The sequence below is a fragment of the Sphingomonas desiccabilis genome, from assembly GCF_004135605.1.
In the GTDB taxonomy this organism is placed as follows: domain Bacteria; phylum Pseudomonadota; class Alphaproteobacteria; order Sphingomonadales; family Sphingomonadaceae; genus Sphingomonas; species Sphingomonas desiccabilis.
Genome location: NZ_SDPT01000003.1, coordinates 280905 through 338575 on the forward strand (window position 1 = coordinate 280905; position 57671 = coordinate 338575).

The 57671-nt window shown below is 68.5% G+C and carries 44 protein-coding genes and 1 tRNA gene (2 of these 45 cut by a window edge); 30 read left to right on the forward strand and 15 right to left on the reverse strand.

Annotated features, from left to right (window positions below; genetic code table 11):
- Positions 1-114, forward strand: the end of a protein-coding gene (locus EO081_RS14940; protein ID WP_240697703.1) for a hypothetical protein. The gene continues 495 nt to the left of window position 1, outside the view; only the last 114 of its 609 coding nucleotides appear in the window; its start codon lies off the left edge, out of view; it ends in the stop codon at positions 112-114.
- 12 nt (positions 115-126) lie between these two features.
- Here EO081_RS14940 and EO081_RS14945 read toward each other — a convergent pair whose 3' ends face one another.
- Positions 127-618, reverse strand: a complete 492-nt coding sequence (locus EO081_RS14945) for a thiamine phosphate synthase (protein ID WP_240697704.1) — start codon at positions 616-618, stop codon at positions 127-129.
- 58 nt (positions 619-676) lie between these two features.
- Here EO081_RS14945 and EO081_RS14950 point away from each other — a divergent pair, with 58 nt between their 5' ends.
- Entirely contained in the window at positions 677-1342 is a 666-nt protein-coding gene (locus EO081_RS14950; RefSeq protein ID WP_129343010.1) for a YggS family pyridoxal phosphate-dependent enzyme, read from the forward strand.
- Positions 1342-2004: an HAD family hydrolase gene (locus EO081_RS14955; protein WP_129343012.1), complete on the forward strand. Its 663-nt coding sequence runs from the start codon at positions 1342-1344 to the stop codon at positions 2002-2004. The genes EO081_RS14950 and EO081_RS14955 overlap by 1 nt, the downstream gene beginning before the upstream one ends.
- Positions 2005-2296: 292 nt before the next feature.
- Here EO081_RS14955 and EO081_RS14960 read toward each other — a convergent pair whose 3' ends face one another.
- A complete protein-coding gene (locus EO081_RS14960; protein ID WP_129343014.1) occupies positions 2297-4438 on the reverse strand; it encodes a M3 family metallopeptidase in 2142 nt (713 codons plus the stop codon).
- Between the two features lie 188 nt (positions 4439-4626).
- Between EO081_RS14960 and EO081_RS14965 the strand changes: the two genes are divergently transcribed.
- From EO081_RS14965 to EO081_RS14985, 5 genes are all read left to right on the forward strand, one after another.
- On the forward strand, positions 4627-5346 hold the full coding sequence (locus EO081_RS14965; RefSeq protein ID WP_129343340.1) for an ImuA family protein: 720 nt from the start codon (positions 4627-4629) through the stop codon (positions 5344-5346).
- Positions 5264-7516 (forward strand): Y-family DNA polymerase, encoded by a 2253-nt coding sequence (locus tag EO081_RS14970; RefSeq protein WP_240697706.1) that lies wholly within the window; start codon positions 5264-5266, stop codon positions 7514-7516. Before EO081_RS14965 ends, EO081_RS14970 begins: the two co-directional genes overlap by 83 nt.
- On the forward strand, positions 7513-10872 hold the full coding sequence (locus EO081_RS14975) for an error-prone DNA polymerase (RefSeq protein ID WP_129343016.1): 3360 nt from the start codon (positions 7513-7515) through the stop codon (positions 10870-10872). Before EO081_RS14970 ends, EO081_RS14975 begins: the two co-directional genes overlap by 4 nt.
- Positions 10873-10989: 117 nt before the next feature.
- The gene (locus EO081_RS14980; RefSeq protein ID WP_129343018.1) at positions 10990-11763 is read left to right on the forward strand and encodes a TSUP family transporter; all 774 of its coding nucleotides are present in this window, start codon (positions 10990-10992) and stop codon (positions 11761-11763) included.
- A 120-nt stretch (positions 11764-11883) separates the two neighbouring features.
- Entirely contained in the window at positions 11884-12135 is a 252-nt protein-coding gene (locus EO081_RS14985; protein ID WP_129343020.1) for a GlsB/YeaQ/YmgE family stress response membrane protein, read from the forward strand.
- A 72-nt stretch (positions 12136-12207) separates the two neighbouring features.
- Here EO081_RS14985 and EO081_RS14990 read toward each other — a convergent pair whose 3' ends face one another.
- Complete coding sequence (locus EO081_RS14990; protein WP_129343022.1) at positions 12208-12936, reverse strand: SIMPL domain-containing protein; 729 nt, start codon at positions 12934-12936, stop codon at positions 12208-12210.
- A 207-nt stretch (positions 12937-13143) separates the two neighbouring features.
- Here EO081_RS14990 and EO081_RS14995 point away from each other — a divergent pair, with 207 nt between their 5' ends.
- The 3 genes from EO081_RS14995 to EO081_RS15005 all read left to right on the forward strand — a co-directional run bounded on the left by EO081_RS14995 (position 13144) and on the right by EO081_RS15005 (position 19033).
- Positions 13144-14337: an efflux RND transporter periplasmic adaptor subunit gene (locus EO081_RS14995; protein WP_129343024.1), complete on the forward strand. Its 1194-nt coding sequence runs from the start codon at positions 13144-13146 to the stop codon at positions 14335-14337.
- 4 nt (positions 14338-14341) lie between these two features.
- Entirely contained in the window at positions 14342-17482 is a 3141-nt protein-coding gene (locus EO081_RS15000) for an efflux RND transporter permease subunit (protein WP_129343026.1), read from the forward strand.
- A gap of 285 nt (positions 17483-17767) precedes the next feature.
- Positions 17768-19033: a DUF445 domain-containing protein gene (locus EO081_RS15005; protein WP_240697707.1), complete on the forward strand. Its 1266-nt coding sequence runs from the start codon at positions 17768-17770 to the stop codon at positions 19031-19033.
- A gap of 19 nt (positions 19034-19052) precedes the next feature.
- Here EO081_RS15005 and EO081_RS15010 read toward each other — a convergent pair whose 3' ends face one another.
- The gene (locus tag EO081_RS15010; protein ID WP_129343028.1) at positions 19053-19727 is read right to left on the reverse strand and encodes an HAD family hydrolase; all 675 of its coding nucleotides are present in this window, start codon (positions 19725-19727) and stop codon (positions 19053-19055) included.
- A gap of 62 nt (positions 19728-19789) precedes the next feature.
- Here EO081_RS15010 and EO081_RS15015 point away from each other — a divergent pair, with 62 nt between their 5' ends.
- The 4 genes from EO081_RS15015 to EO081_RS15030 are packed head-to-tail and all read left to right on the forward strand — an operon-like array spanning position 19790 to position 23265.
- Positions 19790-20896 carry an ABC transporter permease gene (locus EO081_RS15015; RefSeq protein WP_375781670.1) on the forward strand — a complete coding sequence of 369 codons (1107 nt, stop codon included), beginning with the start codon at positions 19790-19792 and terminating at the stop codon, positions 20894-20896.
- Positions 20893-21702: an ABC transporter ATP-binding protein gene (locus EO081_RS15020; protein ID WP_129343033.1), complete on the forward strand. Its 810-nt coding sequence runs from the start codon at positions 20893-20895 to the stop codon at positions 21700-21702. The genes EO081_RS15015 and EO081_RS15020 overlap by 4 nt, the downstream gene beginning before the upstream one ends.
- Positions 21703-21709: 7 nt before the next feature.
- Complete coding sequence (locus EO081_RS15025) at positions 21710-22675, forward strand: MlaD family protein (protein ID WP_129343035.1); 966 nt, start codon at positions 21710-21712, stop codon at positions 22673-22675.
- Between the two features lie 8 nt (positions 22676-22683).
- The gene (locus EO081_RS15030; protein ID WP_129343037.1) at positions 22684-23265 is read left to right on the forward strand and encodes an ABC-type transport auxiliary lipoprotein family protein; all 582 of its coding nucleotides are present in this window, start codon (positions 22684-22686) and stop codon (positions 23263-23265) included.
- A 65-nt stretch (positions 23266-23330) separates the two neighbouring features.
- On the opposite strand, the gene EO081_RS15035 is transcribed toward EO081_RS15030, so the two are convergent.
- Entirely contained in the window at positions 23331-24230 is a 900-nt protein-coding gene (locus EO081_RS15035; RefSeq protein WP_129343038.1) for a peptidylprolyl isomerase, read from the reverse strand.
- A 102-nt stretch (positions 24231-24332) separates the two neighbouring features.
- Here EO081_RS15035 and EO081_RS15040 point away from each other — a divergent pair.
- From EO081_RS15040 to EO081_RS15050, 3 genes are all read left to right on the forward strand, one after another.
- A tRNA-Ser gene (locus tag EO081_RS15040) sits at positions 24333-24423 on the forward strand.
- A 256-nt stretch (positions 24424-24679) separates the two neighbouring features.
- Positions 24680-26506: a glycoside hydrolase family 9 protein gene (locus EO081_RS15045; protein ID WP_240697708.1), complete on the forward strand. Its 1827-nt coding sequence runs from the start codon at positions 24680-24682 to the stop codon at positions 26504-26506.
- A gap of 49 nt (positions 26507-26555) precedes the next feature.
- Complete coding sequence (locus EO081_RS15050) at positions 26556-27683, forward strand: endo-1,4-beta-xylanase (RefSeq protein WP_129343040.1); 1128 nt, start codon at positions 26556-26558, stop codon at positions 27681-27683.
- Between the two features lie 120 nt (positions 27684-27803).
- On the opposite strand, the gene EO081_RS15055 is transcribed toward EO081_RS15050, so the two are convergent.
- Positions 27804-31343, reverse strand: coding sequence for a TonB-dependent receptor (locus tag EO081_RS15055; RefSeq protein ID WP_311721260.1), 3540 nt, complete (start codon positions 31341-31343; stop codon positions 27804-27806).
- 233 nt (positions 31344-31576) lie between these two features.
- Here EO081_RS15055 and EO081_RS15060 point away from each other — a divergent pair, with 233 nt between their 5' ends.
- From EO081_RS15060 to EO081_RS15080, 5 genes are read left to right on the forward strand one after another with little or no spacing between them, the layout of a single operon-like run.
- Positions 31577-33091, forward strand: coding sequence for a tryptophan halogenase family protein (locus EO081_RS15060; protein ID WP_129343041.1), 1515 nt, complete (start codon positions 31577-31579; stop codon positions 33089-33091).
- A 2-nt stretch (positions 33092-33093) separates the two neighbouring features.
- The gene (locus EO081_RS15065; RefSeq protein WP_240697732.1) at positions 33094-34581 is read left to right on the forward strand and encodes a tryptophan 7-halogenase; all 1488 of its coding nucleotides are present in this window, start codon (positions 33094-33096) and stop codon (positions 34579-34581) included.
- Positions 34578-36182 (forward strand): tryptophan halogenase family protein, encoded by a 1605-nt coding sequence (locus EO081_RS15070; protein WP_129343045.1) that lies wholly within the window; start codon positions 34578-34580, stop codon positions 36180-36182. The genes EO081_RS15065 and EO081_RS15070 overlap by 4 nt, the downstream gene beginning before the upstream one ends.
- Positions 36179-37711 (forward strand): tryptophan halogenase family protein, encoded by a 1533-nt coding sequence (locus tag EO081_RS15075; protein WP_129343047.1) that lies wholly within the window; start codon positions 36179-36181, stop codon positions 37709-37711. Before EO081_RS15070 ends, EO081_RS15075 begins: the two co-directional genes overlap by 4 nt.
- A complete protein-coding gene (locus EO081_RS15080; RefSeq protein WP_129343048.1) occupies positions 37708-38718 on the forward strand; it encodes a cupin-like domain-containing protein in 1011 nt (336 codons plus the stop codon). The genes EO081_RS15075 and EO081_RS15080 overlap by 4 nt, the downstream gene beginning before the upstream one ends.
- 24 nt (positions 38719-38742) lie before the next feature.
- Here the strand turns inward: EO081_RS15080 and EO081_RS15085 are convergent, their stop codons facing one another.
- Positions 38743-39780 carry a cupin-like domain-containing protein gene (locus EO081_RS15085; RefSeq protein ID WP_129343050.1) on the reverse strand — a complete coding sequence of 346 codons (1038 nt, stop codon included), beginning with the start codon at positions 39778-39780 and terminating at the stop codon, positions 38743-38745.
- Positions 39781-39935: 155 nt separating this feature from the next.
- Here EO081_RS15085 and EO081_RS15090 point away from each other — a divergent pair, with 155 nt between their 5' ends.
- The 5 genes from EO081_RS15090 (at position 39936) to EO081_RS15110 (ending at position 49646) form a co-directional block, all read left to right on the forward strand.
- A complete protein-coding gene (locus tag EO081_RS15090; protein ID WP_129343052.1) occupies positions 39936-42755 on the forward strand; it encodes a cation-translocating P-type ATPase in 2820 nt (939 codons plus the stop codon).
- A 282-nt stretch (positions 42756-43037) separates the two neighbouring features.
- Entirely contained in the window at positions 43038-46244 is a 3207-nt protein-coding gene (locus EO081_RS15095; protein WP_129343346.1) for a TonB-dependent receptor, read from the forward strand.
- 134 nt (positions 46245-46378) lie between these two features.
- Positions 46379-47104 (forward strand): SapC family protein, encoded by a 726-nt coding sequence (locus EO081_RS15100; protein ID WP_206364394.1) that lies wholly within the window; start codon positions 46379-46381, stop codon positions 47102-47104.
- The gene (locus EO081_RS15105; RefSeq protein WP_129343055.1) at positions 47101-48135 is read left to right on the forward strand and encodes a cupin-like domain-containing protein; all 1035 of its coding nucleotides are present in this window, start codon (positions 47101-47103) and stop codon (positions 48133-48135) included. The genes EO081_RS15100 and EO081_RS15105 overlap by 4 nt, the downstream gene beginning before the upstream one ends.
- A gap of 5 nt (positions 48136-48140) precedes the next feature.
- Positions 48141-49646, forward strand: coding sequence for a tryptophan halogenase family protein (locus EO081_RS15110; protein ID WP_129343057.1), 1506 nt, complete (start codon positions 48141-48143; stop codon positions 49644-49646).
- A gap of 45 nt (positions 49647-49691) precedes the next feature.
- On the opposite strand, the gene EO081_RS15115 is transcribed toward EO081_RS15110, so the two are convergent.
- Positions 49692-50612 (reverse strand): pirin family protein, encoded by a 921-nt coding sequence (locus EO081_RS15115; protein WP_129343059.1) that lies wholly within the window; start codon positions 50610-50612, stop codon positions 49692-49694.
- A 168-nt stretch (positions 50613-50780) separates the two neighbouring features.
- Here EO081_RS15115 and EO081_RS15120 point away from each other — a divergent pair, with 168 nt between their 5' ends.
- Entirely contained in the window at positions 50781-51278 is a 498-nt protein-coding gene (locus tag EO081_RS15120; RefSeq protein WP_129343060.1) for a hypothetical protein, read from the forward strand.
- A 31-nt stretch (positions 51279-51309) separates the two neighbouring features.
- Here the strand turns inward: EO081_RS15120 and EO081_RS15125 are convergent, their stop codons facing one another.
- Genes EO081_RS15125 through phhA form a run of 6 tightly spaced genes read right to left on the reverse strand, consistent with a single transcriptional unit; the run spans position 51310 to position 56950 of the window.
- The gene (locus EO081_RS15125; protein WP_129343062.1) at positions 51310-51672 is read right to left on the reverse strand and encodes a Rieske (2Fe-2S) protein; all 363 of its coding nucleotides are present in this window, start codon (positions 51670-51672) and stop codon (positions 51310-51312) included.
- Positions 51669-52307 carry a maleylacetoacetate isomerase gene (gene maiA, locus EO081_RS15130; protein WP_129343348.1) on the reverse strand — a complete coding sequence of 213 codons (639 nt, stop codon included), beginning with the start codon at positions 52305-52307 and terminating at the stop codon, positions 51669-51671. Before maiA ends, EO081_RS15125 begins: the two co-directional genes overlap by 4 nt.
- On the reverse strand, positions 52307-53617 hold the full coding sequence (fahA, locus tag EO081_RS15135) for a fumarylacetoacetase (protein ID WP_129343063.1): 1311 nt from the start codon (positions 53615-53617) through the stop codon (positions 52307-52309). Before fahA ends, maiA begins: the two co-directional genes overlap by 1 nt.
- Positions 53614-54933, reverse strand: coding sequence for a homogentisate 1,2-dioxygenase (gene hmgA, locus EO081_RS15140; protein WP_240697709.1), 1320 nt, complete (start codon positions 54931-54933; stop codon positions 53614-53616). The genes fahA and hmgA overlap by 4 nt, the downstream gene beginning before the upstream one ends.
- A 33-nt stretch (positions 54934-54966) precedes the next feature.
- Positions 54967-56028: a 4-hydroxyphenylpyruvate dioxygenase gene (hppD, locus tag EO081_RS15145; RefSeq protein WP_129343065.1), complete on the reverse strand. Its 1062-nt coding sequence runs from the start codon at positions 56026-56028 to the stop codon at positions 54967-54969.
- A 58-nt stretch (positions 56029-56086) separates the two neighbouring features.
- Entirely contained in the window at positions 56087-56950 is an 864-nt protein-coding gene (gene phhA / locus EO081_RS15150; protein ID WP_129343066.1) for a phenylalanine 4-monooxygenase, read from the reverse strand.
- A gap of 94 nt (positions 56951-57044) precedes the next feature.
- Here phhA and EO081_RS15155 point away from each other — a divergent pair, with 94 nt between their 5' ends.
- Entirely contained in the window at positions 57045-57515 is a 471-nt protein-coding gene (locus tag EO081_RS15155) for an Lrp/AsnC family transcriptional regulator (protein WP_129343068.1), read from the forward strand.
- 19 nt (positions 57516-57534) lie between these two features.
- Here EO081_RS15155 and EO081_RS15160 read toward each other — a convergent pair whose 3' ends face one another.
- Positions 57535-57671 carry the final stretch of a dipeptidase gene (locus EO081_RS15160; RefSeq protein WP_129343069.1) on the reverse strand. 1093 nt of this gene lie beyond the right edge of the window, so only the last 137 of its 1230 coding nucleotides appear in the window; its start codon lies beyond the right edge, outside the window; its stop codon occupies positions 57535-57537.

Below are 57671 nucleotides of genomic sequence, written 5' to 3' on the forward strand. Positions count from 1 at the left end.
TTCGACGTGACGGCGGGCGTGCGCTACAAGTCCGACAAGGACCGGCTCCTGCGGACCGAGGACACGCGTCGGGACAGCCAGGCGCTCTACGTGGGCACCGCCTTCCGCTTCTGATCCCGCCGGGCGCTACTGTGCCCAGGCGTCGATCGCAGCCCAGCCGTGAATGCGGAAGTGCGCGAGGCTTCGTGCGCGTCGGGCGTCCATGCCTCCCAGTGCGATCACCGGGACATCGGCGCCGCGAATTAGCAGGCCGAAGCGAACCCGTCCGAGTGCAGGCGCGCCCGGATGGGAGCGTGTCGCAAACACGGGCGACGCGAACACCGCATCCACCCGCGCCCTGCGTGCCGCCACCATGTCCCGCCGGTGGTGCACGGGGCGCGTCGTGAGGCCGTGTGTCCCGACCGCGGCCCGGCCACCATGCTGTCCGTCTGCCCCTCGCAACGCCGCGCCTGCGACCACGAGCACCAGCCGCCGGCGCCGTGCGATGCGCCGGACCCGGGCAAACAGCGCGGCGCGCTCTTGAGGGGGCAGCTGATAGTGGCGGAACACCACGCCCGCGCCGCGGGGCAGCCGTTCCAGCGCCTCCCATAGCGCCTCCCCCATTCGCGGATCGGTCATCAGCCATTGGCGGGGGAGGGGCTGGCGGGCACGCATCGCGCTACCTATAGCGCCGGCGATGACCACCGACGATGCCCCCCAGCGGCTGGCCGATGTGCGCGAGCGGATCGCGCGCGCCGAGCAGCTCGCCAAGCGCCCGGCCGGCGCCACCAGCCTGATCGCCGTCTCCAAGACGCACGAGGCGCCCCAGATCACCCCCCTGATCGCCGCGGGCCAGCGCGTATTCGGCGAGAACCGCGTGCAGGAGGCGCAAGCGAAATGGCCGGCGCTGCGCGAGGCGACACCCGACATCGAGCTTCACCTGGTCGGCCAGCTTCAGTCGAACAAGGCGGCCGACGCCGTGGCGCTGTTCGACGCGATCCATTCGGTCGATCGACTCTCGCTAGTCACGGCGCTTGCCCGTGCGATGGAGCGGCAGGACCGTCGCCCCGCCTGCTTCGTGCAGGTCGACATCGGCGACGAGCCGCAGAAGGGCGGCGTCGCGGTTCCCGAACTGCCGGCGCTGCTCGCCGAGGCCCGAAGCGCCGATCTGCCCGTGGTCGGGCTGATGTGCGTGCCGCCGTTCGATCTGGAGGCGGCGCCTTGGTTCGCGTTGCTCGCCAAGTTGGCGGACGACCACGGCCTGCCGGGGCTCAGCATGGGCATGTCCGGGGATTATGAGACGGCGGTGACGCTGGGCGCGACCCATGTGCGGGTCGGCACCGCTTTGTTCGGCGCGCGCTGATGCGATTCGACGCGATCCTGTTTGACTTCGACGGCGTGCTGCTGGAAAGCGAATGGGCGGGCAACCGCCACCTTGCCGACTATCTGACGGCCTCCGGCCACCCGATCGGCACCGAGGAGGCGATGGCGCGCTTCATGGGGCGTGCGGGCAAGGACTTCCTCGACCAGGTCGAGGCATTCCTGGGCCGCCCGATCCCGGCCGACTTCCACGAAGCGCGCGCCGCCGAGGATGCGCAGGCGGTGGCGGAGGGCATCGTCGAGGTCGCAGGCGCGGTGGCGTTCGTCCGCGCGCTGCCGCCTGAGCTGCCGCGCGCGATCGCCTCGTCGAGCTCGACGCGCTGGATCACCGCGCATCTCGATCACCTGGGGCTGCGCGATGCCTTCGGCGACAAGATCTTCAGCGGGCGCGAGCATGTCGCGCGCGGCAAGCCGGCGCCCGACCTCTACCTTTATGCGGCAAAGGCACTGGGGGTGCCGATCGAGCGGTGCGTGATCCTGGAGGATTCGCCGGTGGGCGCGACCGGTGCGGTGGCGTCGGGCGCGCACGTCATCGGCCTGTGCGCGGGCCAGCATTGCGGCGTCGGCCACCCCGACGTGCTGCGGGCGATCGGCGTCCAGGACATCGCCGCCGACTATGCCGAGGTCGCGCGCCTGATCGCCTGACGGGCGTAGGGCCGACATCCCGGTCTGGCAGCCTTCCCATTCGCGCAAGGCAGAGCCGCCGCAAAACAGCAATCGCGCTCCTGCGCAGGCGGTGACCCGGGGTTCCGGCGCGCTGCTTGGCTCTGGGGCCTCGCCTGCACGGGGACCTGGCAGTGGGCACCCTTTCTGTCATGCCAGCGAAGGCTGGCATCCATTCGCGCAACGTCCACGACTCTTGGGCGGAGCGCCAATGGATCCTGACGTTCGTCAGGATGACAGGGGCGATCGAGGCGGGCCGGAGCCCGCCTCACCATTATTTCACCGGGAAACCGCGGCGCTTGAACAGCGCCGTGACGTCGGGGTCGCGGCCGCGGAACGCGCGATAAGCCTGCTTGCGATCGGTCTCGTTGCCGGTCGACAGCAGCACCGTGCGGAAGCGGTCGGCGGTCGCCTTGTCCCACACGTTGCCGGTTTCGGTGAACGCCGCCCAGGTGTCGGCGTCCATCGTCTCCGACCACAGGTAGCTGTAGTAGCCCGCGCTATAGGCGTCGGACGAGAACAGGTGGTTGAACTGCGGCAGGCGGTGCCGCATCACCATCTCCTTGGGCATGCCAAGCTCGGCCAGCGTCTCGCGCTCGAACGCATCGATGTCGGTCACCGGCGTGTCGCGATCGTGCAGCTTCATGTCGACGATCGCCGACGACAGATATTCGACCGTGTCGAAGCCCTGGTTGAAGGTCGAGGACTTCTCGATCTTGTCCACCAGCGCCTGCGGCATCGCCGCACCCGTCTGATAATGCTTGGCGTAGCGGTCGAGCACGTCGCGGGTGAGCAGCCAATTCTCGTTGACCTGGCTGGGATACTCGACGAAGTCGCGCGGCGTGCCGGCGAGGCCGGGATAGCGCACGTCCTGCAGGAAGCTGTGGATGGCGTGGCCGAACTCGTGGAACAGCGTGGTCGCATCGTCCAGGCTGATGAGCGTCGGCTGGCCGGGCGCGCCCTTCACGAAATTATTGTTGTTCGACGCCAGGACGTTCCGGTGCCCGCCCAGCTCCTGCTGGCGGCGATAGGCCGTCGCCCAGGCGCCCGAGCGCTTGCCCGAGCGGGCATAGGCGTCGAAATAGAACACGCCGACATTGTGGCCATCGCGCTTGTCGGTGACGACAAAGGTGCGCACGGCCGGATCGAACACCGGGATCTGGCCCGTGTTCTCCTTGAAATCCAGGTCGTAGAGCCGGCCGGCGGCGTAGAGCGCGCCCTGGAGGATGTTGTCGAGCTGGAGGTAGGGCTTCACCTCGCTCTCATCCAGGTCGTACTTCGCCTTGCGCACCTTCTCCGCGTAGAAGCGATAGTCCCACGGCTCGATGGTCAACTTGGCGCCGCTCTGGTTGGCGAGCGCCTGCATGTCGGCGACCTCCTGGTGGACGCGCGCGACGGCGGCGGGCCACACGCGCATCATCAGCGACATGGCGTTGGCGGGCGTCTCCGCCATGGTGTCGTCCATGCGGTACCAGGCGTGGTTCTGGAAGCCGAGCAGCTTGGCGCGTTGCTGGCGGAGCTTAAGGATCTCGGCGATGGTCGCGTTGGTGTCGTTGGCACCGCCGTTGTCGCCACGGTTGACGAAGGCGCGCCACACCTTTTCGCGCAGGGCGCGGTCGGTGGCGTAGGTGAGCACCGGCGCCACCGAGGAGCGGGTATTGACGATCGCCCACTTGCCGGGGAGCTGGCGCTCGTCCGCTGCGGCCTTGAGCGAGGCGACGAAGCTGTCGGGAAGCCCGGCGAGCTGCTTCGCATCGTCGACGACGATCCAGGTCTCCTCGTCGGCCAGCACCTTCTCGCTGAAGCTGTTGTAGGCGACCGACAGCGCCTGGTTGAGCTGCGAGACCTGCGCCCGCTGCGCATCGGTGAGGAGGGCACCGCGGCGCACGAAGCTGCGATAGGTGCGCTCCAGGAGGCGCAGCTGCTGGGGATCGAGCTTCTGCTTGGCGCGGCTGTCGTACGCCGCCTTCACCCGCGCGAAGAGCTTGGGGTCGAGATAGAGCTCGTCGTAGAAGGCGGAGAGCTTGGGGCTCCACTCGCGGTCGATCGCCTGCACCTCCTTGGTGGCGAGGTTGCTCGAATAGACGCCCCACATCGATTCGACGCGGTCCATCGTGTCGCCGGCGAGTTCCATCGGCTCGATCACGGTCTGGAAGGTCGCAGGCCGCTTGTCGTCGCGAATCTTGAGCACGTCGCGGCGAAGCTCGGCCATCGCCACCGGAAAGGCGGCGGGGAACATCGCCGGCGTCACCTTGTCCCAGGGCGGCACGCCGCCATAGGGGCCGCTCCAGGGGGCGAGCAGCGGGGTCGCATCGACGGAAGTCGCAGCGGCGGAAGTCTGCGCCATGGCGGCTCCTGCAGGGGAAAGGGCAAGGATCGTGGTCGCGGCCAGAACGGCGCGCAGGCGTGCGGTCATCAGGGGCTCCGATATGGGATCGCGGGCGAGCCTAAGCATCGGGAAAAGAATGGCAAGCCGGCGCCCGCGCAGAAGCTATGCGATGGCGGTTGACTCGGAGCGGCATTAGAACAGAATAGGAACATATCGAGTCCCTGCGAGTCCTAGCTGTTGTCGTGACCCATGCTCAAGCCCCTGTTCTGGACGCCTTGCGCGCGCAGCTGCGCGCCATCGAGTGCGGCCGCTATCGCCGGCGCGAGGTGCTGCCGTTCGGCGTGCCGGCGCTCGACGCGGTGCTGGCCGGAGGCGGGCTGGCGCTCGACGCGCTGCACGAGGTGGCGGGGGCTGGGCCCGACATGGCCGACGATTGTGCGGCGACGCTGTTCCTGGCGGGAATCGCTGCGCGCGCCTGGGGCCCGGTGCTGTGGGTGGTGCGGCGTCGCGACCTGTTCGCGCCGGGGCTTGCCCAGGTCGGGCTGGGGCCGCACCGCGTGCTCTATGCCGAGGCGGCCGACGATGCCGAACTGCTCCAGCTGATGGAGGAAGGGCTGCGCCACCGCGGGCTGGGCGCGGTGATCGGCGAGGCCAAGCGCGTGCCGATGACCGCCACCCGCCGGCTGCAGCTGGCGGCCGAGGGCGGGCGCACCATCGCGCTGCTGCTGCGCCGGCACGGGCGGGCGGGGGACGATCCGCTGGCGGTGCCCTCGGCGGCGGTGACGCGCTGGCGGGTCGCGGCCGCGCCCTCGACGCCGCTGCCGGTGGCTGGCGTCGGCCGCGCCCGCTGGAAGCTTTCGCTCGCCCGCCAGAAGGGTGGCGAGCCCCACGACTGGACCGTGGAGGCATGCGATGAAACGGGTCGCTGCGCTCTACCTGCCCGACTGGTCGATCGACCGGCTGCGGCAGGCAGAGCGAACCGCCGCGCCGCCTGAGGCGGGGCGCCCGGGTCCTGCTCTCGCGGCGATCGGCCGGGTTGCCGAGGCCGAACGCGCCAACCAGTGCTCGGTCCCCAAGGAAGGCGGCTGGCGCCCTGGCGCGCGTTGGGCGCGGGCGGAAGTGGAGGCTGCGATCGAGCAGCTCCCCACGCACCAGCGCCCGCCCCAGCGGGAACTGGGCCGTACCAGCGTGGCTGCGGACAATCCGTTCAAGGCGGAACGACCGAAGGACGTCCATCGCCAGGGTCGCCCGCTTGACGCCTCGCCCGCATCCGCCGCCTGGGCTGCGGATGCCGGGGCCGTGGACCGGGCGATCGCCGCGCTGCCGCTGCACCAGCAGCCGCCGTTTCGCGAGCTCAGCCGCCGGTCGGAGGTGATGGACCATCCGTTCAAGGCGATGCCGCCGGACGAGGGCGGGTGCAGCCATCACGCGCTGGCGCAGCCGCAGGCGTTTCCCCGGTCGGACCGGCCGACGCTGGCGCAGATGGCGGCGATGCCGGCGGTGCAATATCCGGGCGAGGGGCCGCACCCGGACGCGCATGGCCGCGAGCCGATCGCGGGCTATGCCGCCGCAGGCCGCTTCTTCCAGACCGGGCGGACGCTCGGCGATCTGGTCGCCCGGGTGTGCGTGGAGGAAACGGTCGGCAGCCTTGTGCCGGTACGCGATGCCGTGCCGCTGGTCACGGCCGCTCGCCAGGGAGGGCGCGTGGCAATTGCGGCGGCGTCTCCGGCGGCGCAGGCGCTGGGGCTGCGGCCGGGCATGGCGCTGACCCAGGCGCGCGCGCAGGTGCCTGAACTGCAGGTGCGCGATGCCGATCCTGCCGGCGACCGCGCCGATCTGCGCCGGCTGGCGATGCTGCTCGCGCGCCGCTGGACGCCGGTGGTCGACCTGTCGGATCGCGACGGGCTGCTGCTCGACCTGACGGGCGTCGCGCATTTGCATGGGGGCGAGGCGCGCATGGCACTGCGGCTGGTGCGGCTGCTCGCGCGCCATGGCGTCCACGCCTGCATGGGCGTGGCCGATACCGCCGGGGCTGCCTGGGCGCTGGCGCGGCATGGCCGGGGTGCCGTGCGGATCTGCCCGCCCGGCGCCCAGATCGAGGCGCTGGACCCGCTGCCGGTCACGCTGTTGCGGCTTCCGGAAAACGCGATCGAACTGCTCGCCCGGCTGGGCGTGACGACCGTCGGCCAGCTGCGGGCACTGCCGCGCGGGCAGCTGGCGCGGCGGTTCAGCGATGCGGTGCTTGCGCGCCTGGACCAGGCGCTGGGCACGCGGGCCGAGCCGCTCGACCCGGTCGTGCCGCCCGAACGCATCCAGGTCGACCAGCGCTTCGCCGAGCCGATCGCCACCGCCGAGGCGATCGCCCACTGGCTGGGCGAACTGGTGCCCAGGCTGGTGGCGGCGTTGCGTGAAGGTGGCCTGGGCGCGCGTCAGGTGGAGCTGGTGCTCGACCGCGTCGACGGCGTGCCGCAGCGGGTGCGCATCGGGCTGGCGCGCGCCAGCCGCGACGGCGCGCATCTGCTGCGGCTGCTCGGGCGGCGGATCGAGACGGTGGAGCCGGGCTATGGCATCGATGCGATGGCGCTCCACGTGCGCCGCGCCGAGCCGCTGGGCGCAGAGACGCTGGGGGCTGCGCTGGTCGAGGAGACGCCGCCCGATCTGGGGCCGCTGGTCGACCGCATCGTCAACCGCATCGGCGCGCAGCGGATGTGGCGGGTGGCGCCGGTGGAGAGCGACGTGCCCGAACGCTCGATGGCGTGCACCGCGCCGCTCGATACGGCCGTCGCCGCGGAGCCGACGCTGCGCGAGGACGACGTCCGCCGGCTCGACGGGCGGGGGACCGACCACCCTTGGCACGCGCGCTGGCCGCGACCGGTGCGGGTGCTGCGCCGGCCCGAGCGGCTCGATCATGTCATGGCCGAACTGCCCGACCAGCCGCCGCGGCGTTTCACCTGGCGCGGGGTGCCCCATGTGGTGGTGCATGCCGACGGGCCGGAACGGATCGCGGGCGAATGGTGGCGGCGCCCGGCCGAGCGGGATGCGGTGCGCGACTATTTCCGGGTGGAGGACGAGCACGGCCACCGCTTCTGGCTGTACCGCAGCGGGGATGGCCTGCGCGGGGAGACGGGCGACCTCAGCTGGTGGCTCCAGGGCATGTTCGCATGACCTATTCGGAGCTTCAGGTCACCACCCACTTCTCGTTCCTGCGCGGCGCGTCGTCGGCGGAGGAGCTGTTCGGTACTGCGTCCGAAATGGGCATGCCGGCGCTGGGCATCACCGACCGCAATTCGGTGGCGGGCATCGTTCGCTCGCTGGTCGCCGCCCGTGAGGTGAGCGAGCAGGGCAATCCGATCCGGCTGGTGGTCGGGTGCCGGCTCGATCTCGTCTCCGGTGCGTCGCTGCTGGTCTGGCCGGAGGATCTGGCGGGCTGGTCGCGGCTCACCCGGCTGCTGACGCTGGGCAAGAAGCGCGCCGACCCGCAACACGGCGAAAAGGGGCAGTGCTTCCTCCACTGGGACGATCTGGCCGATACGCAGGGGCTGGTCGGATCGCTCGTGCCCGGCATCGACGGTGTACGCGAGGACGAACTGCGCTGGATGGCCGACCTGTTCGGGTCGGACCGCGGCCATGTCTGCCTGACCTATCACCGCCGGCCGGGCGACCGGCTGCGGCTGCACCGCACGGCAGAGGATGCGGCACGCTTCGGCTTGCAGCCGCTCGCCACCGGCGACGTGCTCTACCACAAGCCCGAACGCCGTATGCTGCAGGATGTGGTGACGGCGATCCGCTGCAAATGCACCATCGACGACCTCGGTCTCCGCCGGGAACGGTCGGCCGATCGCTGCTTCGTGCCGCCCCGCACGATGGAGCGCCGCTTCGCCGATCTGCCGGAGGCGATTCACGCCGGCGCGGCGATCGTCGAGCGCTGCACCTTCTCGCCGACCGAACTGAGCTACCGCTATCCGGACGAGATCGTGATGCACGGCCGCACGCCGCAGGAAGCCTTGGAGCAGCTGGCGCGCAAGGCGCTGGACGCGCTGTTCCAGAAGCCGCCGTTCCATGGGCGGCCGGACCAACGCTACATCGACAAGCTCGACTATGAGCTCGAGCAGGTCAGGCTGATGGACTATGCGGCCTATTTCCTGACCGTCAATTCGATCGTCACCTATGCCCGCGCGCAGGACATCCTGTGCCAGGGTCGCGGTTCTGCAGCCAATTCGGTGATCTGCTATGTGCTCGGCATCACCTCGATCGACCCGGTCGAGCACCAGCTGCTGTTCGAACGGTTCATTTCCCCCAATCGCGGCGAACCGCCCGATATCGACGTCGATTTCGAGCATGAGCGGCGCGAGGAGGTGATCCAGTGGATCTACCAGACCTATGGCCACGACCATGCCGCGCTGACCGCGGTGGTCAGCCGCTTTCGCGCACGCGGTGCGGTGCGCGAGGTTGGTAAGGCGCTCGGGTTGCCGGAGGACATGACCGGTGCGCTCGCCGGGCAAGTGTGGGGCTGGTCGAGCGAGGGCGTGGCCGACGCGCATGTCGATGCGCTCAACCTCGACCGTTCCGATCCCCGGCTGGCACTGACGCTGGAGCTGGCGCGCGAGCTGATCGGCACGCCGCGCCACCTGTCGCAGCATCCCGGCGGCTTCGTGCTGGCGCGCGACCGGCTCGACGGGCTGGTGCCCGTAGAGCCCGCCGCCATGGCCGATCGCTGGGTGGTGGAGTGGGAGAAGGAGGACATCGAGGAACTGAATTTCATGAAGGTCGATATCCTCGGCCTCGGCATGCTCGGCTGCATGCGGCGCGCGTTCGACCTCTTGGGCGAGCACAAGGGTCTGGCGCTGACGCTCGCCTCGCCCGAGCTGCAGAAGGAGGATCCGGCGACCTTTGCGATGATCCAGCGCGCCGACACGCTGGGCGTGTTCCAGATCGAGAGCCGCGCCCAGATGGCGATGCTGCCGCGGATGCTGCCGGAGACCTTCTACGACATCGCCATTCAGGTCGCGATCGTCCGCCCCGGCCCGATCCAGGGCGACATGGTGCATCCCTATCTCAAGCGGCGCGAGCAGAAGCGGCGGAATCCCGGTATCGAGTTCGACTATCCGAGCCCGCGGCTGAAGGCGGTGCTGGAAAAGACGCTGGGCGTACCGCTGTTCCAGGAACAGGCGATGAAGGTCGCGATCGAGGGTGCGGGCTTCACGCCCGCGCGCGCCGACGAGCTGCGCAAGGCGATGGCGACCTTCAAATATACGCAAGGGGTCGGCCAGTTCCGCGAGGAGCTGATCGCCGGGATGAACAAGAACGGCATCTCCGAAGGCTTCGCCGATCGGCTGGTGAAGCAGATCGAGGGCTTCGGCAGCTATGGCTTTCCCGAGAGCCACGCGGCGTCGTTCGCCAAGATCGCCTATGCGTCGTCGTGGATGAAGTGCCACCATCCCGACGTGTTCTGCGCGGCCCTGCTCAACGCACAGCCGATGGGGTTCTACGCGCCCGCCCAGATCGTGCGCGATGCGCGCGAGCACGGCGTGGAGGTGCGGCCGGTGTGCATCAACGACAGCCGCTGGGACACGCGGCTGCTGGGCGCGGCCGCGACCGGTCTTTCCCCAGAAGCGGCGGCGGCGATGCGCCTGCCGCTGCGGCTGGGGTTCAAGGTGGTGCACGGCCTGTCCAACGCCGATGCCGCGCGGCTGGTGATCGCGCGCGGCGAGGTGCCGTTCACCTCGGTCGAGGATGCATGGCGGCGATCGGGCGTGCCGCTTGCCGCGCTAGAGAAGATCGCGCGCGCGGACGGGTTCCAGGCGCTGGGGCTCGACCGGCGCCAGGCGCTGTGGGCGATCAAGGGGCTGGCGGCCGAGCCGCTGCCGCTGTTCGCCGCGGCCGACGCGCGCGCAGGCGGGCTGACGCCGGAAGTGGCGGAGGCGCCGGTCACGCTCGAACCGCTCACCGCCGGCCGCGAGGTGGTGGAGGATTACCGCGCCACCCAGCTGTCGCTGCGTGCACATCCGCTCACCTTCCTGCGTGGCGAACTGGACGGCGAGGGCGTCGTGCCCTGCAAGGCGCTCGGCTCGCTCAAGGACGGGCGGAGGGTCGAGGTGGCCGGCGTGATCCTGGTCCGCCAGAAGCCGGGCAGCGCCAAGGGCGTGCTGTTCATCACCATCGAGGATGAGACCGGCGTCGCCAACGCGATCCTGTGGCCCGACCGGTTCGAAAAGCAGCGGCGCACTGTCATGTCGGCGGCGATGGTATCGATCGTCGGCCGGGTGCAGCGCGAGGGAGAGGTGATCCACGTCATCACCGACCGGATCGTGGACCGCACCCCGATGCTGCGCAGCGTCGGCGACCTCGATCTGCCGCGCCTGACCGGCCGCGGCGATGGCGCCACCCACGGCAGCGGCCCTGATCCGCGCGATCCGCGGGAGCCGGCGGTGTGGAAGCCGCGCTCCCATTATCACCCGCCGTTCCGGACCGGCTGCGATCCCGAGGATGCGATTCCGATCCGCTCGCGCGACTTCCATTAGGCGAATCGACGTCCGGCAACTTCCCGCTCGTCCCGACAAGCTCGATCGCTATTCGAGACGAACGGAAGAGGGCGCGGATGCTAGCCGCCGCCGCTGCCCGCGCGTAAGCCGCGGCGCATGGAGTTCGCCTTCGAAACGCTCGCCTTTCTCGCCGGCATAGCCTTTCTTGCCGGTACCATCGACGCACTGGCCGGCGGGGGCGGGTTGCTGACGCTGCCGGCGATGCTGGCGGCCGGCGTGCCGCCGGTGGCGGCGCTTGCCACCAACAAGCTGCAGAGCACGATCGGCACCGCGTCCGCCTTTTTCACCTTCTGGCGGGCCGGTCACGTCGATCTCTGCCAGTTCGCGGTGCCGGCGCTCGCCGCCTTTGTCGGCTCCGCGCTCGGCGCCACGGCTGTCCAGCATGTCAGTTCCACCTTTCTGGCGGCCTTCATGCCGGTGCTGCTGATCGCGATGGGCCTCTACTTCCTGCTGGCGCCACCGATGAGCCAGGTCGATCGCCATGCGCGTCTGGGCAAGCCGGGAATCACCCTGATCGTCGCCGGCATCGGCTTCTACGACGGCTTCTTCGGGCCCGGGACGGGATCCTTCCTGACCCTGGCGCTGGTCGCGCTGGGAGGCTTGGGGCTGGTCCGCGCGATCGCCAATACCAAGCTGCTCAACCTGTCCACCAATGTCGCCGGCCTGCTCGCCATGATCGCCGGAGGCCATGTGCTGTGGCAGCTCGGCGCGGCGATGGCGCTCGCCAACGTGGCCGGCAACCAACTGGGCGCGCGCCTGGCGATCCGCTTCGGCGGCGCGGGCGTGCGCCCGTTGCTGGTGCTCATGTCCGCGGCCCTGACCTTCAAGTTGCTGGCGGACCCCGCCAACCCGCTCTGGACCCTGTTCTAGATTGCCGGCGCGGCTGCCGCATATCCGCCAATATTCGTGACGCCGCCGGAACCTTCCGCCTGCTTGCGAGTCCTTGCTTCAACAGGCCCGACAGGGGGTCGAAATGGAGGGACAAATACAATGGGCGTCATTATTTGGCTTATCGTCGGCGGCGTCGTGGGTTGGCTGGCCAGCCTGGTCATGCGCACCGATGCACAGCAGGGTATCATCCTGAACGTGGTCGTCGGCATCGTCGGCGCCTTCATCGCCTCGCTGATCTTCGGCCAGAACATCAACGACGGCGTCACCGTGACATCGTTCATCACCTCGCTGGTCGGCGCGATCATCTTGCTGGCGATCGTGAACCTGATCCGTCGCGGAACCGTTCGCTAAACAGCGATCTTCGGATCCAAAAAAAAGGGCCGTCCCTCGCGGGGCGGCCCTTCTTCCATGTGATGGAAACGATCAGCGGAGCAGGAAGCGGACCGTCACATTTGCGGTGATATCCTGTTCGCCGGCGACCATCGGCGTCGAATCGGCCGCGACCGACGCCATGCGGGCCTGGACCATCACCGGCGGTGGCGCGGAGGGCACATCGCCTTCTGCAATGGTCAGGATTCGGTCGACCCGGAGCCCCGCTGCCTTGGCATAGAGTTCGGCGCGCGCGCGTGCCCTGGCGATGGCGTCGGCCCGTGCCTCGTCGAGCGCCTGGTCCGCGGCGTCGACCGAGAGATCGGGGCCCTGGATCTGGTTGGCGCCCTCCGCCACCAGCGCGTCGAGGATGGCGCCGCTCTTCGCAATGTCCCGGAACCGCACCGATACCTGGTTGGACGCCTGATAGCCCGTGATGACCGGCGGCACGTTCTCCGCATAGCGGTATTGCGGCTGAAGCCCGATCTGGGCGGTCTGGATGTCGCGCGGGGCGACGCCTGCCTTGCGGAGCGCGGCCACGACGCGGTTCATGCGGGTGGCATTTTCCTGGAGGGCGGCCGCAGCGGTCGCCGCCTGCGTCACGACGCCTGCGCGCAACGTCGCCACGTCGGGTACGCGCGTCGCCTTCCCCTGGGCGACCACGTCCAGCAGCGTCGCGTCCAGCAAGACCGGGGCAGGAGCAACCTGCTGTGCGGCGGCCGGCACCGCGACGCCGGCAATGCCCGTGGCCAGAACGGCGGCGAGAACAGGAAGGCTGCGCATCAACGTTTTTCTCCAACATGACTTGGGGGCGTGCCCCCGATGGTGGTCGTCTCCTGCCTCTTCCCCGGACAACGCAAGCTGAACGCCGGTTTCACTTGCGAGCGGACGTGCCAACGGGCAATCCGCGGGCGACCGGGTGCCCTTGAGGTGAGTGACCTATTACTATAATACAGTAAGGCAGATGGCCGGTCGGGGGAGTGGGTATAGATGGAGTATGAGGCGAAGGCGATCGACGGGGAGGATCGCCCTCAGCTGAGCGGCCCTGAGGCGCCGTCGCGTCGCCGCCGCAAATGGATCATCGCGGCTGCGGTCCTGCTGCTGCTCCTGCTGGTCGCGTGGGTCGCGTTCGGTCGCGGCGACGAGGAGGGCGCAGCCGCGGCCGGCGCGCAGCCCGCAGGCGACTCGCAAGTGCCGACCGTCAGCGTGATGGTGCCCGGGCGGGAGTCGATCCAGGCGGTGGTCACCGGCACCGGTTCGCTTGCCGCACGCCGGGAAATGCCGATCGGGGTGGCCGGCGAGGGCGGCGAAGTCACGCGCGTTCTGGTCGAACCCGGCAGCTGGGTGGGCCAGGGGCAGGTGCTCGCCAGCGTCGATCGCTCCGTTCAGGCGCAGACCGCCGAATCGCTGCAGGCGCAGGTGCGCGTCGCGCGCGCCGACGCCCGCATTGCGCAGAGCGAGCTGGATCGGTCGCAGCAGCTGCTCGGCCGCGGGTTCGTGTCCCAGGCCGACATCGACCGCAAGACCGCAACGCGCGACGCGGCGCAGGCGCGGGTGCGTGTCGCCGAGGCGCAGCTGGCCGAGACCCAGGCGCGCAACCGCCGACTCGACATCCGCGCCCCGGCCGCCGGGCTGGTGCTGACCCGCAGCGTCGAACCCGGGCAGATCGTCTCGTCCGGAAGCGGCACGCTGTTCCGCATGGCGATGGGCGGGCAGATGGAAATGCGCGCGCGGCTTTCCGAAACTGACGTGGCCCGCGTGCGCGTGGGCGTGCCGGCCGAAGTGACGCCGGTGGGCTCGACCGCAACCTTCCGCGGCGAGGTGTGGCAGGTCTCGCCCGTGATCGACCCCGATACGCGGCAGGGCACCGTTCGCATCGCGCTGTCCTACGACCCGGCGCTGCGGCCTGGCGGCTTCGCCACCGCGCGCATCCTGTCGGGTGCGCGCGCCGCGCCGCTCCTTCCCGAATCGGCGGTGCTGAGCGACGGGAAGGGCAATTACGTGTATGTTCTCGACGACAAGAATCGGGCGCAGCGGCGTGCGGTGACGGTCGGCCAGGTATCGGACGCGGGCGTTGCCATCGCCGACGGGCTCAGCGGCACCGAGCGGGTGGTGGTGAGCGCGGGCGCCTTCCTGAACCCAGGGCAGAAGGTCAATCCGACGCTGCGCAAGACGGGACGCTAACGCCATGGGCTTCCGCAACATCTCCGCCTGGTCGATCCGCAACCCGATCCCGCCGCTGGTGCTGTTCATTGCGCTGACGATCGCGGGCCTGGTCAGCTTCATGCGGATGGACGTCAACCAGGACCCGGACATCGAGTTTCCGGTGGTGATCGTCGTCATCAACCAGCCGGGGGCTGCGCCCACCGAGCTGGAGACGCAGATCACCCAGCGGGTCGAGGCGGCGGTGCGCAGCATCCAGGGCATTGACGAGATTAATTCGGAAGTCAGCGAGGGCAATTCCACCACCATCGTCCAGCTCGACATCGGCACGCCGATCGACCGCGCCGTCACCGACGTGCGCGAGGCGGTGAACCAGATCCGCAGCGAGTTGCCCGAAGGCATCCTGGAGCCACAGATCTATCGCGCCAACACCACCGACAAGGACCTGGCGAGCTGGACCGCGATCGCCAACGACATGACGGAGGAACAGCTCAGCTGGTACGTCGACAACACGGTCGCCAAGGAACTGCTGTCGATCGACGGCATGTCGACGGTGGAACGCGTGGGCGGCGTCGACCGCGAGATCCGCGTGATCCTGGACCCGGCGCGCCTGCAGGGCATGGGCATCACCGCCAGCCAGGTGAACCAGGCGCTGCGCCAGGTGAACATCAACGCCGCCGGCGGCCGCGCCGAGATCGCCGGCCAGGAACAGTCGGTGCGCGTGCTGGGCAACGCCGCCACCGCCTATGAGCTCGGCCAGACGCAGATCGCGCTGGGGGGCGGCCGCACGGTGCGGCTGGCCGACATCGCCGAGGTGCGCGACGCCTATGCCGAGCAGCGCTCGGCGGCCGCCTACAACGGCCGGCGCGTGCTGTCGTTCGACATCAAGCGCGCCAAGGGGGCGTCCGACGTCACCGTCTTCCACGAGGCGGAAAAGCGGCTGAAGGCGCTGGAGGAGCGCAATCCGCAGGTGCGCTTCGCGCTGCTGTCGGACAGCGTGAAGTACACCGAGATCCAGTATGAATCCGCGATCCACGCGATGATCGAGGGCGCCGTGCTGGCGGTGGTGATCGTGTTCCTGTTCCTGTGGGACTGGCGCGCGACGCTGATCTCGGCACTGGCGATCCCGCTGTCCGCCATCCCAACCTTCTGGTTCATGGACCTGATGGGCTTCTCGCTCAACCAGATGACGCTGCTCGCACTCAGCCTGGTGGCGGGCGTGCTGGTCGACGACGCGATCGTGGAGATCGAGAACATCGTCCGCCACATGCGCATGGGCAAGAGCGCCTATCAGGCGTCGATCGATGCCGCCGACGAGATCGGCCTGGCGGTGCTCGCCACCACCATGGCGATTGTCGCGGTGTTCCTGCCCGTCGGCCTGATGCCGGGCATCGCCGGCCAGTTCTTCAAGAACTTCGGCCTGACCGTCGTCGCCGCGGTGCTGATGAGCCTGGGCGTGGCGCGCATGATCACGCCGATGATCGCCGCCTACTTCCTCAAGGGCCACGGCCATGTCGACAAGCCCGACGGCTGGGCGATGCGCGCCTATATGGGGACGCTCCGCTGGACCCTGAAGCATCGCTGGACGGCGGTGGTGGCGAGCATCGGCGCCTTTGCCGGCACCTTGTTCATGTTCTCGATCCTACCGGCGACCTTCCAGCCGCCGCAGGACCGCGACCGCTCGACCGCGATGATCGAGATGGTGCCGGGCACGACGCTCGAGCAGACCGCGCGCGTCGTGAAGCAGGTGGAGGAGATCCTGCGCGCGCAGCCGATTGTGACCTCGGCCTATTCGACCACCATGGTCGGCAGCGGCCGGGTAAGCGTCGAACTTGCCGAAGACCGCAAGATGACCAGCACCGAGTTCGAGCGTGGGCTGGCGCCGCGGTTGAGCGCAATCCCTGATGCGCGAGTGGCATTCCGATCGCAGTTCGGCTGGGGATCGAACAATCGCGACGTGTCGATCGTGCTGGGCGGCGACGATCCCGTGCTGCTCAACGAGACGGCGAACAAGCTGGTCCAGGAGATGGCCGGGCTGAAGACGATCGTCGCGCCCCGCATCAGCGGTGATCTGCAGCGACCCGAGTTGGTGATCCGCCCGCGGCTCGACCTGGCCGCCAGCCTGGGCGTCACCACCAGTGCGCTGTCCAACGCGATCCGCATCGCGACGCTGGGCGACATCGACCAGAACAGCGCCCGTTTCTCGCTGTCCGACCGCCAGATCCCGATCCGGGTTGCGCTGTCGGAGGATTCGCGCACCCAGCTGTCGACGATCCAGAACCTGCCCGTGCCCACCAGCAGCGGCGGATCGGTGCCGCTGAGCGTGGTTGCGGAGATCGGCTTCGGTGCCGGTCCGACCAAGATCGAGCGGGTCGACCAGCAGCGCCAGCTGGTGGTCGGGGCCGATCTGGCGCCCGGCGTCGTCAACAGCGACGCGATGAAGCAGATCCATGCGCTGCCCACGATGCAGAAGCTGCCGATCGGCGTGCGCGAGCTGACGCTGGGCCAGGCCAAGTGGCAGACGGAGATGATCCAGAACTTCATCATCGCCGTGATCTCGGGGCTGCTGCTGCTGCTGGCAGTGCTGGTGCTGCTCTACAAGCGGCTGATGCCGCCATTCGTGAACATTGGCTCGCTGCTGCTGGCGCCGCTCGGGGGGCTCATCGCGCTTTGGGTCACCGGCCATCCGGTCTCCATGCCGGTCTATATCGGTCTGCTGATGCTGCTCGGCATCGTCGCCAAGAACTCGATCCTGCTGATCGACTTCGCACTGGAGGAGATGGCCAAGGGCGTCGACAAGTCCGCCGCCATCCTCGACGCCGGCCACAAGCGCGCGCAACCGATCGTCATGACCACCGTCGCGATGGTGGCTGGCATGGTGCCGACGGCGCTGGCGCTGACCGGCGACGCATCGTTCCGAGCCCCGATGAGCATCACGGTCATCGGCGGCTTGGTGCTGTCGACCATGCTGACCCTGCTGATCGTGCCGGCCACCTTCAGCCTGGCGGTGGGCGTGGAGCGCTGGGTCGGGCCGCGGCTGTCGCGGCGGCTGCTGACCTATCGTCCGGGTGACGAGATCCCCGGCCAGACCGTGATCGATCACAAGCCGGGCGGACACATCGGCTATCACGGCAAGGGGCAGGAGGGGCCGGCTCCGGCCGAGTGATCGGTGGGGGCTGTCCGAGCGCACGCGCCGGCGCCGACGCCCCTCACCTGAGGCGTCACCCTGAACTTGTTTCAGGGTCCATCTTTCCACCTGCGACGGCGCTGCTGAGGCGCGGTGGATGCTGAAACGAGTTCAGCATGACGATGGGCTGGAGGCCGAGGAGAGATCGGCCGGGGTGCTTTCGTTGGCCGCGGACGTGCAAGCGGGCGGATACGGGCGCATCGACCCCGCCGCGTGTTGCGCGACGGGCTTGAACCTTCCCCGCTTTCGGGGATTGTTTCACGCATGACCCTGTTCGCGCGCGTTCCCGGCAGCGGGGGCGCCGTCCCTCCCGCGCTCACCCGCATGCGCCGCCTCGCCACCGCCATGCTCGTGGTGATGGCGCTGCTGTTCTTTGCCTCCCGCGCGCTGGAGGCGCGGCACCCGGCGTGGGGCTTCGTCCAGGCCTTTGCCGAGGCGGCCATGGTCGGCGGCCTGGCGGACTGGTTCGCGGTGACCGCCTTGTTCCGCCATCCCCTGGGGCTGCCGGTTCCCCACACCGCCATCATCCCCCGCAACAAGGACCGGATCGGCGACACGCTGGCGCTCTTCCTGCGCGACAACTTCCTGACCGCGCATGTCGTCGCCCGGCGCATGCGGCGGCTGGACGTTGCTGCGGTAGTCGGGCGTTGGCTCGCCAATCCCGTGGGCGGGGAAGGGCGGCTGCGCCACGGCGCCTCCCGCCTTGCGGCCAGCCTGATCCAGTCCTTCGACCAGCAGCGGCTGGGGGGCATGGTGAAGGGTGCGATCGCCAATCGCCTGCGATCGACCGAGGTGGCCCCGCTGTTGGGCCAGGCGATCCAGGCGGCCATCGCGGAGGATCGCCACGTGCCGTTGATCGACGGCATGATCCGCTTCGTGGCGCGCGCCGTCGACGCGAACGAGCAGGTGATCCGCGCGATGGTGCACGACCGGGCCGGATCGATCCTGCGCTGGACCGGGCTCGATGAAACGCTTGCCAACAAGATCCTCGACGGCCTGCACAAGCTGGCCGACGACATCGCCGCCGACCCGCAGCATCCGCTGCGCGCCAAGGCGGAGGAGGGGCTCGCCAAGCTCGCGGCCGACCTCCAGTCCGACCCGGCGCTCCAGGCGCGGGTCGAGCAGTTCAAGGAGGACATGATCGGCAACCCCGCGCTGCAGCGCTGGCTGGACGGCATGTGGGAGCGCAGCCGCGCCGCGCTGCTGCGGCTGGTGCGCGATCCGGACCGGGCGATGGCGGGCGGCATGGGCGATGCGCTGCGCCAGCTTGGCGAGACGCTGCAGCGCGACCCGCGGCTGGCCCGCACCATCAACCGCTTCGTGCGCCGCGCGGCCGTCGGAACCGTTGCCGACTATGGCGACGCGATCGTGCGGCTGGTTTCGGACACAGTACGCGGCTGGGACGCGCGCACCATCACGGGTCGCCTCGAGAATGCCGTCGGCCGCGACCTTCAGTATATTCGGATCAACGGCACGCTTGTGGGCGGTCTGGTCGGCCTGTGCATCCACAGCATCGACGTGCTGCTGTGAGGACCGTGCGCATCTGGGCTCAGGCTGCCCAGTCTAGAATGCGCCACCCCCGCGCCTTGGCGAGCAGGCGCAGCGGCGCATGGGCATTGACCGCCACCGGCTCGTCGGACCACTCGAACACGGGCGCGTCGGACACATGATCGCTATAGAAGCGGACATGGGTGTCCTCGCGCCGCAAGCCCTGGGACGCATACCAGGATTCGATCATCCGCAGCTTGCCGGGACCGTAGCAGTTCTCGCCGTCGATGCGGGGCAGCAGCGCGCCGGCCTCACTCAGTTTCGAATCGGTGGCGATGACATGGTCGAAGCCGAGCCGCGCCGCGATCTCGGCCGCGTAGAAGCGATAGGAGGCGGTGGCGAGCACCAGGGTGCGCCCCTCGGCCCGGTCCGACTCGATCTGCCTCACTGCATCGGCAAAGACGCCCTTTGTGAGCGTCCGGTCGGCAAAGCGGTGGGAGAGCGTCCTGAGCGTCTCCGCCGGGACGGTGCGGCCGAGCATCAGCCGGTGGGTGAGTTCCTTCAGTCGACCGCGGCTGTAGAGCTTGCTGGCATAGCCGGCTGCGAGCAGCACGGCGAGCGGCAGCAGCGCCACCCGCCAGCGCTGGCGGCCCTCGAGCGTGTGGAGAAGAAAGGGAGTCCAGGTACCCGCGCGGGTGATGGTCCGGTCCATGTCGTAGATTGCGAGACGATGCATTGCTGCGTCTCTGCAAGCTGGCGCCTTGCCGTTCCAGAGGAAATCGCCGATGGAGCATGGCGATGACTGTGGCCGTCGACTTTGCCCCTGATCCGCAGGACCAGCGCGTGCTGCGGTTCACCGGGGAACTCACCCTCGCGCGGCTCGGGAGTCTTTCCGATCGCCTGGATCAATATGACGGTGCGGTCGACCGGATCGATCTTTCGGGGGTGCAGCGGATCGACACGGTCGGCGCGTGGGTCGTGCATCGCTTCGCCGCGACCCGCGACGCGAAGATCGAGGGGCTCGACGAGGACGGCCGGCACCTGATCGGCCAGGTTGCCGACGCGGACCAACCCGTTGTGCAGAAGGCGAAGCCGCTGCCGCCGGTGATGCGGGTGCTGGACGAACTCGGCACGGCAACGGTGCTGTCGTTCCGCACTCTGCTGGGGCTGCTGGGCTTCCTGGGCGCGACGGTGATCGCGGCCGGCAACGTGATTCGCCACCCGCGCCGCTTCCGGTTCAACGCGACGGTGCAGCGGTTCGAGGTGGTCGGCGTGTCGGCGCTGCCGATCGTCGGCCTGATGAGCTTCCTGATCGGCATCGTGATCGCGCAGCAAGGTGCGGTCCAGCTGCGGCAGTTCGGTGCGGAGGTGTTCACGATCAACCTGATCGGCCGCATCACCCTGCGCGAACTGGGCGTGCTGATGACGGCGATCATGGTCGCCGGCCGTTCGGGTTCCGCGTTCGCGGCGCAGCTCGGCACGATGAAGCTGACGGAAGAGATCGATGCGATGCGCACCATCGGCGTCTCGCCGATGGAGGCGCTGGTGCTGCCGCGCACCCTGGCGGCCGTGCTGATGATGCCATTGCTCGGCTTCTACGCGTCGATGATCGCGATCATCGGCGGCGGCCTCCTGTGCTGGGCGACGCTCGACATCCCGCCGGTCACCTACATCCAGCGGCTGCGCGAGGTGGTGCCGATCACCGACCTCTACGTCGGCATGATCAAGGCGCCGGTGTTCGGACTGATCATCGCGATCTCCGGCTGTTTCCAGGGGATGCAGGTGGAGAGCGACGCCGAGCAGGTCGGTCTGCGCACCACCTCCGCGGTGGTGCAGGCGATCTTCCTGGTGATCGTGCTCGACGCCTTCTTCGCGGTGTTCTTCGAACGGATCGGCTGGATATGACGACCCACGAGGACATCCTGATCCGCGTCCGCGGCCTCAAGAACACCTTCGGCGAGCAGATCGTGCACGAGGGGCTGGACCTGGACGTCCGCCGCGGCGAGATCCTGGGCGTCGTCGGGGGATCGGGTACCGGCAAGTCGGTTCTGATGCGCTCGATCATCGGCCTCCAGGCTCCCGCAGAGGGCGAAATCTCCGTCTTCGGCGAGTCGACGCTCAATCGCGAGGAGACCGAGGCCGTCGAAATCCGCAAGCGCTGGGGCGTGCTGTTCCAGGGCGGGGCCCTCTTCTCCACGCTGACGGTGGGCGAGAATGTGCAGGTCCCGCTGCGCGAATTCTACCCGGGGCTGAGCGAGACGCTGCTGGAGCAGATCGCCACCTACAAGGTGGTCATGACCGGCCTGCCGGCGGATGCAGCGCCCAAATATCCGGCGGAGCTTTCCGGCGGCATGCGCAAGCGCGCAGGCCTCGCCCGGGCGCTTGCGCTCGACCCCGACCTGCTGTTCCTCGACGAGCCCACCGCCGGGCTCGACCCGATCGGCGCGGCGGCCTTCGACGAACTCACCCGGTCGCTCCAGCGCACGCTCGGGCTCACCGTGTTCCTGATCACCCACGATCTCGATTCGCTCTACGCGATCTGCGATCGCGTCGCCGTGTTGGCGGACAAGAAGGTGATCGCCGTCGGCACGATCGACGAACTCCTCGCGTTGGATCACCCGTGGATCCAGGAATATTTCAAAGGACCCCGCGGACGTGCCGCGGTGGCCAGCGCCAGCAGCGCCGAAGCGCGCCAGGCACAGGGGGCTTGAGAGGCTGATGGAAACCCGATCGAACCATGTCTTGGTCGGCGCGGTGGTGCTGATCCTGCTTGCGGTGCTGGCGATCTTCACCGTGTGGCTGGCGCGCGTGAACGGCACCAACGAGCTCGAGTACGACATCTTCTTCAAACAGGCCGTCGACGGCATCAACAAGGGCTCGCCCGTGGCCTTCTCCGGCGTGCCGTCCGGCCAGGTGAAGGAGATCGCCCTGTTCAAGCCCGATCCGTCGCTGGTGCGGGTGCGCATCAGCGTGAACGAGGGCGTTCCGATCCTGGAGGGCACCACCGCCACCATCCAGGGCGTGGGCTTCACCGGCGTCAGCCAGATCGCGCTCGACGGCGCGGTGAAGGGCGCTCCGCCGATCGCATGCCCCGAAGTGCATCCGGAAACCTCCTGCCCCATGGGCGTGCCGGTGATCCCGACTCGTCCGGGTGGGCTGGGCGCGATCCTGAGCTCCGCGCCGCGGCTGCTGGAGCGGCTGACCTCGTTGACCGAGCGGCTGACCGAGCTCTTGTCGGATCGCAACCAGAACTCGATCGCCGCGATCCTCGACAACACCAATCGCCTGACCGACGCGCTCGCCGATCGCGGGCCGGAGATCGCCGCCACGCTCGCCGAGACGCGGATCGCCATCCAGCGCGCGGGCATCGCCGCCGAGCAGATCGGCCAGCTCGCGGAAACCAGCAACGGCGTGCTCGCCAACGACGTGCGCCCGACCATCCAGAACCTGAACCGCACGATCGAATCGGCGCAGCGCAGCGCCGACACGCTGAACGCGGCGATCGGCGATGCCCGCCCCGGCCTGCAGACCTTCTCCAAGCGGACCATCCCGGAGGTTGGCCAGCTGGTCTCCGACCTGCGCCAGATGACCACGGCGCTCGCCGCAGTGGCGGAGCGGGTGGACCAGGGCGGGGCCAGCTCGATCATCGGCCGCCAGAAGCTGCCCGACTACGAAGGCAAGTGAGGGAATCCATGAAGAAGCTCGCCATTCTCGCGCTGCTGCCGCTGTCCGCCTGCATCCGGCTGGGTGCGGAGCCGCCGCCCTCGCTGCTCACTCTAACGCCCTCGCAGGCGGTGCCGGTGGGCACTGCGCAGAATTCCGGCGCGGCCAAGTCGATCCTGATCGCCGTGCCGAGCGTGCCGCAGGAGCTGGCGGTGACGCGGGTCCCGGTGCGCTCGACCGACACCTCCCTTGCCTATGTGAAGGATGCGCAGTGGGTCGAGCAGCCGGGGCGCCTGTTCGCGCGGCTCCTGAGCGACACGGTGACGACGCGTACCGGGCGCGTGGTCCTCAGCCTGCGGCAGGCGAGCGTCGATCCGAGTTCGCAGCTGTCGGGCGAACTCCGGTCATTCGGCATGGATGCGACCACCAACGAGGCGGTCGTGACCTTCGACGCGGCCCTGATCCGGGTCGGTCGACCCGAGGCGGTCGAGAAGCGCCGCTTCGAGGCGCGCGTGCCGGTGACGGCCATCAACGCCCAGACGGTTGCCCCTGCGATCAACCAGGCAGCCAACCAGGTGGCGGTCGAGGTCGCGGACTGGATCGGCCGCTGAAGTCCGGCCTGCGCAGCCGCCACTCCCGCATCCCGCGCGCCGGCGCAGGCTAGCGCGGTGGCCGCTCAGGACCGGCGGCGGACCTGCGGCGGCACGTTGCAGACATCGGCGCCCCCGGCCGGAACCGTGAAGAACGGCGGCTGGCGGTTTTCGCGCTCGTGCACATAGGCGGCAAAGCGCGGGTTGTCGGTGGCCCGATAGTCGAAGTGCGGGCGTTGCGCCGCCGGCATGTCGCTCGCCAACCGGACGGAGAGGATCGGCGTCCGCTCCCCTTCCGTCTTGTAGAAGCCGAGATCCCCGGTGCCGCGCGGCAGCGCCGACAGATGCTCGATCCCCTCGATCACGCGTCCTACCAGCGCGATGTTTCGATCGAGATGGCGCGGCCCGTGGCCGATCACGGCGTAGAGCTCGGCCCCGCTACCCGTGCTCGGGGCCATGTCCCGCCCGACGCCGACCATGCCATAGCAGTGCGGCAACCAGGCTTCCGTTCCCTTGTCGAGCCAGCTGCCGCGGGCGACGGGCCAGCCATCGGCGGTGAAGCCGGTCTGGCGGGAATAGGGGTCGGCCCGGGTCAGCTGCGCGGCGACCTCCGGTGCGGACATGCCATATTCGGCGGGCGGGTTGGCGACGACGCCGGCGGGCAGCGGCTTCGTCTCGGTCGCATCGCCCCACTGCGCGACGTAATTGTCGTGCACGCGATAGACGCTGGTCCGGTCCCACCAATGCGTCCGTGCGAGCGTGCGGATGTTGGCGACGTGGACGGGGGCCGCAGCGGGCGCGAGCCGGATCACGACCCGCCGGTCTCCGGACAGCGTCATCACCAGCAGGTCGTCGTCCGGGATCGGCCGCCAGTCCGCAGCGATCGGCGTGGCGGCAGTCTGTGGCACGGGAGCCGCGGACTGGCCGGTTGCGGGCTCGACAGCGGTTGTGCCGAGCAGGGCGAGCGAGAGAAGAGCGGTCAGCATCACGCCGCAGCGTGCCACGCGCCTGCGGCTGCTGGCAACCGCACGCGCATCAGCCTTGCGCCCCGGCCCAACGCGCGGTACGGGCCGCCTTCCAGAGCATGCGGAGCGGTGGCCGAGTGGTCGAAGGCGCTCGCCTGGAAAGTGAGTATACGGCAAAACCGTATCGAGGGTTCGAATCCCTCCCGCTCCGCCACTTCGACCCTTTGTCGCACGATCGCGAGCCTGGCCCCAAGAGGGGGACGGATCTGTTCCTGACATCGGCGACGTCTTCCAGGCTCCTATTTGTCCGCTGTTGCTGCGTAGCGATACAGGGACTGGTTTTCGAAACGATGGTGGGCGGCGCTGCCAGGAACCGGGTGAGGCGTCCCGTCGGCCATTGGAGTGCTTCACGCATTTCGTTACGATCGGCTGGGATGGTGCTACACCGCACGCACCGATTGGAGGCGTCCTTGAAGCTGCTCCCCACCCGTATGCGTGTCTTGGCAGTGCCGGCAATCGCCGCCTTGACGATCGGGGCCGCCGACGACGCCGGCCCCGCGATCCGGCTGAACCAGATCGGCTTCCTGCCGGAGACGGCGAAGCGGGCGGTGGTTCCGAGCGACTCCACCGTGCCGCTCCGATGGCGGGTGCTCGACGAGCATGGCAAAACCGCCGCCGAAGGCCGGACGACGGTGGTGGGGGCGGACCCGGCATCGGGCGACAACGTCCATCTCGTCAGCTTCGATCGGGTGACGAAACCCGGCACCTACCGCATCCGGATCTCCGATCAGACCAGCCGTGCCTTTGCGGTGCGTCCGGGGCTGTACGCGCCGCTCGCGTTTGCCGCGCTCAACTTCTTCTACCAGAACCGGGCCGGGATCCCGATCGAGGCGCGCTATGCCGGCGGGGCGCAGTGGGCGCGGCCGGCCGGGCATCCCAGCGAGACCGCGACCTGTTTCCGTGGCGCGGACGAACGTGGCACCCTCTGGCCGGGCTGCAGTTATACGCTCGACGTGACCGGCGGCTGGTACGACGCGGGGGACCAGGGCAAGTATCTCGTCAACGGCGGCATTTCGCTGTGGACGCTGCAGAACCTCTACGAGCGCCAGGCCGCCAGTGGCCGGTTTACCTTCGCGGACGGGCGCGCCCGCTTGCCGGAGGCCGGCAACGGCATCAACGACCTGCTCGATGAGGCGCGCTGGGAGATGCGGTTCCTGCTGGCCATGCAGATACCGGACGGGGTCCGGACGGAGGTTCCCGTCGGGCCCTTGCCGTCGGACGACCCGCTGACGCTTCGCACCGTCGATGCCGGGGGGATGGCGCACCAGAAGGTCGCCGACCGCAACTGGACCCCGCTGCCGACTCCGCCGCACAAGGACACGGAAGACCGGCTGCTCTACCCGCCGACGACGGGTGCGACGCTCAACCTGGCGGCGACTGCGGCGCAGTGCGCGCGGATCTGGCGCAGCGTGGATCCGGCATTTGCGGTGACCTGCCTCGCGGCCGCCAAGCGCGCCTACCGGGCAGCGGTGCGCAATCCGCAGGTCTATGCGACCAACAGCTTCACCGGCAGCGGCGGCTACGGCGACAATGACCTGTCGGACGAGCTCTACTGGGCGACCGCCGAGCTGTGGGCGACGACGGGCGAGGCCGTGTATGGCGACGCGCTGCGCGCCATGCCCGCCCGGTCCGCGCCGGCCGCGGAGCCCAACTGGGGCAATGTCGCCGCGCTAGGCACGATCACCCTCGCCACCACGCCAGGCATCCCCCAAGCCGAGGCTGCAAGCGCCCGCGCCGCGCTCGTCGCGGCGGCGGACGGCTTCCTGGCCGAGACGGAGCGGTCCGGATACCGCATCCCCTATGCGACGCTCGACTATCCGTGGGGGTCCAACTCCTCGATCCTGAACCGGGCGATGATGCTCGGCGTCGCGCATGGCCTGACCGGAGACGCGCGCTATCGCGCCGGCGTGGTCGACGCGATGGATTACCTGCTGGGCCGCAACCCGCTGGACCAGAGCTACGTCTCCGGGTTCGGGGCACGGCCTCTCATGAACCCGCACCACCGTTTCTGGGCGCACCAGCTGGATCCGTCGCTGCCAGGGCCGCCGCCCGGCGTCGTCTCCGGCGGGCCGAATTCGACTTCGATGAGCGATCCGGTCGCGATGACGATGAAGGGGAAATGCGCGCCCCAACGCTGCTGGAAGGACGAGATCACGGCCTATGCGCTGAACGAGGTCGCGATCAACTGGAACGCGCCGTTGCTGTGGGTGGCAGCCTATCTGGACGGCGGCGCCTGAAGGCGATCCTGCCACGGATCGTTCGTAGCGGAGGAACGCCATGGGGTTGATGCCGACGAGACGAGAGGCGGTCGGATTGCTTGCTGCCGTGGCGCTCTGCCCACGTGAGGCCGGCGCAGCGCCGCCGCGCAGCCTCGATGCGATTGCGCGCAACAAGGGCATGCGCTTCGGTTCGGCGGTGTCGGCCAATCCCCGAACAGGCTCGTTCACCAACCCCAACTATGCGACCCTGCTCCGCACCGACTGCGGGTTGCTCGTGGCCGAGAACGAGATGAAGTGGCAGCATGTCGGGCCGGCCCCCGGGCGGTTCGACTTTGCCGCGTTCGATCGCATGCTCGCCTGGTCCGAGCAGAACGGGATGGCGATGCGCGGGCACAATCTCCTGTGGCAGCGCCGCAAGTGGATGCCCGCCTGGGTGGAGGGGCATGACTTCGGCGGGCGTCCCGCCACCGAGGCGGCGCGGCTGCTTGTCGAGCATGTCGAGGCGGTGACGCGCCGCTACGGCACGCGTATCCAGAGCTATGACGTCGTCAACGAGGCGGTGACGCCGGAGACCGGCGCGCTGGAGGAAACCGCACTCAGCCGGGCGATGGGCGGCACCGAAGCCACGATCGACCTCGCGTTCCGGACCGCGCGTGCATCCGCGCCGCATGCCGAGCTCGTCTACAACGACTATATGAGCTGGGAGCCGGGCAACGCCACGCATCGCGCCGGTATGCTCCGCTTGCTCGAAGGCTTCCGCCGACGGGGCACGCCGGTCGACGCGCTCGGCCTCCAGTCGCACCTCGTCACTTCGGGCCCCGACACGCACAAGAGCGTTCTGGCCCAGCAGGACGCGTGGCGCCGTTTTCTCGATGCGGTGACGGCGATGGGCTTTCGCCTGCTCATCACCGAGCTGGACGTGCGGGACAACGGCCTGCCTGCCGAAGCAGAGGCCCGCGACCGGGGCGTGGCGGACTATGCCCGGGCCTATCTCGACGTCACCCTTTCCTATCCGCGGCTGCGGGACGTGGTCGCCTGGGGAATGACGGATCGCTTCAGCTGGATCGAAGGCTTCGAGCCCAGGCCCGACAAGGCTCCGCGCCGCCCGTGCCCGTATGACTCCCGATGTCGTGCGAAGCCGCTCCGCGATGCGATTGCGGCAGCGCTGGCCGGCGCCCCGCAACGCACGGCGTGAGTGCCGGCGGATCAGCGGTAAACCACGCAGCCCGGGTGTCGGGAGACTTCAGCAAAGGCGGACAAGGAAAAGGGAGGCGGCGCCGCGGCACCGCCTCCCTTCCCGTGCCGAAGACCGGCCTCAGAAATTGGCGCGCAGGATAATCGAGTAGCGCCGATCGTTCGTGAAATAGGACCGAGGCGCGAGGTCGTTCGAGCCCGACTTGTACGCCTGGAGGAGTTTCGTCGTCGTGTTCGTGAGGTTCACCCCCTGCACGCCGATCTTTACCCACTTATTCACGTTGATGAACGCCGAGGCGTCGAGCTGGCCGGTCTCGTCGTTGAAGATCGACGTGTAGGGGAAGATCACGTCCGCAGCCGTCAGCAGGAATCGCGACCGCCAATTGTATGCGGCGCGAAGGGAGATCGGCCCCTTCTCGTAAAACACCGTCGCGTTGACGTTGTGCCTGGAAAGCCCCTCGAGCGGCAGGTTCCCCTTTTCCACGGTAGAGTCGGACGATGGCGTTCCCCCGTTCAGGAAGGAGTTCGGAAGTCCGGAGCTGTCGATGAAGGTGTAGTTGCCGTTGAAGCCCAATCCGCTGAGCGGCCCCGGCAGGAAGTCGAAGGTCTGCTGATACGCGACTTCGAAGCCCTTGATCTTGCCCTTGCCGTCATAGTTCTCCGGCCCGCGAGCCTGGATGTTCTGCGTGATGCCGTTGTTGGTGACGGAGCGGTTGACGAGCGACTGGTAGAAGAAGCCGTCCACGGTCTTGTAGAAGGCGTCGAACGACAGCTGCCCGACCCGGCCGAAATACCATTCCAGCGTGACGTCGAACTGCCATGCCGTTGCCGGCTTCAGATACGGATTGCCCGCGTTGATGGTGACCGTGCCGGAGCCAGGTTCCAACGCATAGGTGACATAGGGCCGGATGTTGGCGAAATCCGGACGGGTCAGCACCTTCGACCCGGCAAGGCGCAGGATCAGGTCGTTGGTCAGCCCGAACTTCAGGTTCGCGCTCGGCAGGAAGTAGCTGTAGCTGTTCTTGAACGAGGCGGGCACCGCGGCATAGCCCTCGACCGCGAACTCGCGCAGCCGCTCATATTCCACGGCGCCGAGGTTGCAGACGCCGCCCGGCTGGACCGTTTCCGTCGTGCCGTCCGGCAAGGTCCGGATCGTCGCCACGCAGCGGGTGGAATAGGGATCGACGACGCCCAGTTCCGTCCGGTTCGGGACCGCGGTGGCCGAACGCGAAAAGACGTCCGTGTGGACATACCGGAGCCCGACGTTGCCCGACATTCGCACATTTCCGAAGATCGGATCGTTGTTGCCGAACTGCACCATGGCGTAGGCGGCGGAGTCTTCCTGGCGGACGTTCGACACCTCCGACGGCAGGAAGTCGGAGCCTGGGATGGCGCCGACGCGCTGACCTGCACCCAGAAAGCGGTTGCTCGCCGTCGCGCCATTCGTCTCGCGCCAGATGTCGTTCTGCGCCTGGAAGAAGGACACCGCGTCGGAGTAGCCCTTGATCAGGTCTCCGTTGTAGTAATAGGCGTTGGGCGGAGCGGACGTCTTGCCGCGGAAGAAGTTGTCGAAGCTGTAGAGCGACGACCGGCTGGTATCGCCCTGGTTGAAGGTCACGGGAGCGCCCGACCAGACTTCGCTGATCGCGCCCCAGTTGTAGGCGGTGTACCGTACGTCCTGAGAGCGTTCGGCATAGCGTGCACCGAACTTGATGCGCTGCAGGAACTCGCCATCGTCGAACTTGTAGGCGAAGTCGCCCTTGATCTGATATTCGTCGCCCTTGCTGTGCTCGATGTGGTCCATCGCCGCGCGCCAGAACTGGAAGTCGCGGTTCTGGAAATACTCGGAGTCACTGGCCGCGGCCATGGCCGGGTTCGGCGCCGCCCAGTTCGCCGCCAGCGTCAGCGGCTTGTGCGGGATCACGACCGGGATCTTGCCCGTCAGGTCCAGCTCTTCGTCGGCAAAGGTCGAGCCGAACACGCTCAGGTCGGTGACGTCGTGCTTGGCGTAGGTATAGTCGACGTCGAGGCCGATCGACCAGTGATCGTCGGGGTTGATCTTGAGGTTGATGCCGACGTCCTTGATCAGGTTCTCGTCATAGACCTGGCGGCGGGAAAGCGACTGCTGCATGCCGCCGGTCGGCACCGTCGTCGTCGCGGAGCCGCTGGAGGCCGTGCGCCAGCCTGAGCCCGGCAGGGTGATGAACCCGCTCTGGAACAGGCCGTTGCTGTCGTACACGTAGTTGGGGAAGGCATTGCCGGCCGGGTTATAGCCATTGCCGCGCTGGTTCTCACCGAAGACGAACTCGCCCGAGCCGTTGAGCTGGCACTCCGCACGCGTGGTCGTGTTGCCCGCTCCGTTGAGCGGGCCGTTGCCGTTCTGCTGACAGCCTGCGGGATAGGTGTTGTACTCCGACAGGTCGGGCGCCGTCTCGAACGTGTGCTCGCCCCAGGCATTGCTGGAATGGGTGCGCATGAACTGGGCGGTCAGGACCGTACGCCGGTCGGTGCTCTCCCACTGCACGGCGAGTGCCTGGCCGTCGCGCTTGCGGTCGTAGTCCTGGCTTCGGAACTGTCCGCCGATCGGCGCATAGGCCAGGCTCATCGGGTCGGCGAAGCCATCTGCGCCGGCGCTCCCGCTGGCGCCGCAGACGTTGGCCGGATTGGGGAAGGAGGCACCCCCGACGCCGGTGACGGTGCCCGGCAGCAGCGTGGTGCTGTCGGTGTTCCCCGGAAGCTGGTTGCGGCAGGTGACGGTGGTGTTGGTGCCCGTGCCGGTCGCGGCCTGGACGCCGTCGCGCGTCTGGAAATTGGTGACCTGGATACCGTCGGCGCGGCTCTTGATCCGCGAATAGGAACCGTTGGCAAGGATGCCGATGGTGCCGATCCCGGTTTCCCAGGTGTTGCTGATCAGCAGCGAGCCGGTCGGCGACCACTTCTTCGCGAAGTCGCCATAGTTCGCCTCGACGCCGCCACCGATATGGAAGCCCTTGTTGTCGAAGGGCTTGCGGGTGTTGAGGTTGACCGTACCGGCAAGGCCGCCCTCGATCAGGTCGGCAGTCGCGTTCTTGTAGACCTCGACCGAGCCGAGCAGTTCGGAGGGCACGTCGGCGAAGTTGATCGCCTGGCCGCCGATGCCGGCCGAGAAGGTGTCGCGGCCGTTGAATTCGGACCGCACGAAATTGAGGCCGCGCACGTTGACCCCCGAGCCCTCGACCGAGAAATGGTCGGGGTCGTTGTTGCCCGCGAAGCGGTTGATCGAGACGCCGGGCACGCGCTGCAGCGCTTCCGTCACCGAGCGATCCGGCAGCGCGCCGATGTCCTGCGACGTGATCGCATCCACGACGGTGTCGGAGTTGCGCTTGATGTTCTGCGCGTTGGCAAGGCTCTGGCGAATGCCGGTGACGACGACCTCTTCTGCGCTTCCCGCGTCATCGGGCAGGCTGTCGACGGCATCTTGTGGTGCGGCCTGGTCCGCGCCGGGGCCGCTGGTGGCGGTGGTCGCGCCAGCCGTGTTCTGGCCGCTCGCCGCGCCCGTCTGCGCATGCGCAGGTGCACCCAGCGCAAACATGCACATTGCCGACGCGGAAACGCCGAATCGGAACGCCTTCTTACGGGCGCTGGTCTTCAGACGTGCGTCTTCGGTCACATCGATGAGCATAGTCCCCCTCCCATGTACGTCGACGTCGTGTCGCAGTCATACTGCGCCGCATCGTTCGACAGGGAGGCTACGACTGGGATTTCTCCCTCGCAAGAGAAATGTTCGCGCTAACTTTATTTCGGATGATGTTGCTTTATAGTCACTTATAGCGCTGGCGAACGCTCCGGCGACTGATAAGAGCGGGGTGAAGCTTCGCCGCAGAGCGATGTGCAAGAAGACGGGCAGGAGGGGGCATGGCCGGGCCGGATCGGCAGCGTGTCGTGGTGGTGGGAGGCGGCACTTCGGGCTGGATGACCGCGGCCGCCCTGGTGAAGCTGCTGCCCGATCGCTGCCATGTGCACCTCGTCGAATCGGAAGCGATCGGGATCATCGGGGTCGGCGAGGCGACCCTGCCGCACATCCGCGCCTTCAACGAGCGCCTGGGCATCGTCGAAGCCGAGTTCATGGCCACCACCCGCGCCACGTTCAAGCTCGGCATCGAGTTCCGCAACTGGGCACGGATCGACGACAGCTATATCCACCCGTTCGGCACGTTCGGTCGCGGCGCCGGGGACGTCCAGTTCCATCACTACTATGCCCGGCTCCTGCACGCGGGCGTCCAGCTTCCTCCGATCGAGGCTTTCTCGATGGCGTGCACGCTTGCGCGGGCGAACCGCTTTGCGCCGCCGTCCCCCGACCCGCGCCAGATCGCTTCCACCTTCGGCTACGCCTATCAGTTCGATGCGGTCGCGTTCGCCCCCTACCTCCGCCACCTCGCCGAGGGGCTCGGGGCGGAGCGCACCGAGGGCAGGATCGTCCATGTCGAGCGCAACGGCGAGACCGGCGATGTCACCGCGGTGCTGCTGGAGGGCGGCAGGCGGATCGAAGGCGACCTGTTCGTGGACTGTTCGGGCTTTGCGTCGCTGTTGCTCGGCAAGGCGCTCGAAGAGCCGTTCCAGGACTGGTCGCGCTGGCTGCCCGCAGACCGAGCGGTGGCGCTTCCGTGCCGTACCGTCACCGAAGTCACTCCCTATACCAGTGCCGTCGCCATGCCTGCGGGCTGGCGCTGGCGCATCCCGCTCCAGCACCGCACGGGGAACGGCTATGTCTTTTCGAGTGCGTTCCTGTCGGACGAGCACGCCGCCGACGCGTTGACGGCGGCGGTGGAAGGCGTGCCGATGGCGAGCCCGCGCGTCCTTCGCTTCACGGCCGGGCGGCGCGAACGGAGCTGGGCGCACAACGTCGTGGCGATCGGGCTGTCGGGCGGGTTCCTGGAGCCGCTGGAATCCACCAGCATCTACCTGGTCCAGCAGGCGATCACGGCGCTGGTGGAGCTGTTCCCGGAGCGTCGCATCTCGGCGGTCGACCGCGACGAGTTCAACCGCATCGTCGACATGGAATATGATCGGGTCCGCGATTTCCTGATCCTGCACTACCACGCCACGGAACGGAACGACTCCGAGTTCTGGAACTACGTGCGGACCATGACCGTCCCGGACAGCCTGGCCGAGAAGATGGCGCTGTTCCGGCGCCGCGGCCGGATCGTGAAATATCGCGAAGGGGCGTTTTTGGATGCGAGCTGGGTGTCGGTCTACCTCGGTCAGCGCGTGACGCCCGCCGGCTTCGATCCGCGCGCGGCAGGGCCGACGCTCGAGAGCCTGGTCGCGGGCATGAAGCAGATGCGGGCGGAGATCCAGGCAGCGGCGTCCGCTATGCCCGACCACCTTTCCTATCTCGGGCGCTACTGCCCGATGGCGGCTGCCGCGTGACGATGCTCGACGAGCCGGTGCGCAAGGTCGCGGTGGTCGGCGGCGGCATCGTCGGCTGGTCCGCCGCGGTCGCGTTGAAGCGGCGCGTGCCGGGACTGTCGGTGACGATCGTTCCGGTCGCGCCCCCCGACAACGCCCTGGCGGACCGGATGCCGCAGACGCTTCCTTCGGCGATCGGGTTCCACGACGACGTCGGGCTACGCGAGGAAGACGCGGTGTTGCGCACCGGTGGCGGCTGGCGACTGGGAACGCTGTTCGAGGACTGGGTGCAGGGGCAGCCGGCCTATGTCCACGCCTATGGGAGCTATGGGCAGCCGTTCGGCACCGCGTCCTTCCACCATCATTGGACGCGCGCCGCCCAAGCCGGGTCGGCGGCGCCTTATGACTCGCATTCGCCGGCGGCGATGCTCGCCCGCGCCGGGCGCATGCTCCCGCCGGATCCGGAGCCGGGATCACCGTTCGCGGACATCCAGGCAGGGCTCGTGCTCGATATCGGACGCTACCGCGCCATGCTCGAAGCCTTCGCGCGCCACCTGGGTGTCGGCGTGCGGGAGGGCGCGGTCGCGGAGGTGCAGCTTCGCGGCGGCGACGGCTTCATCGAGCGCGTGGCGCTTGCGGATGGCGGATCGGTCGAAGCGGAGCTGTTCGTCGATGCCTCGGGGCCTGGGGGCGTCGTTCGCGGCGCGATCGAAGCCGCGTGGGAGGACTGGCGTCCGTGGCTTCCCTGTGATCGCCTGACGCACGCGTCGGCGGCGGCGACGGCCCCGACGACGCTGGATCATGTCATGGCGCTTCCTGCCGGCTGGCGCTGGCAAAGCTCGCTGCCGGGCGCGACCTTGCACGGGCTCTGCTACGCCAGCGACTTCCTGAGCGACGAGGACGCGAGCCGGTTGCTCGCCGAGGCAAGCGGAGTCGAGGCCCTGCCGGTGATCGGGTTCCACCAGGGCACGCGTCCCGAACCCTGGGCGCGCAATTGCGTGGCGATCGGGGACGCGGCCGTGGTCATCGAGCCGCTCGAATGGACCAACCTCCATCTCGCCCACAGCGCGATCGACCGGATCGTATCGGCGATGCCGGGCAGGGCCTGCCATCCGCTCGAGATCGCCGACTACAACCGCCAGGCCGTTGCCGAGGGTACGCGCGTCCGCGACTTCGTCCTCTGCCATTATGCGACTGCGCGGCGGCCCGAGCCCTTCTGGCAGCCTCACGCCGCGCTTCCCGAAAGCCTCGCGCGCACCCTTCGCCTGTTCGCCGAACGCGGGCGGCTGCCCTTTTTCGAGGAGGAGACCTTTGCGCGCGACAGCTGGCTCGCGATCCTGCTCGGCCAAGGCCTGATACCGCGCCGGATCGATCCGCTGATCGGCACCACGCCGCCCCAGCAGTCGGATGCGGCCATGGCCGGGTACCGGGCCGCGATCACGCGCGCGCTGCTCCAATTCCCCACCGCCGCGCAGCACCATGCGGCGCAACACGCACGGATTACCCGATGAACGAACACACGATCCGCAATGTCGTCATCGTCGGCGGCGGCACCGCCGGCTGGATGGCCGCCGCGGCGTTCTCGCGCTTCCTCAACAATGGCGTGACCCGCATCACGCTGGTCGAGTCCGAGGAGATCGGCACGGTCGGGGTGGGAGAGGCGACCATTCCGCCGCTCCTCACCTTCAATCGCATGCTGGGGATCAACGAGAACGACTTCATTCGCGAGACCGGCGGCACCTACAAGCTGGGGATCGAGTTCGACGGCTGGGGCGAAATCGGCGAGCGCTACTTCCACCCCTTCGGCTCGCACGGACACGATCTGGGCGGGGTGCATTTCCACCAACTCTACCTGCGCGAGCGCAAGCGCCGGGTGATGCAGGATATCTCTGCCTGGTCGATGAGCGCGGTCGCCGCGCAGGCTGGAAAGTTCGCGCGCCCGGCCGAAGGTGCGCAGTCGGCGGTGAAGGAGCTGCTCTACGCATTCCACTTCGACGCCAGCCTCTATGCGCGCTTCCTGCGGCGCTATGCCGAGGCCGGCGGTGTGCAGCGGATCGAGGGCAAGATCGCCGAGGTGGCGGTGCGGCCCGACGACGGTCATGTCGCCGCCCTGAAGCTGGACAACGGCCAGACGGTGGACGGCGATCTGTTCATCGACTGCTCGGGCTTCCGCGGCCTCCTGATCGAGGAAGCGCTTGAGACCGGCTATGAGGACTGGAGTCGGTGGCTGCCGTGCGACCGCGCCGTCGCGGTGCCCAGCCGCTACGCGGGCGACCCCGACCCCTTCACCCGCGCCACCGCGCGCGGCGCCGGCTGGCAATGGCGAATCCCCTTGCAGCAGCGGATGGGCAACGGGCTGGTCTATTGCAGCGACTTCATGACCGCAGAAGCGGCGGAACGCGAACTCCTCGCCAACCTGGAAGGCGAGCCCCTCGCCGAGCCGCGCCACCTCTCGTTCGTGACCGGTCGTCGCAAGCTCGGCTGGAACCGCAACGTCGTCGCGCTGGGGCTGTCGTCGGGCTTCGTAGAGCCGCTGGAATCGACGTCCATCCATCTGGTCCAGTCCGGCATCGCCAAGCTGATCGCGCTGTTCCCGGACCGCCGCTTCAATCCCGTCGAGCGGGACGAGTACAACCGCCAGATGCGCGACCTCTACGAAGACGTCCGCGACTTCGTGATCCTCCACTACAAGGCGACCAGGCGGCGCGACACGCCGTTCTGGGACCGGTGCCGCACGATGGACGTGCCCGAGACCTTGCAGCGCAAGATCGACCTGTTCCGCGCCAAGGGGCGGATCTTCCGCGAGGCAGCCGAGCTGTTCGCGACCACCAGCTGGGTCGCGGTCTGCCTGGGCCAGCACATCGTGCCGGAGGAGCACGAGCCTGCCGCCGATGCCCTCGACGAGGACAAGGTGGCAGGCGCTCTGGAGCAGATGCGGCAGGGGTATCTCCAGGTGGCGGCGCAGCTGCCGACGCATGGGGATTTCCTGCGCCACACCGGCGCCTCGCTCGCGAACGCGCCGGCGCCTCCGCAGCCCGCGGAAGTGCCGGGGGAACCGAGCTTCTCCTTCGCATCCGAGAAGCCCTTCAACTTCTCGGCCAATCCGCTGTGAGGCCGGACCCGATCCGCCGCGTGGTGATCGTCGGCGGCGGCACCGCCGGGTGGATGGCGGCGGCAGCGATCACCCGCGTCCTCGGCGAAATGCCCGGCCTGTCGATCGAGCTGGTCGAATCCGAAGAGATCGGCACCGTCGGGGTCGGCGAGGCGACGATCCCGCAGATCGTGCTGTTCAATAAGATGCTGGGCATCGACGAGGCGGAGTTCGTCCGCGAGACCCGCGCGACCTACAAGTTGGGCATCGAGTTCGTCGACTGGGTCCGCCCGGGCCACCGCTACGTGCACCCGTTCGGCTTCTATGGCCTCGACATGAAGGGGATCGAGTTTCACCATTTCTGGCTGAAGGGGCGAGAACTCGGCGATCCGACGCCGCTCGACGCCTATTCGCTCGGCATCGTCGGCGGTCTGCAGGGCCGTTTCGCCCACCCGCGCCCGGACCAGCCTTCCTCGCCGCTATCCAGGCTCGGCTACGCATTCCAGTTCGACGCGGGTCTCTACGCCCGTTTCCTGCGCCGGCTGGCGGAGGCGAACGGCGCCACGCGGACGGAGGGACGCATCGTCGATGTGGAACGCGATCCGGAGACCGGCCATGTTGCCGCCGTGGTGCTGCAATCGGGCGCGCGGATCGAAGGCGACCTGTTCCTCGACTGCTCCGGCTTCCGCGGGCTGCTGATCGAAGGCGCGATGGCCGCGGGGTTCGAGGACTGGACGCAGTGGCTTCCGTGCGACCGCGCGGTGGCGGTGCCGTGCGCGAACGGCGGCGACCGCCAGCCGCTCACCCGCTCCACCGCGCGCGGTGCCGGGTGGCAGTGGCGGATCCCGCTCCAGCACCGCATCGGCAACGGCTATGTCTATTCGTCCGCCCATCTTTCCGACGAGGAAGCGGCGGCAACGCTGCTTGCCAACCTCGACGGCGTGCCGCTCGCCGATCCGCGGCTGCTGCGCTTCACCGCCGGGCATCGGCGGCGCGCCTGGATCGGCAACGTGGTCGCGCTGGGGCTTGCTGGCGGCTTTCTGGAACCGCTGGAGTCGACCAGCATCCACCTGGTCCAGTCGGCGATCGCGCGGCTGCTCACCTACTGGCCGACCCGCCGGTTCGACCAGCTGGAGATCGACCGCTTCAACGCCGCCCATGTCTGCGATTACCTGGAAATCCGCGACTTCCTGGTGCTGCACTACAAGGCGACCGAGCGCGCCGACACGCCGTTCTGGGACTATTGCCGCACGCTCGAACCGCCGCCGGGGCTTGCCGGCAAGCTCGCCATCTTCGGCGCCAACGGCCGGATCTTCCGGGAGGGCAACGAGCTGTTCACCGAGACGAGTTGGCTCTCGGTGATGGTCGGCCAGGGGGTGGAAGCGGGCGGCTATCATCCGGCCGCCGACCTGCTTTCGGATGCCGAGACGCTGACGCGGCTGCAGCATATCCGCCAGGTCATCGCGGATACGGCCTCGCTCCTGCCGCACCAGGACGAGCTTCTTCGCCAAATGGGTTGCGGCCCCGTGCCGCTTGCCGCCGCGTCATGACCTATCCGCCACTCCCCGAGATCGATGGCATCGATCGCCGCACCTTCGAAGCGGAGGTGCGGCCGGCCGCCCGCCCGGTGGTCCTGCGCGGACTCGGTCGCGACTGGCCGGCGGTGAGGGCGGCGCAGACATCCGCCGACAGCGGCATCGCCTATCTCAAGCGCTTCAGCCATCCGCAGCCCGTGTCCGCGATCCTGGGCGAGCCGGAGATCGGCGGGCACTTTTTCTACACGCCCGATCTGAAGGGGCTGAACTTCGTGCGCGGCCAGAGCCCGCTCGGTCCGTTCCTGGACCGCCTGCTCCGCGATCGCGACCATGCCCGGCCCTATGCCATGGCAGTCCAGTCGGTGCCGCTGCCGCAACTCCTGCCCGGCTTCACGGACGAGAACGCGACCAGCCTGCTGCGGGCCTCCGTCGTTCCGCGCATGTGGCTGGGCAATGCGATCCGCGTCGCCACCCACTACGACCTGATGGAGAATATCGGCGTCGTCGTGATGGGCCGGCGGCGCTTCACCCTGTTTCCGCCCGACCAGATCGCGAACCTGTACATGGGCCCGCTGGAGCTGACCCCGGCGGGAACCCCGATCAGCCTGGTCGATCCCGATGCGCCCGACCTCGAACGCTTCCCGCGCTTTGCCGAAGCCGCCAGGTCGGCCCGGTCTGCCACGCTGGAGGCAGGCGATGCGATCTACATCCCCTTCCACTGGTGGCACGCGGTGGAATCGCTCGATCCGGTCAACGCCTTCGTCAACTATTGGTGGAACCCCGCGCCGGCCGACATGGGCAATCCCTACGACGCGCTGCTCCACGCGCTTGTCGCGATCGGGTCGCTCCCGGAAGGCCAGCGGGAGGTGTATCGAACCGTGTTCGACCACCTCGTCTTCCGCCGCAACGGCGAGCCGGCGGCGCATTTGCCACCGGACGTGCAGGGTGTGCTCGGTCCGCCGGACAGGGGCACTGCCGCACGGATGCGGGCAACGCTGCTGGACAGTTTCTCGCGCTCCTGACCGCCGGCGCGCGCCGGGAGGCGCTCAGACCCGGCCGCCGAGCATCCTGATCAAAAAGGACCGGAGCCGCTCGGTGCGCGCCGGGCTTGCTGCCGACAGGATCCCGCGCGCCGGCTCGGGAAGGTGCTCGGCCACTCTGTCGGCCTCGCGCCCGAAGACATAGTGGTCGAACCAGGATCGCCACGCCGCCTTTTCGGGTGCCGGCAGGTCGCGGATACTCATCAGGGCATGGATCAGCGCTCCGAAGGGAGATGCCGTCGCTTCCGCAGTCCACCAGTAGTTCACCAGCACGTTGAGGCGGTCGAGCGCGCGAACATGATGCCACCAGATCGCGGGGATGAAGATCGCGTCGCCCGGCTCCAGCTCGGCGACCTGTGCATGCGCCATCGCCTCCTCGAACCGGGGGTAGCGCGCGAGATCCGGGGCGTCGGGATCGACCATGCTCGACGGGGGGCCAGCCAGCGTCTGGTCGAGCGGGCCGATGTAGAGGTTGCCGATCTGGTCGGGCGGAAACAGGGTGAAGCGGCGGCGGCCGTGGACGACGCAGGCGACGTTGTTGGACTGGTCGTAGTGTGTCGCCACCTGGGTGGCGTTGCCGATCCACAGCCGCGCCGGCGCATTTCCGGTGGGGAGATTGAGCGCGTTCGCGGCGTCCCAGCCAGGCAGATGCTCCGGCGCCGTCGCGGCATTGGCATAAAGGGCGTGCGGCTCGGCCACGTCTTGTTCGGCAAAGCGAAGAAGCTCGCCGAGCAGCTGGCCGAGCGGCACCTGCTGTCGCTGGAAGTTGAAGCCCGACAGATCGTGGTTGTAGAAAAACCGGCCCGCGATCTCCGGCGCGCCAATCATCACCTCCAGGGGCCGGCCGCCGCCGAAGCCGGCGAGATATTCGGCCATCGGGCGGTCGCCGCCCGAGCCGGCCCCCACCGCGGCCCAATGCCGCACCTGCCCTCGCAGGATCACGGGGCGGTACTCGTGCAGAACCTCCCGGGCGAAGGTTTCCGCATCGACGGCCGGGCGCTCGGCGACGCGGCCGGGACGGGAGGCGGAGGAGATGATGGTCATGCCCCGAGGCTAAAACATTCCGGAGGGCCTGTCAGAGGAAATGGGTCTGCGTCGATGGCCGGCGGATCGCGCTCACAGCACCAAGGCACTTCGTTGCAGCAGTGCGTCCGCGAGAGGGGGTCGATGCTGGGGCTGAGAGAGGCTAACCCAAGCGCATGAGCGAGACCGAGGCAGCGCCATCCGCCGATCCGTCCACGCAGCCGCCGGAACTCGTCGCGGCTCGGCTGGACGTGAACCCGGACACCGGCCTGTCGGCCGCGGAAGCGGCACGGCGCCTGGCGGAACATGGGGCCAACGCGCTGCGTGCGACGGCCGGCCCGTCGCTCTGGCGCCGGATCGTCGCACAGTTCCAGGATCCGCTGGTCTATCTGCTGCTTGGCGCCGCCGCGGTGGCGCTCATCGCCTGGGCGGTCGAGCGGGAGGGCGGCTGGCCGATCGACGCCATCGTCATCCTGGCGGTGCTGCTGCTCAACGCCACGCTCGGCTTCGTGGAGGAAAGCAAGGCCGCCGATGCCGCTGCCGCACTTGCGCGAATGACGCAGGTGACATCCTCCGTGCTGCGGGACGGCCGACGGCGGCGGATCCCGAGCACCGAGCTGGTTCCCGGGGACATCATGCTGCTGGAGGAAGGCGACGCAGTGGGCGCGGACGCCCGCCTGATCGCGGCTGCGACCCTGCGGGTGCAGGAAGCCTCACTGACGGGAGAAAGCGAGGCGGTGTCGAAGGACGTGGCGCCGCTCACCACCCCCGCGCCGCTCGCGGACCGCACGTCGATGGTGTTCAAGGGAACTGCCGTGGCGCAGGGCACGGGACGGGCCGTCGTCACGGCCACCGGCATGGATACGCAGATGGGGGCGATCGCCACCATGCTGGACGCGACCGAGGGGAGCAAAACCCCGTTGGAGCAGGAGGTCGCCCGCATCGGCCGGATGCTCGGCATTGCCGTCCTGGCGATCGCCGCAATGGTGGTCGCGTCGGTGTTCGCCATTTCTGAGGTACACGGCTTCAGCGACGTCGTCGCGGTGCTGCTCCTGGGCGTGTCGCTTGCGGTCGCGGCCGTCCCGGAGGGCCTTCCGGCGATCCTGTCGCTGGTGCTGGCGTTGGGGGTCCAGCGCATGGCCGCGCGCAAGGCGGTGGTGAAGCGGCTTTCCTCGGTGGAGACGCTGGGTGCCGCCACCGTCATCTGCTCGGACAAGACCGGGACGCTCACCCGTTCGCAGATGACGATCCAGCGGATCGTGACCGCATCGGGGGACAGCCACGTGGCGGGTGTCGGCTACGTCCCGGAAGGCGCCATCGTCGCCGCCGCCGACGCGCCGGTCGAAGGCGCGCTGAAGGCCGAGCACATCGTGGTGCTGAGCGGCGGCAGCCTGGCCGGCAACGCCGACCTGCACCAGGCCGCCGACGGCACATGGGAGATCCAGGGCGATCCCACCGAGGCCGCGTTCCTGGTCGCCGAGAAGAAGCTGGGTGCGGACCGGCGGCGGCGGACGCGGTTCGAGCGCGTCGCCGAGCTTCCCTTCACGTCCGAGCGCAAGATGATGTCGACGATCGCGCGCGACATGGAGCATGGCGGCGAACTGGTGCTCGTCGCCAAGGGGGCGCCCGACGTGCTGATGCAGCGCTGCAATCGCGTGCGCGTGGGCATGGACGTGCTTGGCTTCGATGCGGTGCATCGCGCGCGCGCCGCGGACGACGTCGAACGGCTTTCGGGCGAGGCGCTGCGCACGCTGGCGGTCGCCTATCGGCCGCTCGCGCAGGGAGAGGAACGCACCCTCGATCCTGCGCTTGAACGGGATCTGATCTTCGTCGGAACGGTCGGCATCATCGATCCGCCAAGAGAGGAGGCGGCGGTCGCGATCGCCGAGGCGCACCGTGCCGGTATCCGGGTGGTGATGATCACCGGCGATCACCCCCGAACCGCGGCGCGCATCGCAGCGCTGCTGGGCATCGCGCCGGCGGATGCGCCCGCCCTGACCGGAACCGATCTGGATGCCCTGGACGAAACCCAGTTCGCACGGGCGGTGCGCGAGACCTCCGTCTTTGCCCGTGTCGCGCCGGTCCACAAGCTGCGGATCGTGGACGCTCTTCAAGCAGGCGGAGCGGTTGTGGCGATGACCGGCGACGGCGTCAACGACGCGCCCGCGCTCAAGTCCGCCGACATCGGGATCGCGATGGGCGTTACCGGTACCGAAGTCACCAAGGAAGCGGCCAAGATGATCCTGGCGGACGACAATTTCGCCACCATCGTCGCCGCCGTGCGCGAGGGGCGGGCGATCTTCGACAATATCCGCAAGTTCCTGCGGTACCTGCTGTCCTCCAATATGGGGGAGGTGCTTACCGTGTTCCTAGGCGTGATCGGGGCCGGGATCCTCGGTCTGAACGAAGCGGGCGACGGCACGACATTGGTCGCGCCGCTGCTCGCGACTCAGATCCTCTGGATCAACCTCATCACCGACTCGGGCCCGGCTCTCGCCATGGGGATCGATCCGGAGACCGACGACGTGATGGCCCGCCCGCCGCGCCGGGCGGGCGAGCCCGCGATCGATGCGGCAATGTGGCGCGGGGTGTTGGAGATGGGCCTGGTGATGGCGGTCGCCACGCTGGTCACCATCGACCTCTTCCTGCCCGGCGGGCTGTTCGAGGGGCAGCATGACCTTGAACGCGCCCGCACCGCGGGCTTCACGGTGCTGGTACTCGCCCAGCTGTTCAACTGCTTCAACGCGCGGTCCGAGACGGCGAGCGCCTTCCACCATCTGTTCGCCAATCGCTGGTTGTGGGGTGCGGTGATCCTTTCCGCGCTGTTGCAGGTCGCGGTCGTCCATCTGCCCCTCCTCAACACCGCATTCGGCACCAAGCCCCTGAGCGGTGCCGACTGGCTGCTGTGCCTGGGCATGGGGAGTGCGGTGCTGTGGTTCGCGGAACTGCGCAAATGGCTCCTGCGCCGGCTGACGGCCGTTCCCGCCATCGCTTGATCCCGAAGGTCCCTGGGTGCCGACTTCGCCATCGCGGCGCATGTGCGAACCGAGTGCGGGTGCGGCTGTTGTCTCGCCCGCTCCGGCCGGATCCAGATCTCTGGCGACCCGCTTTATTCATATGATTAAGATCACCGAAGCAAAGTTGCGACGGACAACTTCGGCTCACCTTGAAAGCGCTTGTGAAAACCAAAGAACTGGCGCAACGATAGCGGTCACATAGCCGGCACGCGACCGGCATAGAACACACGGTCACCGACCGTGACATGGGAGGGGATGATGATGAAGGCCAAGGGTCTTGCGTCGGCGCTCGCGCGCTCGGCTTCCGGCGTGGCGCTCGCCACCTGTTTGACCGTCTCGGGGGCTGCCATCGCGCAGACGCAGAGCGGCGCCGAAGCCACGAACGCGCAGCCGACCACGGCTCCCGGAACGACGGCCGATCCTGCCGCCGATGCTGGGCAGCTGAACACGCCGCAGGCAGCGCCGGCATCCGAGTCGTCGTCCGCCGACCAGGATGCGGGGGGTGGCGGCGACATCGTGGTCACCGGCATCCGTGCCAGCCTCGAGCGCTCGATCGCGATCAAGCGCAACTCGACGGGCATCGTCGACGCGATCTCGGCCGAGGACATCGGCAAGTTCCCCGACACCAACCTCGCCGAGTCGCTGCAGCGCATCACCGGCGTGTCGATCAACCGCACCAACGGCGAAGGCTCGCTGGTCACGGTTCGCGGCTTTGGCCCGAGCTACAATCTGGTGACGCTGAACGGGCGCCAGCTCGCTACCGCCAACGTGCAGGTGGTCGGCGGCGACCAGAATTCGGACAGCGCGCAGGGATCGAGCCGCTCGTTCGACTTCTCCAACCTCGCGTCGGAAGGCGTCCGGACGCTGGAGGTCTACAAGACCGGTCGCGCCTCGATCCCTACCGGCGGCATCGGTGCGACGATCAACGTCGTCACGCGCCGGCCCCTCGACGGCAAGGGCGGCCTGACCGGCAGCATCGGCGCCAAGGCGCTGTACGACACCAGCACCGACAATTGCCTGGATTGCGGATCAAAGGTGACGCCGGAGCTTTCGGGCGTCGTCAGCTGGGCCGATCCCACCAACCGCTTCGGCGTGTCGCTGTTCGGCAGCTACCAGAAGCGCAACTTCACCTCGATCAGCGCGACGTCCAACGACTGGAACATCATCCCGTACAGCACCTTCCTGAGCGGAGGGTTCGTCAAGGCGGACGGCAGCACCGAGATCACCGGGGCACCCTCCGATCCGGATCAGCTGGTCGCGATCCCCAATGACAGCCGCTACCATTATGCCGAGGGCAGCCGCGAGCGCATCAACGGCCAGGCGGTGGTCCAATTCCGGCCGGTCGAGACGGTGACCCTGACGGCGGATGCCTTGTTCGCGCAGAACACCCAGAAGGAAGTCCGTTCCGACATGTCGAACTGGTTCAGCCGGCCGTTCGATGAAGTACGGTTCGACGGCAACCCGACCGTCGCCACCGCAACCTATCTCCACGAGACGATCAACGGCGCCAAGGACGTCGGGTTCGAAGCGCAGAACCGCGGCCAGAAGAGCCGGATCCAGGACTATGGCCTGAACGGCAAGTGGGACATCGCCGATAATTTCTCGCTCAACGTCGACGGCCATTACAGCAAGGCGTGGAGCCGGCCGAACAATCCCAACGGCAACAGCTCGACGCTGGTCGGCATCGGCGCCAACGTCGTCACGGAGCATTCGGTCGACTACAGCGGCAAGATCCCCGTGCAGGACATGACCCTGAACGGCCCGCTTACCCTGGACGAGGTCGGCTCCCAGATGGGCCGCACCTATGCTTCGTCGCAGACCCAGCGGGTGAAGGAACTGCGCGCCGACTTCGGCTGGGACCTGGGCGGGGGCAGCCGCGTCGACTTCGGCGGCAATTATCGCGACACCCGCATGCGGCAGACCCGCGTCGCTACCCAGCAGACGCTGGGTGACTGGGGCATCACCAGCCCCGGCGACATCGAGCGGCTGGCGCCCGGTGCGCTCCAGGCCTTCTGCCTCGTGTGCAAGTTCGACGCGTTCAACCCGGGCAACGACCCCGACTCGCAGACCGCCTACCGCGGCGACGCGGCCAACATCTATTCCATCCTGTCGGAATATTACGCCGGACAGGGCAATGCGGTCGGCACGACCAGCAACGAGAACAACCTGGTCCGCGAGAAGATCTGGTCGCTCTATGCGCAGGTCACCTGGAAGGGCGACATCGGCAACAGCCCGGCGACGCTGGTCGGCGGTCTGCGGTACGAGCACACCAACTCCAAGTCGACTTCGCTGGTCGCCGTGCCCGCGGCGATCAACTGGGTGTCGGACAACGACTTCACCGTCGTGATCTCGAACGAGAACAGCTTCCTGACCGATGGCGGCTCCTACGACAATTTCCTGCCGTCGATCGACTTCCAGGTCGAGCTGCGGCCCGACGTGATCGGGCGTGTTTCGTACAGCAAGACGATTGCGCGGCCGGAATACGGCAGCCTCTTCACCTCCACCAGCGTCGGCGGACCGCCGCGCCCGATCGCCAACGGTGGCGTCGCGACCGGCTCCACGGGCAATGCCCGGCTGATCCCGCTCGAATCCGACAACTTCGACGCGTCGATTGAATGGTACTACAAGCCGGACAGCTATGTTTCGCTCGGCGTGTTCGACAAGCGCGTGCGCAACTTCATCGGCAATGGGCAGTTCACTTCGGAGCTGTTCGGTCTGCGCGATCCGAGCTCGGGCGCCGAAGGGACCCGATCCGGCCAGGCACGGGCGGCACTGCAGTCCCTGGGCGCCGACCAGAGCGACGTGAACCTCTTCGCCCTGACGGCGCTCATCGACCAGACCGGCTCGGTCGCGGCCGCGACGGCAGCGTTCCAGGCGAACTACAACACCACGACCGGCTCGCTGAACGACGATTTCGTCAAGCAGATCAACAGCGCGCGCGACGTCGTGGCGAACGGTACGGACGTGCTCTACCAGTTCCAGGTGACCCAGCCGGTCAACAACCGCGATGCCGAGATCTACGGCCTTGAGGTCGCGGGGCAGCACTTCTTCGGATCGACCGGCTTCGGCATCGGCGCGGCGTATACGCTGGTGCGCGGCGACGTGGGCTTCAACATCGGTGCCAGCCCGTCCCAGGATCAGTTCGCACTGCTAGGCCTGTCCGACACGTTCAACGCGACGCTGATCTACGACAAGAACGGGCTGTCGGCGCGGGTGGCGTACAACTGGCGCGACAAGTTCCTGTCGGGCATCAACCGCCAGGGCTCGCGCAATCCGGAGTTCACCAAGCCGTTCGGGCAGCTCGATCTCAACATCAGCTATGACATCACGCCCAACTTCGCGGTGTCCTTCGAGGGCATCAACCTGACCGAGCAGAAGCTGCGGACCTATGCCCGCGACGAGGCGCAGCTCTGGTTCGCGCAGGAACTCCAGCGTCGCTTCCTGCTGGGCGGGCGGTTCCGCTTCTAACCCGAGCCATCGAAAGGATGGGGCCGCCTGCAGAGGCGGCCCCATCGTCGTTGGAGCGGATTGCGCTCCGGCATCGACGATCGCATGATGCCGCCCGTGCGGCCCCGACGCCTGCAAGCCGCAAAGGGCGGAGCGTGACCAACATCGTCCTCCTCAACAATGTCGATCACGGTGACCTGAAGGTCGCGACCGGTCACGGGCCGGCATTCGGGGACGCCGTGAACCAGACGCTGGTCTTCCCGACCGAATGGGAAGAGGCGCAGCGCGAATACCCGATCCTGTTCCGCCGCGGAGAGGATGGTCGGTTCCAGTCGGTGGTGCTGCTGGGACTGGATCGCGACGAGAACCTGTTCCTGGAGGACGGGGTCTGGGATGGCCGCTATGTGCCGGCCCTGCACCAGCGAGGGCCTTTTTCCATTGGGCTCCAGGCTTCGGAAGATGGCGCCGAAGCGGAGCCGATGATCCACGTCGACCTCGACCATCCCCGGATCGGCGGCGATGCGGCACAGGCGGTGTTCCTGCCACATGGCGGGAACACGCCTTATCTGGAGGCCATATCCGGCGTGCTGAGGCGGATCCACGCCGGAGTGATGATCGCTGACGCGATGTTCGAGGCGTTCGAAGCGCACGGCCTGATACAGCCGATCGCCCTGGAAGTGACGCTGAGCGAGACCAGGCGCTACACGCTCGACGGCTTCCACACGATCGATGCGGAGCGCATGACGGCGTTGCAAGGGCCGGCGCTGCAAAGCCTCCACCAGCGTGGCTTCCTCCAGGCGGCGTTCTGGGCGATGTCGTCGTTGGCGAACGTCGCGCGGCTGATCGATCGCAAGAACCGGCGTTCGGGGCCGCTGCCATGACCACCTCTGGCGCTCTGCCGCCGGTCCGCGTGATCGACGGACCGCGCGGGGACGTGGACTATCAGGCGCTGGTCGACGCGGGCGAACCCGTCGTGCTGAAGGACGCCGCTGCCGACCTGCCTCTGGTCGCGGCCGGGAGGGAGGGCCGCGAGGCGGCGATGGCTTATCTGCTGCGCTTCGATGCGGGACGCGACGTGGTCGGCTTTGTCGGCGACGCGGCGATCGGCGGGCGCTTCTTCTACAACGAAGAGGTCACCGCGATGAACTTCGCGGGCGGGCGCGCGCGCTTGGCGCAGTATCTGGCCAGGATCCGCGACGGCATGGGCCAGCCGGACGCGCCGTCCATCTACGTCGGCTCGACCGATCTCGACACCTACCTGCCGGGGTTTCGCGGGGAGAACCCGGTGGTCCCCGACGGTGCGCTGCCGGGTACACAGGCGCCGCTCGCCAGCATCTGGATCGGCAACCGGACCACGGCCGCGGCGCATTGGGACATGTCGAACAACGTCGCATGCCCCCTCGTCGGCCGCCGGCGCTTCACCCTGTTTCCCCCGGACCAAGTAACTAACCTCTATCCGGGGCCGCTGGAGCCGACCCCGGGGGGGCAGGTCGTCAGCATGGTCGACTTCCGCGCGCCCGATCACGCCCGCTACCCGCGCTTTCGAGAGGCGCTGGCGAGCGCGCGGGTAGCGGAACTCGAACCCGGGGACGTGCTCGTCTACCCGGCCCTGTGGTGGCATCAGGTGGAGGCGCTGGACGCTTTCAACGTCATGGTGAACTATTGGTGGAACGAGGCCCCCGCGTTCGCCGACACGCCGATGACGACGCTGCTGCACGCGCTGCTCAGCCTGCGCGACCGCCCCGACCACGAGAAGCAGAGCTGGCGGGCCTTGTTCGACTATTACGTCTTCGGCCCCGCAGGGCGGGCAGGCGAGCACCTGCCCCCGCACGCGCGCGGCCCGCTCGCGCCTCTCGACGAAGGGACGGCGCGACGGCTGCGTGCGCAGGTGATGCAGCGTCTGAACAGGTGAACCCGATGGCTTCGATAGATGTTCCGCAGCGCCGCCGGGTGGTGATCGCAGGCGGAGGCACTTCCGGCTGGCTCGCGGCGGCGGCGCTTGCCCAGCAGCTGGGGGCACTGCTCGACATCACCCTGGTCGAATCCGAGGAGATCGGGACGATCGGCGTCGGCGAGTCGACCATCCCCACGGCCCGTGCCTTCCACCGGCTGATCGGGCTCGACGAGCAGCGGTTCATGTCGGAGACCGGTGCCACCTTCAAGCTCGGCATCGCCTTCGAAAACTGGGCGCGGGACGGCGATCGCTACATCCACGCGTTCGGCGAGACCGGCCAGTCGACCTGGATGGGGGCGTTCCACCACTTCTGGCTACAGGCGCGCGAGCAGGGTTTCGGCGGGGACTTCGGCGCCTATTGCCTGGAGCTCCAGGCGGCCGATGCGGGGCGGTTCGCGATCGGCGACAAGGTGCCGGAGCTCAGCTACGCCTATCACCTGGACGCGGGGCGGTACGCGCGCCACCTGCGCGGCATCGCCGAGCAGGCCGGCGCCCGCCGCATCGAAGGGATGATCGAGCGGGTCGAACAGCAGGGCGATGGCGGGGACATCACCGCCCTGGTGCTGCGGTCCGGACAGCGGGTCGAGGGCGACCTGTTCCTAGATTGCACCGGCTTCCGCGCGCTGCTGATCGGACAGACGCTGGGTTCGCCGTTCGAGGATTGGGGACATTGGCTGCCGACCGACCGCGCCGTCGCCGTGCAGACGCGCGCCGTCGAGCCCGCGCGCCCCTACACCCGCGCCATCGCCCATGGGGCAGGGTGGCGGTGGCGCATCCCCCTCCAGCATCGCGTCGGCAACGGGCTGGTGTACGACAGCCGGCACCTTTCCGACGATGAAGCCCGCGACCGGCTGCTCGGCGAAGTGGAAGGCGGGACGGTGACGGAACCGCGGTTGATCCGCTTCCGCGCAGGGCGGCGGGCGGAGGCGTGGCGGGGCAATTGCGTCGCACTCGGGCTCGCCGGCGGCTTCGTCGAACCGCTCGAGTCCACCGCGATCCATCTGGTCATGATCGCGATCACCCGGCTGCTCCAGCTCTTCCCCTTTGCCGGCGACTGCGCCGCGGCGGCGCGGCGCTTCAACGCGCAGGCGGCCGTGGAGCTGGACGGCATCCGCGACTTCATCATCCTCCACTATGTCCTCACCGAACGCGACGACACGCAGTTCTGGCGCGACATGCGGGCGATCGAGATCCCCCAGTCCCTGCGCGAGCGGATCGCGTCGTTCCGCGACGGCGCGATCGCCTATCAGGACGGTGCCGACCTGTTCCGGGTCGATTCCTGGGCGCAGGTGATGATCGGCCAGCGACTGCTGCCGCACCAGCATCACCGCATGGGCGAGATCATGGGGGCGCCGCGCCTGCGCCAGGTGCTCGCGGACATGAAGGCGCGGGTAGCCCAGCAGGTCTCGCTGCTGCCCACGCACGCCGCCTTCCTGCGGGACTATTGCCCGGCGCAAGAGGCCGGATAGTCCGGGACGGCCGGCCTCGTCTCTAGCGAGGCCACCGCATTGCCGCTACGGGTAGCGCACCGGGGCCGGCGTCTCCGGGAGCGGGATGAACTCGTCTTCGTCGGGCACGGATGCGAACCGCTGCGCCTTCCAATCGGCCTTGGCGTGCTCGATCCGCTCCTCGCGCGAGGAGACGAAGTTCCAGAAGATGTACCGGCGCTCCGGAAAGGGCTCGCCGCCGATCAGCATCAGGCGCGCCCCCCCGGGTGCCTGCACGACGATCTCCGCGCCGGGCTTGAACAGGACGAGTTCGCCCGTGGCGAAGGTCCCGGTCTGTCCCACGACCGCGACGCTCCCTTCGACGACGTAGATCGCGCGCTCGATATGCTCGGCCTTCAGCTGGTAGCGTGCGCCGGGCGCCAGCTGGATATCGGCATAGACCAGGTCGGAGAAGGTCTTCACCGGCGATGCCATGCCGTCGGACGTGCCCGCGATCAGCGTCAGGCGGGTGCCGTCGGCCTCGGCGACGGGGATCTCTTGCGCCTTGTAGTGCGCGAAGTCTGGGGCGGCCTCTTCCACATGGGTCGGCAGCGCCAGCCAGGTCTGGAGACCGAAAAGGCTGCTATCGGCCGCGCGCTGCTCGGGTCCGGTACGTTCCGAGTGCACGATCCCGGAGCCTGCCGTCATCCAGTTGACCTCGCCCGGCCGGATCGGCTGCACCGAGCCGACGCTGTCTCGGTGCAGGATCTCCCCATCCAGCAGATAGGTGACGGTGGCGAGCCCGATGTGCGGGTGCGGGCGCACGTCGAGGCCTTCGCCGCCGCGGAAGGCCGCCGGACCCATCTGGTCGAAGAAGATGAAGGGGCCGACCATCCGGCGATGCGGTGATGGCAGCGCGCGCCGCACGGTGAAGCCATCCCCTAGATCGCGCACTGGCGGCAGGATGATCTGCTCGACGCCTTGGACGTCGCTGCTTCGGATGGTCATGGGCACACTCCGGGAATCGGGTCGGGGGAAGCTCCGCGGGCAATAGATCAGGCGGCGCGCCCGAGGACAATCGCGCTTGCGACCGATGGGCGCCCGGATCGCCTCCCTGCGTGGACAGGAAGCGGCGGAGCGCTCTAAGGCCGTGTTGAACTTCGATCAGGAGGGATGATGGTCCCCAGGCAAAAGGTCACGCTGGCGGTAGCAGCGCTATGGATGGTCGGGGTCTCGCCGACGCCGGCGCTGGCGGCGGGGAGCGCCGTTCCGCAACAAGAGGGCGCGCGCGGCGGGCTGAGGCTCGACCTGCCCACGATGGAAGAGGCGCAGCGCGCCGATGCCTCCCGCTCCGGCCAGACGGAAACGGTGACGGCCGAGGATGCCGAGGCTCGCGCGGCTGCGGAGGCCGAGGCGGCGCGGGTGCGGGAAGCCAATGCAGCGCAGCGCGTCCTGGCCGAGGCCGACTCGCAGCGGATCGCCGCGGACCGGCAGGCGCAGGAGGCGCGGCTGGCGCAGTATCGCGAGCAGCAGCGCCTCCACGACGAGGCGCTCACCAACTATGCGGATCAGGTTGCCGCTGCCGAGGCCGCTCGCCGGCGCTGGCAGGCCGATGTCGCCGCATGCAAGGCGGGTGACCACGCCCGCTGTGGGGTGCCGGTTACCCCGCGCTAGCCGGACCTCCGCCGGTCTGGCTGGCTTCCGGTCAGCAGGTGACGATCCGCCCGTCACGCACCGTGACTGGCCAGGAGGTGAGGCGCTGTCCGGCGCACGGGCCGCCGACGCAGGCGCCCGTCTCCGGCTCGAAGAGCGCGCCGTGCCAGCTGCAGGTGATGAAGCGGCGGTCGGGGGTGAGGTAGGCGTCCAGCGTCTGGGCGAGCGGCAGCCCTGCGTGCGGGCAGCGATCGACATAGCCACGGACCTGGTCGCCGATGCGCACCAGGAAGCCGTGGAAGCGGCCGGTCCGGGTCTCGATGACGATATTGCGGGCCGTGCTATCCGCGAGGAGATCCAGGGTACAGACGGCGATGCCGGGCGGAGTGGCGGAAAGGCGCGGAAGATCGCTCATGCAGGATCGGCATCCGGCTGGCGATCGGGATGGGCCTCGGCGACCGGCTCGAGCGCCCGGGCTGCTGCTGTGCAGTCGAGGATCCTGGGAAAGCGGGAGAGGTCCACGCCGAAGCGCTCTGCCGAATAGACCTGGGGTATGAGGCAGCAGTCGGCGAGCGACGGCGTGTCGCCAAAGGCGTACCGGCCGCCGTGCCGTGCCACCAGCGTCTCCAGCGCGCCAAACCCTTCCGTGATCCAGCGACCGATCCAGGCGGAGACCTGCGCTTCGTCGGCGCCCAAGTCGCTGCGGAGGGTGGTCAGAACCCGCAGGTTGTTGAGCGGGTGGATGTCGCAGGCGATCAGCGCGGCCATGGCGCGCACGGTTGCGCGGCCTCGCGCGGACGCGGGGAGCAGGGCAGGCGCCGGGTGCGTCTCCTCCAGCCACTCGAGGATGGCGAGGCTTTGGGTCACGACCCCCTGGTTAGTCTCCAGGGCGGGGACCAGTCCCTGCGGGTTGAGCATGGTATAGCTCTGGTGGCGCTGGGCGCCGGTGCGCAGGTCATGGGGCACCTGGTGGTACGCGAGGCCCTTCAGATTGAGCGCGATGCGGACGCGATAGGCGGCGCTCGACCGCCAGTAGCCGTGCAGGCGGATCACGCCGAGATCGCAGGCAGCACGATGCCGGTGCACGGGCCGAAGCCGATCGCGCGATAGCCCGGCGCCTCGGCACGTCCGGCGAGCGTGAGTTCGTCGCCGTCCTCCAGGAAGCTGCGGACCTCGCCCGTCGGCAGCGCGATCGGCTCCGCACCGGCGCGGGTGAGTTCGAGCAGGCTGCCGAAGCCCTCGTGCGTCGGCGCGGAGATGGTGCCGGTGCCGAGCAGGTCGCCGGGGCGAAGATCGCAGCCGTTGGAGGCATGGTGCGCGACCATCTGGGCGATCGTCCAGTACATGTGGGTGGCGGCACTGCGGCTCAGCCGAACCGGCGCCATGCCCGCCGCACGCATTGCCGGGGTGGTCAGTGTCACGTCGAGGGTGATGGCAAGCGCCCCTTCCGCCTGATCGTTGGCGTCGAGCAGATAGGGCAGGGGGACGGGGTCGTCCGCCGGCCGCGCCGGCTGCGCCGTGCGGAAGGGAGCGAGCGCCTCCGCGGTGACGATCCAGGGCGATACTGTGGTCAGGAAGTTCTTGGCCAGGAAGGGCCCGAGCGGCTGGTATTCCCAGGCCTGGATGTCGCGTGCCGACCAGTCGTTGAGCAGCGACAAGCCGGCGACATGCTCCGCAGCGCTACCGATCGGGATGGTTTCGCCGAGCCCGTTGCCGGTGCCGATCCACACGCCCATCTCCAGCTCGAAGTCGAGGCGGCGGGTGGGCGCGCGCACGGGGGCGGCGGCGTCCGCCGCCTTGAGTTGGCCGCACGGGCGCACCAGCGGGGTGCCGGACACGCGCACCGAGGAGGCGCGGCCGTGATAGCCGATCGGCACATATTTATAGTTGGGGAGCAGCGGATTGTCGGGGCGGAACACCTTGCCGACATTGGTCGCGTGATGGATGCCGACGTAGAAGTCGGTGTAGTCGCCCACGGCGGCAGGAAGGTGCAGCGTGCACGCCGCCGCCGGGTACAGCCAGCGGGAGACGGCATCCTCCCGCGCAGGCTCGCTGAGCAGCGCCGACACCGCCCGGCGGAGTGCCCGCCGGGGCCGCGCGCCAAGCGCCAGCAACGGATTCAGCGTGGGGCCGGAGGCGGCGACGGCGGCCTGTTGCGCTTCGCCCACCAGCAGCCCGCTCTCCGCGAGTGCGGCGAGGTCGAGAATCCGGTCACCGATGGCGATGCCGCCGCGCGGTGCCTGGCCGTCCGAGAAGATGCCGAGGGGGAGGTTCTGGATCGGAAACTCCGGGTGGTCATCCGCGCCGGGCACCCAGCTCGTCCGGGCGGGGTCGTGGGTCTCGTCGATGGTCCAGCTCAACGCGGCAACTCCGCCTTGCCGAAACCGGACCAGACCTCGTCATAGTCGAGCTGCATCGTCGGCGTCTCGGTCGCCCAGCGGGTTGGCGCGACCACGTGGCGGGTCTCGAACATGAAGGCCATGGTGTCCTCGATACGATGCGGCGCGAGTTCGGCGGCGACGGCCTTGTCATAGCTCGCCCGGTCGGGTCCGTGCCCGTTCATCTGGTTGTGCAGGCTGGCGCCCCCCGGCGAGAACCCGCCCTGCTTTGCGTCATAGGCGCCGGTCACCAGCCCCATGAACTCGCTCATGACGTTGCGGTGGAACCAGGGCGGCCGGAAGGTGCCTTCGGCCACCATCCAGCGCGGCGGAAAGATCACGAAGTCGCAATTGGCGGTGCCGGGCGTGTCGCTGGGGCTGGTCAGCACGGTGAAGATCGACGGATCGGGATGGTCGAAGCTGACCGTGTTGATCGTGTTGAAGCGGGTGAGGTCGTAGCGGCAAGGCGCGAGATTGCCGTGCCAGGCGACCACGTCGAAGGGCGAGTGATCGAGCGTCGTCTCCCAGAGCGCGCCCTGGAACTTCTGGACGACGGTGCAGGGCGCGTCGACGTCCTCGAACCAGGCGACGGGCGTCTCGAAGTCGCGCGGATTGGCAAGGCCGTTAGCGCCGATCGGCCCAAGATCGGGCAGGCGGAACAGCGCGCCATAGTTCTCCAGCACATAGCCGCGCGCCCGACCGTCCGGAAGCGCGATGCGGAACCGGACCCCGCGTGGGATCAGCGCCACCTGGAGCGGCGCGATGTCCATCCGGCCCAGTTCGGTGGCGATGGACAGGCGGCCCTCTTGCGGCACGATCAGCAACTCGCCATCGGCCGAGAAGAAGGCGCGCGTCATGTCGGTGGTCGCGGCATAGAGATGGATGCCCACGCCGGCCTGCGCGTCCGGGCTGCCGTTGCCGCCATAGGTGACGAGCCCGCACAGCCAGTCGGTCGCGGCGTCGGGCCAGGGCAGGGGATCCCAGCGCATGCGATTGGGGGACGGCGCCACCTCCGCAAACGGGCCCGAGCGCAGGCGCGGGGCCGCGGCCGAGCGCACGAAGGCGGGGTGCTGCGCGGCGGGACGAAGCCGGTACAGCCAGGAACGCCGGTTCTCCGCCCGTGGTGCGGTGAAGGCGGTGCCGGACAATTGCTCCGCATAGAGGCCGAAGGGCACGTGCTGCGGACTGTTGCGGCCGATCGGCAGCGCGCCCGCAACCGCCTCCGTCGCGACATGGTTGCCGAAGCCGGGCACATAGGCGGTGCCGGTATGCGCCTCGGCGGGCATGTGCATCGTCATCCCGCTTTGCTCCGCAAGCCTGCTGTCCCGGGATCAGGCATCGACCTTGATGACCCCGCGGCGGATCTGGTCGAGTTCGATCGATTCGAACAAGGCCTGGAAATTGCCGTTGCCGAAGCCCTGGTTGCCCTTGCGCTGGATGATCTCGAAGAAGATCGGCCCGACCATGTTCTCGGTGAAGATCTGGAGCAGGATGCCCTCGCCCTTCTCGACCGACCCGTCGATCAGGATGCGGTTGCGGCGGAGCCGCTCCAGGTCCTCGCCGTGGCCGGGCACGCGCTTGTCGACCAGCTCGTAATAGGTCTCGATCGTGTCCTGAAGCCGCACGCCGCGCTCGCGCAGCTTCTCGACCGTGTCGTAGATGTTCTCGGTCGTGAGGGCGAGGTGCTGGATCCCTTCGCCTTGATACTCGCGGATGAACTCCTCGATCTGGCTGTTCTCGTCCTGGCTCTCGTTGAGGGGGATGCGGATGGCGCCGTCGGGCGCGATCATCGCCTGGCTGAACAGGCCGGTCGCTTTTCCCTTAATGTCGAAATACTTCTGCTCCTCGAACCCGAAGAGCCGGCCGTAGAAGCTCGACCAGGTCCGCATCTCGCCGCGCCGGACATTGTGGGTGAGGTGATCGAGCAGGTCGAGCCCGACCGAATTCTGCGCCTCCGCCTCCTGCCAGCCCGGGACCTCCTGCCACCCGGCGTAGAGATCCGCGCCACTCTTCACGAGGTAGAGAAAGGATCCGCCGATCCCCTCGATCGCGCAGGTGTCGGCGCCCAGCGTGCCGCGCCCGGCGTCGACCGCCACGGCTCCTTCGGCGACGGCATGGTCCCGCGCCGCGTGCGGATCGGCGACGCGGAAGGCCATGCCGCTTGCCGATGGGCCGTGGGCGGCGCGGAAATCGGCAGCCTGCCCCTCCGGCTCGGCGTTCAGCAGGAGGTTTATGCGCCCCTGCTTGTAGCGGGTGACCTGCTTGGTCGGATGGCGGTGCGTCGGCACGAAGCCCATCTGCTCGAAGTGATGACCGAGCTGTTCCGGATCGGGCGAGGTGAACTCGCAGAATTCGAAGCCGTCGAGGCCGAGCGGATTGTTCTGCGTGGTCATGCGGAGCCTTTCGGAGCGTTGGAAGATGGGGAGGGGCGGCCTCGCCGCAGAAGGTGCCTCATGCGGACCGCTTCTCGTGGGCGTAGGCCTGAGTGCCCCGGGTGTAGAGGTGATCGGACGGCAGGATTGCGTCGGTCTCGATGTCGGCGGCGTCCGCCAGTTCGGCATAGATCGGGCCGAAGTCGGTGTTCAGCGTCTGGTCGAGCAGGTCCTCGAAGCTGTCGATGACGAAATAGCTCTGCTGGTAGTCGTCGATGCGATAGCGGGTCTGCATCACCCGCTTGAGATCGAAGCGGATGCGATGGGGCGAGGGGTCGTCGAGCGCGAACTGCGACTCGCCGTAGGAGGAGACGATGCCGGCGCCATAGAGCTGGAGCGAGTCACCCGACCGGACGAGTCCGAACTCGACCGTGTACCAGTAGAGCCGGGCGAGCTTTGCGATCGTGCCCGCCGCAGCCGCCCGCTGGCCGCCCCGGCCATAAGCCTGCATGTAATCGGCAAAGACCGGCTGGGTGAGCAGCGGGACGTGGCCGAACACGTCGTGGAAGACGTCCGGCTCCTGGAGGTAATCGAGCTGGTCAGGACGCCGGATGAAGTTTCCGGCGACGAACCGACGGTTCGCGAGATGGTCGAAGAAGACGCTGTCGGGAACCAGCCCGGGCACCGCCACGACCTGCCAGCCGGTCGCCTTCATCAGCCGCTCCGACAGCTCCTCGAAGTCGGGAATGCCGGGCTTCGACAGGCGCAGAATGTCCAGGCCCTGTAGAAACAGGGGTGTGACGCGCCCGGGAAGAAGCTGCGCCTGGCGCTCGAACAACCGGTCCCAGGTGGCGTGGTCTTCAGGCGTGTAGGATTCCCACCGCTGGGGGATGGTCCAATCCTTGGCGGCGCCCGCCGGTGGTGTGCCCGGATCCTCGCTCATGCCGACACGATCTCACCCGGCGCGGATGATTGCTCATCATTCGCGAGGGCTTTATCGTCTGCGGTGAAACGAGAATTCGAGGATGGGCGCGAACATGAAACAGGATCGCGCGATGGATGCCATCGATCGCCGAATCGTCCGGCTGTTGCAGGAGGATGCAACGCTCAGCCACGCCCAGCTTGCCGAGGAGGTCGGGGCGTCGCCGGCTTCCTGCTGGCGGCGGGTAAAGGCGCTGGAAGCGGCCGGCATCCTCGGTCGCACGGTCCGGCTCGTCGATCCGGAAGCGGTCGGCCGCGGCGTCAACGTGATGTGCAACATCCGCATGCGCAGCCACGCGGCGGAGGCGCGGCAGAGCTTCGAGCAGTTCATCGAGGGGCGGCCGGAGGTGGTGGAGTGCTTCTCCATGTCCGGCGAGTGGGACTATCTGCTCCGGATCGTGGTGGCGGACGTCGTCGACTACAACCAGTTCCTGATGCAGACGATGCTGGGCCACCCCTCCGTCGCCGGCGGATCGTCGCACTTCGTGCTGGCCACCACCAAATATACGACCGCGTTGCCGGTCTAACCGCTCCCGGGTGCGCGGCTCAGGAGGCGAGTTCCCCCTTCACCCGGGCTGCCGCCTCCATCACCCGCAGGACGTTGCCGCCAGCGAGCTTCGCGATATCCGCGTCGCTCCACCCCCTGCGCATGAGTTCCGCAAGGAGCGCAGGGTAGGTCGCAA

Bases quoted from the DNA above. Each gene is read 5' to 3' on its own strand.
- EO081_RS15095 (WP_129343346.1), top strand. From the start codon at position 43,038: ATGAAGGCCAAGGGTCTTGCGTCGGCGCTCGCGCGCTCGGCTTCCGGC.
- EO081_RS14985 (WP_129343020.1), top strand. From the start codon at position 11,884: ATGGGCGTCATTATTTGGCTTATCGTCGGCGGCGTCGTGGGTTGGCTG.
- hmgA (WP_240697709.1), bottom strand. From the start codon at position 54,933: ATGACGATGCACATGCCCGCCGAGGCGCATACCGGCACCGCCTATGTG.
- EO081_RS15020 (WP_129343033.1), top strand. From the start codon at position 20,893: ATGACGACCCACGAGGACATCCTGATCCGCGTCCGCGGCCTCAAGAAC.
- EO081_RS15050 (WP_129343040.1), top strand. From the start codon at position 26,556: ATGCCGACGAGACGAGAGGCGGTCGGATTGCTTGCTGCCGTGGCGCTC.
- EO081_RS15015 (WP_375781670.1), top strand. From the start codon at position 19,790: ATGACTGTGGCCGTCGACTTTGCCCCTGATCCGCAGGACCAGCGCGTG.
- EO081_RS15035 (WP_129343038.1), bottom strand. From the start codon at position 24,230: ATGCTGACCGCTCTTCTCTCGCTCGCCCTGCTCGGCACAACCGCTGTC.
- EO081_RS15120 (WP_129343060.1), top strand. From the start codon at position 50,781: ATGGTCCCCAGGCAAAAGGTCACGCTGGCGGTAGCAGCGCTATGGATG.
- EO081_RS14975 (WP_129343016.1), top strand. From the start codon at position 7,513: ATGACCTATTCGGAGCTTCAGGTCACCACCCACTTCTCGTTCCTGCGC.
- phhA (WP_129343066.1), bottom strand. From the start codon at position 56,950: ATGAGCGAGGATCCGGGCACACCACCGGCGGGCGCCGCCAAGGATTGG.
- EO081_RS15000 (WP_129343026.1), top strand. From the start codon at position 14,342: ATGGGCTTCCGCAACATCTCCGCCTGGTCGATCCGCAACCCGATCCCG.
- EO081_RS15085 (WP_129343050.1), bottom strand. From the start codon at position 39,780: ATGACCATCATCTCCTCCGCCTCCCGTCCCGGCCGCGTCGCCGAGCGC.
- EO081_RS15025 (WP_129343035.1), top strand. From the start codon at position 21,710: ATGGAAACCCGATCGAACCATGTCTTGGTCGGCGCGGTGGTGCTGATC.
- EO081_RS15090 (WP_129343052.1), top strand. From the start codon at position 39,936: ATGAGCGAGACCGAGGCAGCGCCATCCGCCGATCCGTCCACGCAGCCG.
- EO081_RS15060 (WP_129343041.1), top strand. From the start codon at position 31,577: ATGGCCGGGCCGGATCGGCAGCGTGTCGTGGTGGTGGGAGGCGGCACT.
- EO081_RS15080 (WP_129343048.1), top strand. From the start codon at position 37,708: ATGACCTATCCGCCACTCCCCGAGATCGATGGCATCGATCGCCGCACC.
- EO081_RS15110 (WP_129343057.1), top strand. From the start codon at position 48,141: ATGGCTTCGATAGATGTTCCGCAGCGCCGCCGGGTGGTGATCGCAGGC.
- EO081_RS15055 (WP_311721260.1), bottom strand. From the start codon at position 31,343: ATGCTCATCGATGTGACCGAAGACGCACGTCTGAAGACCAGCGCCCGT.
- EO081_RS14990 (WP_129343022.1), bottom strand. From the start codon at position 12,936: ATGCGCAGCCTTCCTGTTCTCGCCGCCGTTCTGGCCACGGGCATTGCC.
- EO081_RS15125 (WP_129343062.1), bottom strand. From the start codon at position 51,672: ATGAGCGATCTTCCGCGCCTTTCCGCCACTCCGCCCGGCATCGCCGTC.
- hppD (WP_129343065.1), bottom strand. From the start codon at position 56,028: ATGACCACGCAGAACAATCCGCTCGGCCTCGACGGCTTCGAATTCTGC.
- EO081_RS15005 (WP_240697707.1), top strand. From the start codon at position 17,768: ATGACCCTGTTCGCGCGCGTTCCCGGCAGCGGGGGCGCCGTCCCTCCC.
- EO081_RS14970 (WP_240697706.1), top strand. From the start codon at position 5,264: ATGAAACGGGTCGCTGCGCTCTACCTGCCCGACTGGTCGATCGACCGG.
- EO081_RS14995 (WP_129343024.1), top strand. From the start codon at position 13,144: ATGGAGTATGAGGCGAAGGCGATCGACGGGGAGGATCGCCCTCAGCTG.
- EO081_RS15115 (WP_129343059.1), bottom strand. From the start codon at position 50,612: ATGACCATCCGAAGCAGCGACGTCCAAGGCGTCGAGCAGATCATCCTG.
- EO081_RS15030 (WP_129343037.1), top strand. From the start codon at position 22,684: ATGAAGAAGCTCGCCATTCTCGCGCTGCTGCCGCTGTCCGCCTGCATC.
- EO081_RS14950 (WP_129343010.1), top strand. From the start codon at position 677: ATGACCACCGACGATGCCCCCCAGCGGCTGGCCGATGTGCGCGAGCGG.
- EO081_RS15155 (WP_129343068.1), top strand. From the start codon at position 57,045: ATGAAACAGGATCGCGCGATGGATGCCATCGATCGCCGAATCGTCCGG.
- EO081_RS15105 (WP_129343055.1), top strand. From the start codon at position 47,101: ATGACCACCTCTGGCGCTCTGCCGCCGGTCCGCGTGATCGACGGACCG.
- EO081_RS15065 (WP_240697732.1), top strand. From the start codon at position 33,094: ATGCTCGACGAGCCGGTGCGCAAGGTCGCGGTGGTCGGCGGCGGCATC.
- EO081_RS14955 (WP_129343012.1), top strand. From the start codon at position 1,342: ATGCGATTCGACGCGATCCTGTTTGACTTCGACGGCGTGCTGCTGGAA.
- EO081_RS15010 (WP_129343028.1), bottom strand. From the start codon at position 19,727: ATGCATCGTCTCGCAATCTACGACATGGACCGGACCATCACCCGCGCG.
- EO081_RS14945 (WP_240697704.1), bottom strand. From the start codon at position 618: ATGACCGATCCGCGAATGGGGGAGGCGCTATGGGAGGCGCTGGAACGG.
- EO081_RS15070 (WP_129343045.1), top strand. From the start codon at position 34,578: ATGAACGAACACACGATCCGCAATGTCGTCATCGTCGGCGGCGGCACC.
- EO081_RS14960 (WP_129343014.1), bottom strand. From the start codon at position 4,438: ATGACCGCACGCCTGCGCGCCGTTCTGGCCGCGACCACGATCCTTGCC.
- EO081_RS14980 (WP_129343018.1), top strand. From the start codon at position 10,990: ATGGAGTTCGCCTTCGAAACGCTCGCCTTTCTCGCCGGCATAGCCTTT.